Genomic DNA, 55,123 nt, shown 5'->3' with positions numbered 1-55,123 from the left:
TCGGACCGCCTGGGTGGCTTCATCCACTCCGGCGAAAGGACGCTGCCCGGGTTTATCCATGACTCGTTCTCTTCATGGCATCCGCTCTTCGTATCCGGCGGAGCTTATACCGCTTTGGGGAGTGAACTGCACGCACGGGGTCTGGAGTACTGCAACGCCTCCACGGCGGTGGCGGCCTCGGTTGCCGCCGATCCAACGGGCGGGCACCGGGTTGTGATCGCACACCGTGATCCGGCCGTGACTGCTGCGGCGTTCAAGGAACCAGGGGACCAAAAAGCCTACCTCGCGATGCTCGATGACCTTGGGCATCATTCCGGAACCGTGTTCGGGGCCTTCGGAGCGGAGTTGCGTTCCCTGAAGGACCTCGTGAAACTGGGATTCGGTGCCCTCCGCACAGGTGGTGTCAAGGCAAATGAGCTGTTCATCCGGGATGCCCTGATGAGCGGCCGCAACTACCTCCGCAGCCGCTTTGACGGCTGGGAAGTGGACCAGCTGTGGTCTCCTTGGCTCCTGCATGCCGGGCTTGGTCCGGACCAGGCAACGGGCGGGGTGATGTTGCCCGTCATGGCGATGACCATGCACGGCTTCGGCCTTCCCGTGGTGAAAGGCGGGGCCTCACGGTTCGTAGAAGCCTTTGAGTCGCTGCTGCGTGATCATGGCGTCCGGATCATGCTGGGCGCCGAGGCCCGGGAGATCCTTTCCGTTTCCGGCTCGGTGACCGGCGTGCGGACGTCCCGGGGGATTGTTCCGGCGGCTACTGTGCTGGCCAACGTGTCGCCGCAGGCCCTCTACACGCGGCTGCTGCCCGGCGCCCCGGCCGGGCTCGCCGCGGGTGCCCGCAGGTACCGGAACGGCCGTGGTGCCATGCAGATCCACCTTGCCTTGGATAAGCCGGTGGAGTGGCTCGACCCCCGGCTCAACACGGTCCCCCTGATCCATATCAGCAACGGAGCCGACAGCACGGGCGTCGCCTGCGCCCAGGCGGAGGCGGGGCTGTTGCCCGCCGAACCCACCATCGTGGTGGGCCAGCAGTACGTGCTCGACCCGTCCCGGGCTCCCGAGGGCAAGGCCACGCTTTGGCTGCAACTCCAGGAGGTACCGTTCTCGCCCGTAGGGGACGCGGCGGGCGGGCTCTCCGTGGCCGCAGGCTGGACTCCGGAGCTCAAGGAGGCGTACCTGGAACGCGTCCTTGACCGCTTGGAACAATTCGCCCCCGGAACCCGGGCAAGCGTACTCGCTTCGGACATCATCGCCCCCACGGACCTCGCGGCTGCCAATCCGAATGCAGTCCACGGCGATCCCTACGGCGGTTCTGCGGAGCTCTTCCAAAACCTTTTGTGGCGCCCGTTCCCGCAGGCCGCTGGGCATCAAACATATATCAAGGGTCTCTGGCACATCGGCGCGTCGACCCACCCGGGACCGGGCCTGTCGGGCGGGTCCGGCCACCTTGCGGCGCAGCGCCTTACAACCAAACGATCCAAGAACACCACGCGATAGGAGAACAAATGTCTGTTCTGGCCGGGCTCACAGCAGCCCTTTCGAATGGCTCGGTGGAGATTATCGACCTCACCACCCCGCTCAGCTCCGAAACACCCATCCTGAACCTTCCGCAGCCGTTCGCGAACACGGTTGGATTGTCCGTCTCACCGGTCAGCAATTTCGACGACGCCGGACCGGCCTGGGCGTGGAACGACGTCACCGTAGGTGAGCACGCAGGGACGCACCTGGACGCCCCGGTCCACTGGATCACCGGCAAGGACGGCAAGTCAGTGGACAAGATCGAACCCCATCGCCTGGTGGGACCGCTGGTGGTGATTGATAAGACAGCCGAGGCGGCGGACAACCCTGACTTCCTGCTGGAACCGGAACACTTTGAGCAGTGGCAGTCCGAGCACGGGTTGTTCCCGGAAAACTGCTGGGTCATCTTCCGCACGGGATGGGCGGCCCGTGGCGGGGACGCTGCAGCTTTCGTCAACGCGGACGACGCCGGTCCCCACACTCCCGGGGTCTCCGCGGCGGGTGCCAAGTGGCTTGCGGGCAACGCATCGATCAGCGGTTTTGGCGTGGAAACCGTGGGCATCGACGCCGGGCAGGCCGATGCCTTGGATCCGATGTTCCCGGTCCACTCCTTCCTGCTGGGCGCGGACAAGTACGGTGTGACGTCCCTGCGGAACGTGGACCGGCTCCCCGTCACGGGCGCCACATTGGTGGTTGCCCCGCTGCCCATCGTTGGTGGCACGGGAAGCCCCAGCCGCGTGTATGCGCTGGTAGAGCACGCATGAGCGCGGAACTGGAATCGGTCAGAGTTTCCACACTGGTCGGACGAACGTTGGCCAAGCTCGGCGTCGGGCATGTCTTCGGGGTGGTGGGCAGCGGCAACTTCGATGTCACCGGCACGCTCATGGCCGAAGGTATCCCCTTTACGGCTGCACGGCACGAAGGTGGTGCCGCCACCATGGCCGACGCTTACGGGCGGATGTCCGGCAAGGTGGGCGTGGTCACCACCCACCAAGGCTGTGGACTCACCAACGCGATTACGGGCGTAGGAGAAGCTGCCAAGAGTCGCACCCCCATGATCGTCCTGACCGCAGACACCCAGGCAGCCGCCACCAGGTCCAATTTCAAGATCGACCAGGATGCCTTGGCCCTCAGTGTCGGGGCGGTGGCCGAAAGGATTCATTCGCCCGCCTCGGCCGTCGCGGATACGGTCCGGGCATTCCGCACGGCCGTCAACGAACGGCGCACCGTGGTCCTCAGCTTGCCGCTGGACATCCAAAGTGGAACCGCCGCAGACGAGGTGGGTGCCGCCGTCGTGCCTGTCCCTTTGAAGGTGCGGCCGGACGTTGCCGCGGTTCAGCAGCTGGTGGCGTTGATCGCCGGGGCTGACCGGCCGGTGTTCGTGGCCGGGCGTGGCGGACGGGGTGCCCGGGAGGAGATCCTGGCCCTGGCTCGGCATGCCGGTGCCTTGGTGGCTACTTCCGCGGTGGCGAGCGGCCTGTTTAACGGCGATCCGCACAACCTCGGAATTTCCGGGGGCTTCTCCTCGCCTGTGACCGCGGAGCTCATCAGTGGAGCCGACCTGATTGTTGGATGGGGCTGCACGCTGAATATGTGGACCATGCGGCACGGGCGGCTGATTTCGCCGGGCACCAAAGTGGTGCAGATCGACGTCGAGGATGCCTCGCTGGGTGCCAATCGTCCCATCTCGCTGGGCGTGCTGGGGGATGCCGCCCTGACCGCCACGGATGCTTTGGCGGCGCTGCGTTCCGTGCAGGCAGAACCGGTGGAAAAGTACCGCACGGAGGCCAATGCGACGGCCATCAAGGAGCGCTCGCGCTGGCGCGACGTCGCCATCCAGGATGTGTCGACCGAATCACGGATCGACCCACGCGTCCTGACCCGGGAACTGGATTCGATGCTGCCCATCGAGCGGATCGTGTCCGTGGATTCAGGCAACTTCATGGGCTATCCCAGCCAGTACCTCGCCGTCCCGGATGAGTTTGGGTTCTGCTTCACACAAGCATTCCAAGCGATCGGGTTGGGCCTGTACACGGCGATCGGGGCCGCCGTGGCGCAACCGGGCCGCTTGCCGGTGCTCGGTGCCGGCGACGGCGGTTTCCTCATGGGCATCAGCGAACTCGAAACCGCTGTCCGGATGAAGCTGCCGCTGGTCTGCATCGTGTACAACGACGCAGCGTACGGGGCAGAGGTACACCACTTCGCATCAGGTCATCCCGAGCAGGACCTGTCCAGTGTCGTGTTCCCGGACACGGACATCGCAGCAATCGCGCGGGGGTTCGGGGCGGAGGGTGTCACTGTAAGGACCGTGGGCGATCTGGCCGCAGCCCAGCCGTGGCTGGAGGCGTACGCTGCCGGAACGCAGGACAGGCCGTTGGTCATCGACGCCAAGATCGCCTCCGACGGCGGATCGTGGTGGCTGGCTGAGGCATTTCAGGGCCACTAAGCCCCGGGCTTCCCCAACTGGGTCGCAGTTAAGCGCGTTATGAGCCCTCAAAACGCGCTCAACTGCGACCTACTTGGGTGCTTAGGCGTCCACTTCCGTGTTCACGATGTACACATCGCACGGCGCCCCGTGGGCCACGCTGTTCGCGATGCTGCCCAGGACGCGGCCCAGGCCCTTCATCCGCTTGTTGCCCACCACGATCAAGGAGGCGTTGTGCGTCTCCGCGTAGTTGATGAGGGCGTTCGCCGGAGTGCCCCGGGCGGCGTAGTACTTAACGCTGTTGCCGGGGATGTCCAGGTCTTCGGAAACCTTACGCGCCACGTACTCTGCGGAGTCCGCCGAAGAAACCGTAATGCGGTCGCTGCCACTGCCGAATTCTTCGATGCGGTCATCGGAGAAACCGCTGATGACGTGCAACTCGGCGCCGAGCGCAGTAGCCAGCTTGGCTGCTGCCACGGCCGCACGCTTGGCTGTTTCACTGTTGTCAACGCCGACAACGATTACTTCTGGCATGAGTTCTCCTCATTGATGGATTCATGGGTGGTGCTCCACAGCAATTTACACGCCATCACGCCCGCCAGGGATCCCTCCCGTCAGTGTGTTTACGGTGCGCCGATACGGGTAAGGGTAAATCATCGAAAACGATCACTGACCGGAAGGCAAGATCATGAGCGACCCAGAGTTTTCACCGCAAACCGCCATTGTCACAGGATCGGATTCAGGCATCGGCCGGGCAACCGCCGTTGCCCTGGCCAAGGCAGGCCTGGACGTGGGCATCACCTGGCATTCGGACCAGCAGGGCGCCGAGGAAACCGCCGAAGAGGTCCGCAGCCTGGGGCGCAAGGCAGTTGTACAGCAACTCGACACCACCAAAGCGGCGGAGACTGCGGCCGCCGTGAACCAGCTGGCCGACGAACTGGGCGGCGTGGATGTGTTCGTCAACAACTCGGGCACAGGCGACGGCACCAAGTTCCTGGAACTGGACTACGCCACCTGGATGTCCACCCTGGACACCAATCTCAACGGGGCCTTCGTGGCGATGCAGGCCGCGGCCAAGCGCATGGTCCAGGCCGGCAGAGGTGGCCGGATCATCGCCGTCACGAGCGTGCACGAATTCCAGCCGCGCGTGGGGGCGTCGGCCTACGACGCCTCCAAGCATGGACTGGGCGGGCTGATCAAGACCATGGCCCTGGAACTTGCCGAGCACGGGATTACCGCCAACAACGTGGCCCCTGGCGAAATCGCAACGCCCATGACGGGCCAGGAAGATGAGGATCCGCGGCAGAAGGAACGCCCCGGCGTGCCCCTGGGACGCCCCGGTGATGCCCGCGAAATCGCCGCCGTCATCGCCTTCCTGGCATCCCCGCAGTCCAGCTACGTCACCGGCGCTTCCTGGCCCGTGGACGGCGGGATGCTCCAGATGGGGCCGCAGGCCGGCTCGCATATTACGGGCAATGACTGGCGGGAAAGCTAGGCCCTGCCAACCTCTGGCCGCACGGTAATCCGTGGGCTAGTCTGCATGGACGACCTGCCTGGCGGGTCTGATTTACCTTTCCAAAGATTCGTAAGACGTTGATGAGGAGCACCATGGCTGGCCACACATATAGCGTTTCCGAAATTGTAGGAACTTCCACCGAGGGTGTGGATGACGCCATCAGGAATGGCATCGCGACCGCCTCGCAGACGCTGCGGCACCTGGACTGGTTTGAAGTCAAGGAAATCCGTGGCCACCTTGAGGACGGCGCGGTTGCCGACTGGCAGGTCACCATCAAGCTTGGCTTCAGACTGGAACGCTGAGCTACCCGCCCCGCCCCTCGCCGAATTGACAGTTGATGCCAATGTTTTCAGCAAACATTGGCATCAACTGTCATCTCGGCGGGCGGGCTCGGGGACCTCGGCCTGGGTGGCCACGCCGCCGAAGCTGCTGAGCAGCGTCAAAGCGTCCGACGACGGCGAGCCGGCCTTCGCGGAATACACCCTCAGCAGCTGGTCGGGATCGTCCGGGAGACCGAGCGTCTCGAAGTTCAGTTCCAGGTCCCCCACCACCGGGTGGTGCAGCCGGATGATACCGGCGGAGCGGGTGGCGACCCGGTGCCCGGCCCACCATTGGCGGAAATGCTCGCTGTGCACGGCAAGCTCGCCCACCAGCTGGTTGGTCCGGGGATCGTTGGGGTGCCGTCCGACATCCATGCGCAAGGACCCCACTGCCTCCGCGGCCACCGTTTTCCAGTCCCGGAAAAGGTCCCGCGCGGCGTCGTCGAGGATCGTCCAGCGGGTGAGGTTCCGTTCGGTTGCCGGCATGGAGGAGAAATCCGTCAGCAGCAGGCTGGCCATGCGGTTGGCGGCCAGGACGTCGGCCCGCCTTCCGAGCACCATGGCAGGTACATCCCCGACGGCGTCCAGCAACTGCCGCAGGGCAGGCCTCACTTTTTGCGCGGGGCCGGGGTTGGCGGCAGAACTTGCACAGTGCTCCAGGAGGTCCATCATGTGCGCGTGCTCACCGGTGTCCAGCCGCAGTGCACGCGAGACCGACTCAAGCACCGCTTTGGAAGGGTGGATGTTCCTGCCCTGCTCAAGGCGGGTGTAATAGTCCGTACTCACGCCGGACAGCCTGGCCACCTCTTCGCGGCGGAGCCCGGGTACGCGGCGGGAACCGCCGGACTCTGTCGCCCCGGCGTCCTCGGGAGAGAGCCTGGCCCGCATGGCTTTGAGGAACTTGCCGAACTCAGCGCTTTGACCCATCCGTCCATTTTGCCGCCCCTGGCCTGCCAAAACCACACCAGTGGGTAGGACTGGCAGACCTAGGAAAAACAGAATCAGGCAGAACTGCTGACTCCGTGCACAAAACTGAATAGGCTCATGAAAGAGCCGTCCGAAAACGCTTTCACACAGACCGCCCACCGGTTGCCCCGTGGATTCGGAAGGACCACACTTTCTACCTCTTAAGGAGACCCTCATGGCAGAGCTGACCTTGAACAACGGCGTCACCATTCCCCAGCTCGGATTCGGTGTCTTCCAAGTGCCTCCGGAAGAGACGCAAAAGGTGGTGGAAGACGCTCTCGAAGCCGGATACAGGCACATCGACACAGCTGCCGCCTACCGCAACGAAGCCGGCGTGGGGGCTGCCATTGCGGCTTCCGGCATCCCCCGCGGGGAGCTCTTCGTCACCACCAAGCTTCGTAACGGCGAGCAGGCCGAAGCTTACGACGCTTTCCAGCGCAGCCGTGACGCCCTGGGCCTGGACGTTGTTGACCTGTACCTGATCCACTGGCCGGTCCCATCGCAGGGCCTCTACACCCAGGCCTGGAAGGAAATGGAGAAGCTCTACCAGGACCAGCAGATCCGGGCGATCGGCATCTCCAACTTCCTGCCCGACCATGTGGACACTTTGCTCCGCGAGGCCGACGTTGTCCCGGCAGTGAACCAGATCGAGCTTCACCCCACCTTCCAGCAGGCTGAGCTTGCCAACAAGTGCCGCGACCTGACAATCGCCGTGGAGGCATACAGCCCCCTCGGACAGGGCAAGGACCTGAACGCGGAGGCCGTCGCCTTGGTCGCAGCAGCCCATGAAACCACCCCGGCGCAGGTGATCCTCGCCTGGCACCTCGCCCAGGGAACGATCGTGATTCCCAAGTCTGCAGACTCGGCACGCATGCGGGAGAACTTCGGCGCGGCGGACCTCACCCTCACGGAATCCGAGCTCGCCGCCATCACCGCCCTGGAGGCGGGAGCCCGCATTGGTTCCGATCCCGCCGTCGCGGCCTTTACCCAGCTCTGACCCTCAACGCGAAGGACCCACCACCATGCAGTACACGCACCTCGGCCGCTCCGGCCTCAAAGTCTCCCGCCTCTGCCTGGGCACCATGAACTTCGGCCCCAAGACCGAAGAAGAGGCCTCGCACTCGATCATGGACTCCGCCCTGGATTCGGGCATCAACTTCTTCGACACCGCCAATGTTTACGGCGGCACCGAGCACCGCGGCTGGACCGAGGAGATCATCGGCCGCTGGTTCGCCAAGGGCGAGGGGCGGCGCGAACGGACCGTGATTGCCACCAAGCTCTACGGCACCATGACCGACCGCCCCAATGAATCCAAGTTGTCTGCACTGAACATCCGGCGAGCGCTGGATGCAAGCCTGAAGCGCCTGCAGACCGACTACATCGATATCTATCAGTTCCACCACATCGACCGCGATACTCCGTGGGACGAGATCTGGCAGGCTATCGAGGTCGCGGTCCAACAGGGAAAGATCCTGTATTCGGGCAGCAGCAACTTCGCCGGTTGGCACATTGCGCAGGCCCAGGAGGCGGCACGCCGCCGCAACTACACCGGACTGGTCAGCGAGCAGTCCATCTACAACCTCTTCCGCCGGGAGTTGGAGCTGGAGGTCATCCCCGCAGCCCAGGACTACGGTCTTGGACTGATTCCCTGGTCACCGCTGCAGGGCGGCCTGCTGGGTGGTGTCCTCAAGCAGGAGGAACAGGGCGTCCGCCGCACGGAAGGCCGGGCCCTGGAGACCCTGAAGAAGCACGAGGACCAGATCCGGCAGTACGAGGATTTTGCCGACGAACTGGGACACGCACCCGGCGATGTCGCACTGGCCTGGCTGCTCCACCAGCCGGCGGTGACGGCACCGATCGTCGGTCCCCGCACGCAGGAACAGCTGGACTCGGCCATCCGCGCCCTGGATGTCACGCTGAATGAAGATGCGCTCAAACGGCTGGATGACATTTTCCCGGGCCATCGCACCGCTCCGGAAGACTACGCCTGGTGAGCAACATCCTGTTCATCGGCGGGACGGGCGTCATCAGTGCGGCGGCGGCTGAACGCGCCGTCGCACTGGGCCACCGGCTGACCATCCTCAACCGAGGGCGGTCAACCGGGAGACCGGTTCCCGAAGGTGTGGAGATCCTGCACGCCGATATCCGCGACGCCGCGGCGGTACGTGGGGTACTTGGCGCACAGGAGTACGACGCCGTTGCGGACTTTATCTCCTACACTCCGGAGCAGGCTCGCACGGCCTTGGAGTTGTTCCGCGGGCGGACGGGGCAGTATGTCTTCATCAGTTCCGCTTCGGCGTACCAGAAACCGCCAACCACCCTGCCGATCCGGGAGTCCACGCCCCTCAAGAACCCGTTCTGGCAGTACTCCAGGGACAAGATCGCCTGTGAAGAGCTGTTCTATGAGGCGTACCGCGAGCAGGACTTTCCCGTGACCGTGGTCCGGCCATCCCATACCTATGACCGGACCAAGATCGCCATGCTGGGTGGCTGGACGGACATCCACCGGATGCGGGCCGGACTCCCTGTCCTTGTCCACGGCGATGGCACGTCGCTTTGGACATTGACCCACAGCCGTGACTTTGCCAAGGCCTTTGTCGGTTTGCTGGGTCGGCCACAGGCCATTGGCGAGAGTTACACCATTACTTCGGACGAATATTTGCCGTGGGACCAGGTGTTCCGCTTGTTTGCCCGCGCCGCTGGTGTTCCGGATCCCGAGCTCTTCCATGTTTCCTCGGAGACGATTGCGGCCCACGCCCCGAAGCTTGGGCCCAACCTGCTGGGTGACCGTTCCCATTCCGTGGTCTTTGACAACTCCAAGATCAAGGCTTTGGTACCGGATTACCGGGCCACGATCCCGTTTGCGGATGGCGCCCGGGAGATTGTGGAATGGCACGACCAGCACCCGGAACTTCAGGTGGTGAAGGATGACCACATGGAGCTGAGCGACCGCCTCTACCAGTGGTCGCAGCGTCAATTGTTGCCAAGTACCGCTTCACCAGCGTAGAAAAGCAAGGAACCTTTCTTTTTCGCCACAGCTAATACGCACAGCCACTTCACCCAGCTAGAAGGAGATCGCGCCCATGGCCCAAGCCCCGCTCGTGGAACTCAACGACGGCCACAAAATCCCGCAACTGGGCCTGGGCACCTGGCCCCTGGATGACGCAGAGGTTGCGCAGGCTGTAGCTGAAGCCGTCTCGCGCGGATACCGCCACATCGACACCGCCGTGAAGTACGGCAATGAGACCGGCGTGGGCAATGGAATCCGGAACAGCGGCGTGGACAGGGAGGAACTGTTCATCACCACCAAACTCGACGGTGAGTTCCAAGGCTCCGGCAAAGCCGTCGCCGGCCTTGACGGCTCCCTGAAGCGCCTCGGCCTGGATTACGTGGACTTGTTGCTGATCCACTGGCCCCTGCCCCGCCGCGACGAGTACATCTCAACATGGAAGACTTTTGAGGAACTGCAGGCCTCGGGGAAGGTCCGTTCAATCGGCGTCTCCAACTTCAAGCCCACCCATCTTGACCGACTGTTCCGCGAAACCGAGGTGGTGCCTGCGGTCAACCAGATCCAAGTGAGCCCGTCCATTCCCCGTCCGGCCGCCCGCGCCTTCAACGGCAACCACGGGATCGTAACCGAGTCCTACAGTCCCCTGGGCGCCAGGAGCGACCTCCTGAACGCCCCCGCCCTGGCGGAAATCGGCCACAAACATGGGAAGACGCCGGGCCAGGTGGTCCTGCGCTGGCACATCCAGCAGGGACTCGTGGCCATTCCCAAGACCTCCAATCCCCAGCGGATGGAAGAGAACCTGGACATCTTCGACTTCCAGCTGGACCAGGAGGATCTCACCGGACTGCAAACCCTCGACGCCGGGCCAGACGCCGGCGTGGACTCGGACGTACAGGGGCACTGATCATGAACACGCTTATCTGGACCGGCTCATACACTGCAGACCGCAACGCCAACGGCAAAGGGATCGGCGCGATCAGCGTGGACTCGGATGGAAAACTGACATCGCTGGGTCTCGCTGCAGCCGCCGATTCTCCGTCCTTCCTGGCCAAGCACCCCACCCTGCCGGTCATCTATGCGGTCGCCGAAGAGGGCCAGGTAGTCCAGGCCTACCGGCGGACACGGACCGCTGAACTGGAACCCATGGGCAAGGCCTGGCACTCGGGCGAGGCCACGTGCCACGTCGCCGCCGATCCCCACGGGCGCTTCATCATTGCCACCTGCTGGGGTGATGGCCAGGTGGTCCTCTACGAACTTGACGACGACGGCGCCATCACCTCGCGCACGAGCGCGGAAGCCGCCGTCGACCCTCACCAGACCGGCCCCACCGATGACCCGCGCCCCAGCAGGGCGCATTCGAGCCACATGCTCCCGGATGGCCGGATACTCACCACGGACCTCGGCCACGACCTGGTGCGGGTGTGGCGCTACCAGCAGGGAACGGGTTTGGTGCCTGACCACCAGGTGGTGCTGCCCAAGGGCTCAGGCCCCCGGCATATGGTCCGGCATCCCAGCGGCACGGTGTTCATCGACACCGAGTACTCCGTTGAGGTAGCCGCAATCCGCGCCGAGCCGCAGGGCGTTTACGAACTCACCGCGATCGTCCCCGCCAGCGTGAACAAAGCGTTCGACGGCGACGCTGCGGCCGAGATTGCCCTCTCACCTGACGGCCGGTTCGCTTATGTGGGCGTGCGGGGCTCCAACCGCATCTGCATCCTGAAAGTGATTGACGGCGGAACCGCGCTGGAACCGCTGGCGGACGTGCCCAGCGGCGGGGACTGGCCGCGCCACCATCTGGTCCACGGCGAGTGGCTCTTGGTAGCCCACGAGGGGTCCGATGACGTGGTCAGCTACAGGCTGGATCCGCAGACCGGCCTTCCGGACGGACCCGTCAGCAGGGTGGAAACCGGCTCACCGAGCTTCCTCATGACCGCCCATTAAAACTGGCGAGATGGCATTAAGTGCCAATGCTCCGCTCAAACATTGGCACCTAATGCCATCTCGGTGGTGTTTCAGGCGGCCCAGACCTCAACGTCGTCGGTGCCGCAGATGAGCTTGCGACCGGTGGGCTCGAGGATGACCCAGAGGAGTTCCTGGTGCTGGGAGACATCGTCCACCCGGCCGGTCCCGGCACCCCAGGCGACGTCGTAGATCCAGACGGGGTCGCCCGTTTTCAGGCTGGTCCATTCCGATGCCGGGACGTGCTGGTAGTCCTCGGGCCTGCCCAGGGTGGCCCGGGTCATGCCGTGACGTCGGCGGAGACCCGGCGGCGCCACACCGTCGGTACGCCATTGTGGGCCGGAAGGACGTGGCCTTCGGGGAACACCTGGACTGCGTCCGGTTCGGAGTCCGGGCTCCATACACCCGAAGCCGGGCAGTGGGAACCAGTGGGCATGACGCGGGTGGCTCGTTCGCGCAGGAGGGCGATGCTCTTCATCGTTGAAACTCGTCCTTGGTAGTTCTGGCTCTGCGGGTGTGAAGCAGATCTCCTCAACCCTATGAAACTCCCAAGGCGTTTGTTATAGGCAATTGCACAAGGTTTCTGCACGGTGGTATGCAATTGACCAGCATGGTAAGGGCGGGTCCCGCAGCACAACGGAAAAGTGGCTGCGGGCCCACGAGATCCGGGCTATTTGTAACTCAGGCTCATCAGCATCTCCTTGAGTTGGGCATACTGTTCGGTGCCCATCCAGGCCTTCGCTGCCGCGGGGGTGGCGAAGGTGGGTTGCTTCTCGTAATCGAACAACACACGTGCAGTCATGAAAAGGCTTGGCGTCATGACCAGCGGTGGACCCGAGCCCATCTCACCGTCTTTGAACTCCCCTGCAATACGAACATCCATGAAATAGTAGGCGCTGCTCTCCGACCAGGACTCTGTAGGAGTCGGCAGGCCTTGGCTGGTGTGGGGCAGGATGATGTCCGAAGCGAATCCAAACTCCGTAGCCCGTCCCGAGCTGTCTGTAAGTCCAGGGACCACAGCCTTGTCCAGGACAGTCCTTCTGACCCAACCGCCCGTTCCTCCGCCGTAGGAGCCGCTGGCTACAAAGGCCACCTCCGCACCGGAACTGTCCATGATGGTCGCGTTCACGGCACCTGCCTTCGTTTCCTCCGTCAGGTAGGCCCCCTGCCCGGTCTTAACCGTCCAATCTGACGGGTACGCGAAGGACAAGTGGCCGTCCGGAAAGGTGAATGTCTTGAGCGCCGGCGCCTGGACCGGGGGAACTACCGGAAGTGTGGTGGCCACTGCCGGCACGGTGGGCGTCGGCACCTGGGCGGGCTCCGGCGTCGTGCTTGCCGAAGGCGTTGCGGAAGGCGTGGGGGTGGGTGCGGCAGTGACCGACACCGTGGGTGACGGCGTGCTGGTTTCCATAGTGACCGCCGGCGCAGGAGTGGAACTGACCTGGCCGAAGTTGGCAGCCACCAGCACGCCCGCCGTCACGGCCGCTGCCCCTAAGAGCAGGCCGCCCGCGATCCGGGCCTTCCGCCGCCGACGATCCTCCAGCGAGGGGACACCCCGCAGCGGTTTGGCGTCGCTGTACATCGTGGAGCCTGACAGCATCCGGTGCAGCGCTTCCTGCCCATCCGGCTCCGTTCCCGGTTCGAACGGGTCGATTGCGGCAATCTGGTTCTTGATCGGATCCATGTCAGACCCCCAACTTTTCTGTAGCGGATGCGGAACCTGCAGGCAGTTGTTTTTGGAAGGCTTTGCGGGCGCGGTGCAGGCGGACCTTGGCGGCCGACTCGCTGCACTGGAGGACCCCGGCTATTTCGGCAGGGCCCAGTCCGTCCCAGTAAGCCAGCTGAAGGATGTCGCGGTCCTGCCCACGCAGGCGGTCCATGGCGTCCTGGACCATCGCGTTGCCGGAGTCAGGACCAAAGCGTTGGACCGCCGTCGTCCGCAGTTTTTCCTGGAGTGCCGACTGACGCTCGCGGCTGCGGTAGGCGTTACCCACCAGGTTGCGGGCGATCCCGAGCAAGTAGCCGAGCTCGGGCCGGGTATCGTCCGACCACTTCTGCCAGACCACCCGGAATACATCGGCGGCAATTTCCTCCGCCACCTCCAACGACTCAACGCGTCGGCCAACAAATCTGAAGACGGCTGGGTAGCTGTCTTTGTGAATGGCGATAAACGCCAGTTCGCGCTCGGAAAGCACGATTCCCCCTGATAAATAGAGCCCGGAACTGCAGGATACCCATATAGTTTCCGGCCCCCCTCCCGCGGTTACACGCGCCCAGAAAATTCTGCGGAAGCGACCGTCTCCGACGTATAGTCAACAACCATGGTGACTATGGGACCGGCCGCTGACTGGGCACGCAGGCAAGTGGACACCCGACGCGTTCCGGTGGCTGTGCTGGGCGTCGCGTCGAGCCGCGGCATTGAGGACATTGTGGCATTCGGCAGCGACGATGGCCGCCCGGCCTCCACGGAGGACCACTTTGCGTTGTTCTCCGTCACCAAGCCCATCACTGCGCTGACGGTGATGCGCAACGTAGAGCTTGGCCGGCTGGCGTTGGGGACGCCGCTGTCCGCCGCGGTGCAGGGTTTCGGCGCCAGCCGTACGGACACCGTCACGCTGGAGCACCTGCTGAGCCACCGGTCCGGTATCACCGACCCGAAGATCGACGACGTCACTCCCCTGCGTGATTCCCTCATGGCCGCGGGGCAAACCTTTTACGCGGGTTCGCTGGTGCAGTACTGCAACCTGGCGTTCGAAGGGGCTGCCGCCATGGCTGAGTGGGCCGCCGGGCGTCCGTTCGAAGCCCAGGTACAGGACTTGGCTGACGGCACCGGCGCAGGCGGGCTTACCTTCGACTCCGATTGCAACCCGCACGCTGTCCATGTGGACAGCGAGCCCAGCCTGAACGTTCACGCGATGTACAAGAACCGGCACCCCGGGGCGGGCCTGTTCGGAAGGGCAGCGGATCTCCTCAACCTGGGCACTGAACTGCTCCGTGACTCAGGCAAGGCCGTCCAGCGGGCTACGTTGGCGGCGATGCGTCGGCCGCGGACCACGGGGGTGCCGTTCATCAGCATCCTTGAGTCTCCCCGCCGCCACACAGGGCTGGGCTTCCAGATGCCCGCGTACGAATCGGAGCTCCTGGCCAACGGAATCTACGGCCACCCGGGGTGGGCGGGCACGGAGTGGTGGATGCTCCCGGAGCAGGACAGGTGCGTGGTGTTCCTGACCAACGTTCTGGACACTCCGGACCTTGGCGTGGACACCACGGAACTGTTCAACGCGGTAGCGGCCTCCTAGCCCCGGCTCACCCAACTGGGTCGCAGTTGTGCGCGTTTTGAGGGCTCTAAACGCGCTTAACTGCGACCTAGTTGGGCAGGGGACATAGGGCGGGACAGGGGTTACAGGGCGGGGAATGTCAGACGGCGGGCAGGTCAGACGGCGGGCTTGGTCCGTCCGCGCCACGCCGAGACGGCCCACACGATCACGAACAATCCGACCAACACCAGGCCCGCGTCACCCAGATCCAGTGCGCCCAACCACGCGGTCACGGGATCGTCCAGGCCAAACACCGCATTTGCCAAACCGCCCAGCGTGATCACCGAGATGAAGAGCGCCGAGACCGCGGAAATGCCCGTGATCACCGCGTTGAAGCCGAGCTTCCGCTGCGGATCCGCGATAGCCGAACGGTACATGCGCATCATCGCCACGCCGTTCACGGAATCACACAGCGTCATGGCGGCCGTGAAGGCCAGCGGCAACGCCATCAAGGCAAGCGGCGGGACTCCGGCGAGGGTCGCCGTCGTGGTGATCAGCAGCAGCCCGATGGTAGTGGCGGTGTCGAACCCCAGCCCGAAGAGGAAACCAATGACGTAGATGTTCCTCGGCCGCTCCACCCGCGCCAAAGGTTTGGCCAGGAGCCTGGCCACGAAACCCTTGGCCTCCAGGTCTTCTTCCCGGACTGCGGCACCTTCCTGCGCGCTTCGGTAGACCTTCAGGGCACGCAGGAACGCCGAACCGTTGAACAGTCCCATGGCCAGCAGGAACAGTCCCGAAACACCGCCGCCGATCATCCCCAGCACCATGTTCCCGGTTGTGCCATCCTCCATGAGCTGCCCGATCATCGATGCCCCGGCCACCACCAGCAGCCCGGCCAGGACCACCACGGAACTGTGACCCAGGCTGAACGCGAACCCGACGCTCACCGGGTCCTTCCGCTGTGCCACGAACTTCCGGGTGGAGTTGTCGATCGCTGCGATATGGTCCCAGTCGTAGCTGTGCTTGACGCCCGCCAGGTAGGCGGTGACCACAAGCCCCAACGCCAGCGGCTCCGCACCACCGGCGGAGCCCAGCAGCAGAAGTACGACGGCGGCACCGTGCAAAGCGGCCACCGCACCGAACGTGAACAACAGCCTCGTGCGGAGGGACAGGGCATCCCGTTCCCGGTACAGGGTGGTGAATCCGGTCAGAGCGCTCATCAGTGTTTCCTCAAGTTCAAGGGCGCCTGCCCATACCAGCGCTCGCGCAGCAGCCCGGTACAAGCACCCAGCAAGCGGTTCAGTTCCCCGGTGCTGTTGGACAACGACCTCAAGACGAGCCCCCGGGTCCCGGCAGTGCCCATGGTCAATGAAACACCGGTACAGGCATCAAAATCACGGGCCACCGAATGCAGTAGGTCAGCCAGCTCCTGGTTCACCCTCGGGTCGACCACCACCAGTGAACCCAGATGGCTGTATCCCTCCATGAACCCCAATCCTGTGACGTCGACCAGGGGCGGCCTGATAAGCACGTTGTCCAAAGCCAACAGCCTGCTGCCCTGTTGCGTTTCCACCCGGATTTCGTTGCGGAGCCGGATCTCTTCGAAGCCAAACGCGCCGCCGTCCGGCGACCACCCCGGCGTGATGACCTCCGCCATGACAAGGCTCGACGACGGGTGGACACTGATGTGCGAAACCTGCCTGTAGCTGGCCTCCCGGTAGGCGATCAACTGGTCCGGCACCAATTCCAACCGGGCCCCCTCCCCCAAACGGACGGTCATGCGCTGCTCAGCAAACGACCCCGGAGTCCTGTAAACCTTGGTGGCCGACTGCGTGGTCAGAAGCAACTCAGCCCCGTCCCCCACGTCCACCTCGACAAGGAACAAATCCGCCCCCAGATAAGCCCCACCAGGATTGACCACGACATAACAAACCTGTCCACTATCGTCGAGGTAGTGCGGCCGCAACACGCGTAAAGCTCCCTCGTGGAACTGCCGCGAAGCAACGGACTTCCCACCCCGCTCGACGATCCCCAGCCTGAGTTCGCCCCGCGGTGAGAGGACCGTTGAGGCGGCTGAGCCGGATTTTTGGGCCGCGGCGTGGCGGGCTCCGCGGGGGGCCCACTGCTGCGAGGGCCCGGACTCGAGCTTGCGAGAGTTGGGAGCAGCTGGGGACGGGCACGGCCCAAAATCCGGCGAAGCCGCCGGAGCCGCGGCAGCGCTGCTGGCGCTACTCACTGCGCCAGATCGAGCATCAGGACGTCCCGCTTGATCCAGCCAAGGACCTCCCCCAACCCCTCATCGGTCTTCAAATTCGTGAAGCAGAACGGCTTGTTGCCCCGGAATTCCTTGGAGTCGCGCTCCATGATGGACAGGTCCGCCCCCACGTGCGGCGCCAAGTCGGTCTTGTTGATGATGAACAGGTCGGACTTGATCATGCCTTGCCCGGCTTTCCGGGGGATTTTTTCGCCCTGGGCGACGTCGATGATGTAGATCGAGAAGTCCACGAGTTCCGGGCTGAAGGTGGCGGAAAGGTTGTCGCCGCCGGATTCGACGAAGATCACCTGCAGGTCGGGGTGGCGTTGCTTGAGTTCTTCGATGGCGGCGGTGTTCATGGAGGTGTCTTCGCGGATGGCGGTGTGGGGGCAGCCTCCGGTTTCGACGCCGATGATGCGGTCCTCGGGCAGGATGCCGTTGGCGGCCAGGATCTTGGCGTCTTCGATCGTATAGATGTCGTTGGTGATGGCGGCCATGGAGGTGTCGCCGCTCATGTGGCGGGTGATCCGCTCCACGAGCTGGGTCTTGCCGGCTCCGACGGGCCCTCCGACGCCGATGATGATGGGTTCTGTCATGTGTCCTCCTGCGTTAGCTCATGAACATGCGGGCGCGTTGCCGTTCGTGCTGCATCTGTGAAATTTCCAGGCCGGGGATGACCGCGCCGAAGTCGTCCCAGCCCAGGTGGGGTACAGCGTCGACGGCGGCAGCAACGGCGTCGTGCGCGTGCCGAAGTACCCGCTGCCCGGCGTTCTGGCCGAGCGGGATGGCGCGGACGGCGTTCTGGGTCAGTGAGGTGGCGGTGGCGAAGAAGTAGGCGGCCAGCGCCTCGCGCAAAGGCACGCCGAGGGAGCGCGCGACGACGGCGAACGCCAGGGGCTGGTGGCCCGCCGCCCGATCCTCCCGGACCAGCGAGCGGTAGGCGTCGAGCTCCGGGGAGCGGAAGACCTCGGTCCCGATGTCGAGCAGCCGCCCACCCATCTTGATGGAGGCTTCCCGGCCCTCCTTCGCCAACAAGCAGCCGGTCAGCATCCCGTCCAGCACGCCGATGTCCCCGCCCTCATAGAGGAGGCGGACAGCCAGCCCGTCCGTGTAAACCAACTGATGCCTGACAAACACCGTCAGCCAGGTCGAAAAGGTCAACTCATCCCGGACGACCCCTCGGTCGATGTAGGTCTCAAACCCCAGGGAATGGGCGAACGCTCCGGTGGGCAGCGCCGAATCAGTCAGCTGCTGGAGGGCCAATTGGTAGTCAGTGCGTGTGCCCTGCATGGCGGAATGGCACCGGCATCACCCGTTCCTGCCTCTGGTAGGGCACGCCGACGTGCTTCAAGTAGTCCTCCACGGTGTGGTCGTATTGGCAGACCATGACCTCTGCCGCGTACTCGGAGGACGCGTCGAAGAACTGCGCCTGCAGGTGCCGGTTGCCCAGCGAGTGTGCCACAACGCCCATCTCGTGGATGGTCCGGGGTGAGATGACCAGGACGTCGGTAGGCAGGACGGAAATGACAATGAGGTTCGTGTCCTCCATGGCGAGGATGTCGCCGTCGCGCAGGTCCCCCGAGCCGGCGGGAAGTCGGATGCCCAGTTCCTTGCCGTGGTCTGTGGTGACGCGCTGGATGCGCTTGACCAGCAGGCCGCTGGGCAGCACCACCTTCTCCTTATGGTGCCCTGCATAGGTTTCCGGCGGCTGTTCATGCAGGTTGCCCAGGATTTTTTCGATGATCACGGTAGCTCCTAGAACAAGAAGTAGCGTTGGGCCATGGGCAGTACATCGGATGGTTCGCACGTGACGTCCACGCCGTCCACCTTCACGCTGTAGGTTTCGGGGTCGACGGCGATGTCCGGAGTTTCGCCGTTGTGCTTCAGGTCAGCTTTGCGCAGCGTCCGGATACCGCGGACGGGCCTGACGATGCGCTCAAGGCCGAGCTGCGCGGGGACGCCGGCGTCGATGGCGGCCTGGGACAGGAACGTGATGGACGTTTCCTGCACGGCCTTGCCGTAAGTAGCGAACATGGGCCGCATGGTGCGGGGCTGCGGTGTGGGGATGGAGGCGTTCGAGTCGCCCATGAGGGCATATGCGATCTGCCCACCTTTGATGACAAGTTCCGGCTTCACCCCGAAGAATGCAGGGTCCCACAGCACCAGGTCGGCGAACTTCCCCTCCTCGACGGAGCCGATGACCTCCGCCATGCCCTGGGCAATGGCGGGATTGATGGTGTACTTGGCCACGTAGCGCTTGAGCCGGAAGTTGTCGCTGTCCGGCGAACCGTGCACCGTGCCGGAGGGGTCGTGGAGCACCCCGCGCTGGCGCTTCATCGCGTCCGCCACCTGCCAGGTCCGGGTGACCACTTCACCCACGCGGCCCATGGCCTGGGAGTCGGACGAGGTGATCGCAAAGATGCCCAGATCGTGAAGAACGTCTTCGGCCGCGATGGTCTCTGCCCGGATCCGGGAATCAGCGAAGGCCACGTCTTCCGGAATGTCGGGATTGAGGTGGTGGCACACCATGAGCATGTCCAGGTGCTCTTCGATGGTGTTCTTCGTGTACGGCAGGGTGGGGTTGGTGGAGGCCGGAAGGACATGGGGCAGGCCTGCGATCCTGATGATGTCCGGGGCGTGGCCTCCACCTGCGCCTTCGGTGTGGAAGGTGTGGATCACGCGTCCATCGATGGCGCGAATGGTGTCTTCGACGAATCCGCACTCGTTGAGCGTGTCCGTGTGAATGGCCACCTGCACGTCGTATTCGTCGGCAACCCGCAAGGACATGTCGATGGAGGACGTGGTGGACCCCCAGTCCTCGTGGACTTTAAGCCCCACGGCACCGGCGCGGATCTGCTCCGCCAGCGGTTCGACGGCGGACGCGTGCCCCTTCCCGAACAGGCCGATATTGACGGGCAGACCTTCAGCGGCCTGCAGCATCCGGGAGATGTGCCACGCACCCGGTGTGACGGTGGTGGCCTTGGTCCCTTCGGCGGGTCCGGTGCCGCCGCCCACCATGGTGGTGACTCCGCTGCACAGCGCCGTGGGTACCTGCTCCGGCGAGATGAAGTGGATGTGGGTGTCGATGCCACCGGCAGTGAGGATCCTGCGTTCACCGGCGATGATCTCGGTGCTCGACCCAATGATGATGTCCACGCCGTCGGTGATCTGCGGGTTGCCCGCTTTGCCGATTTTGAAGATGTGGCCGTCCTTGAGGGCAACGTCAGCCTTGTAGATCCCCGTGTAGTCCAGAACCACAACGTTGGTGATGACGGTATCCGGCACACCGTCGCCGGGACCGGAACCGTCGCGCGTCAGTTGGCCGTTCTGTCCCATCCCGTCGCGAATGACCTTGCCGCCTCCGAACACCACCTCTTCCCCGTGCACCGTGTAATCGTGCTCAATCTCGAGGAACAGTTCCGTGTCGGCGAGCCGGATGGCGTCACCTGTGGTGGGGCCGTACAGCTCAGCGTATTGCCGCCGTGGAAGCTGGAAGCTCACTGCGCGTCCCCCTTAAGGTGGGTGCCGCCGTCGAGCTTTCCGTTGACCGCATTGCTGAGGCCGTAGACCTCGCGGCTTCCGGCGATCGTGATCAGGTTGACGGTCCGGCGGTCGCCGGGTTCAAAACGGGCCGCGGTCCCGGCAGGGATGTCCAGGCGGCGGCCGTGCGCGGCGTGGCGGTCGAACTCAAGGGCACGGTTGGCCTCGGCAAAGTGGAAGTGGGAGCCCACCTGGACGGGGCGGTCGCCGCGGTTGACGACCTCGACGACGATCGCCTCACGTCCGCTGTTGCATTCGATGGATCCTGGGCCGAGCCGGTATTCACCGGGAATCATGGCTGCTCCTAACGGATGGGGTTGTGGACGGTGACGAGCTTGGTGCCATCCGGAAAGGTGGCCTCGATCTGGACGTCGTGGATCATCTCGGGAACCCCTTCCATGACCTCGTCGCGGGCCAGCACCGTGGTCCCGAAGCTCATGAGGTCAGCTACGGTCCGCCCGTCGCGGGCGCCCTCGATCAGCTCGTAGCTGATGACGGCGACGGCTTCGGGGTAATTGAGCTTGAGCCCGCGGGCCTGGCGGCGCCGGGCGAGGTCGGCGGCCACCACGATCATGAGTTTTTCCTGCTCACGCGGCAAAAGGTGCATGGTTCTCCTACAACCTGGGGATCACCGGGGACGGTTGCTGCCAGCGTAGGGAGCGGACGTTTCGACGACGTTTCCAAACTGTCTCAGCCGCGGGTCAAAACTCTGTGCAATGGCGGCGAGGGGGCTGGGCAGCGGCCATTACAGGGCCGGCGCGGAGGCCGCGCGAAAGCGGCGCGGGGCAGCGATGCGGGGGCCGCGCGAAAAGTTATGGAAACCGTAGACAGCCTAATACATGACTAATATACTAGTTGCGTACTTCACGCTGCTGGCGTGATCAGCTCGACGAGGAGTTATACCGCATATGCAGAAACTCGCACACCGGCTCGAACGACTTGGCACTGAAACTGCCTTCAGCGTCGCGCAGGCCGCTGCCGCCTGGAAGGCGAAGGGCAACCTGGTCTACCCCTTCCACCTCGGTGACATCAACATTCCCACCGCACCGCACATCATCGAGGCCATGAACAAGGCGATCGCCGATGGCTACACCGGGTACTGCCCCGGCCCGGGCATCCCGCAGCTGCGTGAAGCGCTGGCCGAGGACATCGGATCGCGCCGCGGAATCGAATTCACCCCGGAGAACGTGGTGGTCATGACCGGCGGCAAGCCCGTGATCACCAAGTTCCTGCAGGCGGTCATGAACCCGGGCGAGGAAGTGCTGTACCCGAACCCCGGCTTCCCGATCTACGAATCCCAGATCGAGTACCTTGGCGGCACGGCCGTGCCTTACCGCTACGTGCCCACGGACAAGGGCTTCGCGATCGACCTGGACCAGGTCCGGGCCTCGATCACCCCGAACACCACCGCGATCATCTACAACGACCTGCAGAACCCGATCTCGGCCGAGTCCACCGCCGCCGAGCGTGAGGCAATCGCCCGGATCGCGATCGAACACGATCTCTGGGTCCTCTCCGACGAGGCGTACTTCGAGACCCGCTACGAAGGTGTTTCCTCCTCCATCACCTCCATTCCGGGCATGGCCGAGCGCACCGTGATCCTGTACACGTTCAGCAAGAAATTCGCCATGACCGGTTCCCGCCTGGGCTGCGCCGTCGCGCCCAAGGAGATCGCCCAGGTCCTGTCTACCCTGAACACCAACGACGAATCCTGCACCACCCACTACGTCCAATGGGCCGGCATCGAAGCCCTCCGCGGCCCGCAGGAACCCGTCCAGGACATGCTTGACATCCTCAAGGGCCGCCGCGACGCCGCCTGCGACATCGTCAACGCCATCCCCGGCATGAGCGTCGCCGTTCCGCAGTCCACGTTCTACCTGTTCCCGGACGTCACTGAAGCCATGCAGAAACTCGGGTACACCGCTGTGGGCGACTTCGCCTCCGACGCCCTGTACAAGACCGGTGTGTCCTTCTGCACCCGCGAGCACTTCGGCCGCCGCCTGCCCGGCGAAGACCGCCAGTACATCCGGCTGGCCTACTCCGGCATCGAAACACCAGCCATCCAAGAGGGCCTCGGCCGCCTGCGTGAATGGATCGCAAACGCATGAGCCGCGTCGTCGTCACGGGGCGCATCCCCGAAGCCGCCCTCGAAAACCTCCGCGCCTCCCACGACGTCCTTGCTTGGGAAGGTGAGGGGTCCATCAGCCGCGAGGAACTCCTCCGCCGCGTCGCCGGGGCTGACGCGATCGTCAGCCTCCTCACCGAACGCGTCGACGCCGAACTGCTTGACGCTGCCGGGCCGCAACTAAAAGTTGTCTCCAACGTTGCCGTGGGCTATGACAACATCGACGTTCCGGCCTGCACCGAGCGCGGAATCACCGCCACCAACACCCCCGGTGTGCTCACCGAGGCCACCGCGGACATCGCCTTCGGACTGATCCTCATGGCCACCCGCCGCCTCGGCGAAGGTGAACGGCTCATCCGCGCCGGCCAGCCGTGGAAATGGGGAATGTTCTTCCTGCTCGGCTCCAGCCTGCAAGGCAAAACCCTGGGTATCGTGGGCATGGGCGGCATCGGCCAGGCCACCGCACGCCGCGCCAAAGCCTTCGGCATGGAGATCGTCTACCAGTCACGCAGCGAAATCGACCCCGCCATCCCCGCTGAACTCGGCGCCCGACGCGTGGAACTGGACGAACTGCTGGCCATCTCCGACGTCGTCTCCCTGCACTGCCCGTACGGACCGAACACCCACCACCTCATCGGACCCGAGCAACTCGCAGCCATGAAGGACACCGCGTACCTGGTCAACACCGCACGCGGACCCATTATCGACGAAGCAGCCCTCGCCACCGCACTGCGCGAAAACCAGATCGCCGGCGCAGGCCTGGACGTCTTCGAAAACGAACCCAAGGTCCACCCCTGGCTCCTCGAACTCGACAACGTCACCCTCGTCCCGCACCTCGGATCCGCCACGGTGGAAACCCGCACCGCCATGGCCGTCCTCGCAGCCACCAACACCCTCGCCGTGCTCGGCGGCGAACAACCACCAACACCCATCAACTGACAAACAACAAAGCGGCGGTCGGGGCACTCCCCGACCGCCGCTTTTCCTTGCTAGTTGTTCTTCCCCCGGGCTGCGACTTTCCAGGTGTCCACCACCGCACCATCCCGGACCGCCGTGACGTGGTCCACCAGGTTCATGGCCAGGCACACGTGGTTCGGGATGACCCTCAACCGTTCGCCCAGACGCGGCAGGCCGGCATCGTCAGGCCACACGATAGTGGCATGGTGCTCTGACAAGGCCGTGATCCGGGCGTCGCGGAACCCGGGAAGCCGCCCATATCCGGAAGCCCAATCCGGCCTGTCGCTGCCCAGGACCTTGCTTCCGGCATCCACGACGATCCGGCGCACATTTCCGCCGCCCGCCTCGTGTCGGCTTACTACCGTGGCGGCCACCGTCAGTGCGATGTCGTCCCACGAGCAACGCTCAAGCTCAAGCTGCTGGGCATCCCCCAAAACGTAGACGCCCGGACGCAGCTCCGTGGCCGCAGTTTCATTCCCGATCAAGGCCGTGGGAGTTGACCCGCCGCTGATGGTCCGTACTGTGAAACCGGCACGGGTCAAAGCCGCGGCTGCTTCCCCCAGTGCCTGGTTCTCGTTGTTGGCAGCGCCCGTGGGCATGCCCGGCTTGTAACTGTGGCCGGGGAACGTGAAAACGCCCGCAACATCAAGGCCTGCATCAGCTGCTGCCCGTGCCACCTCCACCGCTTCCTCCGGAAGGACGCCACTGCGATGGTGCCCGCTGTCAATCTCCACCAGCACCCCAACGGCACCAGCGCTTTCCCCGAGGCGGCGGCCCATCGCCGTCGCACCTTCCACCGAATCGACGCCCAGCGCCAGGGTGCAGGCCCCGGCCAACCGGCGCAGCCGTTCAGCGTGGTGTTCTTCCACCCACAACGGATAGGCAATGAAGATGTCCGTCACACCGCCGTCGGCAAATACCTCAGCCTCGCCGATCGTGGCCACGGTAATGCCCACAGCCCCGGCCGCGAGCTGCCTGGCCGCGATTTCCAGCGTCTTGTGCGTCTTCACGTGCGGGCGGAGCCCGATGCCCCTGTTCTTCATCGCCGCGGCCATGCGATGGATATTCCGGTCCAGGACGTCGACGTCGATCATGATGGCGGGCGTGACAATTTCTGCGGGAATTACCTGGGTCATCCTTCGACAGTAACGTCCCCCGGCGCCGACTGCCGCACCCGCAACGAGAACGCCGCCTCCGGCTGCTCCACGTTCACGGCGTTGCCCTTGCGCTCGATCCTTTTGATGAGGAGTTCGACGGCGCGCTCCGCGATTTCCGTACGGCCCGGCGCAACCGTGGTCAGGGAAGGAGAGGCGAAGCGGGCCTCATCGATGTCGTCGAAACCGGCCACGGCAATGTCTTCCGGAACCTTTTTGCCGCGCACCAAAAGTTCGTGCAGGGCACCGAGGGCCACTGCGTCATTCAAACCGAACACGGCATCGAACTCCGTCCCGCTCTCCAGCAACCGTGCAACGGCGTCCGCGCCGCCGTCACGCCGCCACCCACAAGGAATCACCAGCTCAGGGTTGTACTCGACACCCGCGGCAGCGAGCGCAGCCCGGTATCCCTGAAGGCGGAGGCCGCCACTGCCGCTCGTGTCGCCGTCGTTCGCGCCAAGGACGGCTATACGACGGCGGCCGCCCGCCAGCAGGTGAGTGGTCACCGCCGAGGCGGCCTCGTGGTTCTGGATGAGGACCATGTCCAGACGCGGATCCTGAACATACTCACCGAGGAGGACCAAGGGTTTCTGCCCTGCCGCCTGGATGATCTGGTCCGCATCAAGTCCCAAGGGAATGAACAGCAGCCCGTCCGTGAGGCTCCGGAACTGGCCCTGGAGCGCTGCCCGTTCATGGTCCGCCTGGTTGCCGGACTGCTCCACCAGCACCCGGTAGCCCTTGGCCCAGGCCGCCTTCATGATGTCCGACGCGAGCTCGGCGTAGTACGGGACGTTCAGGTCCGCGAGGACCAATCCGATCATGTTGGTCTTCCCCGAACGGAGGCTGCGGGCCGTCAGGTTGGTCTCATAACCGAGCTGGTCGATGGCATCAAGGACGCGCTGCTTGGTTTCCGGGCGGATGAACTCGTAATTGTTGATCACATTGGAGACCGTCTTGAGGGAAACGCCTGCAGCGCGCGCAACGTCGTTCATGGTGACGGCCATGCCTGTACTCCTTTGGATCGCCGGGCAGCCGGCTGGCGGGTGTCCCTTGCCGGAGGTCCTTTTTACTGGTGGTCCCGGCACGGGAGAAGCTACGATGGGAACTACACGGAAGTCTAGCGATCACACACGCACATCGGCCGCCCACGGCACCTATACCAAGCCGACCATCATGAGCTTCTATCCGAATGAACCTGAGCAAAGCAGAAGGCTCCAAGCAGTGCTGACAGCAGCGGATATCAGCAGCGATTCGCTCTGGCTTTACTACTTCAGTATCGGCGGGTCCATGGGCGAATGCGAGGTCGAAGCGTACGTCCAGGGCATGTTCTCCGTCCCCGAACTCGAACGCGACCTCCTGGCCATGGCAGCCAACGAGCTTACCGACGACGCAGCACCCCATGCACCGTACGCGGAAGAACTCCGCAAGGGCGACCCCACCTCCGGGCCGCAGAACATCTCCGCCCCATAGCCGGTCCCGGGCGCCGTCACACAGCGCTCATCATTCTGCAACGCCCCCGCAACATGAGTGCGGAAAGCTGGATTCAACGGAGCCAGCCCAGCTGAAGGGGACAGACATGAGCATCGCAAACAGGGACCTATTCCTGGCACTCAAGACACAGGCCAGCCTGGCCCAGGCGTTCGGCAGCCTGCCGGGAACCACGGAAGACACGCACCCGCTGGCGGAGGGCCAGTTCATTGAAGCCTGGCACAACGGGCGCCTCTACCACCGGGGCACGGTGGTCAAAACCGTTGCTGGTACGGAACTCTTCTGGCTGCAGGATGAGACCGGCAACCGGCGCCTGCTGGACATGGAGTCACTGGAGATTGTCACGGCGGAGGGCGAAGCTCCGGCCCCCATCAAGGAGCCGGAGCCGGCCACGGTCACTCCGCTCTCGGTGTTTCCCGTTTTCCAGGACGGTTCCCAAGCAATTGCCTAGGCCAGCTGCAACCTGACCATGGTCCAGGACACCGCCGGAAGCCCGGCGGTGAGGCGGCCGCCGTCGAGCTTTACACTGACGTTCTCGGATGGCAGGACCGACGTCGAATCATCAGCAGTTGCCTGCCAGTACGGATCCTTGTTGGTGTAGGTCACCGCCTCAATGACCTTGGTTGCGCCCAGGCTTCCGACGGCGGCATCCAGGGTGAGTGCCTCGGTCGCCGAACGGTTGACGGCGAAAACCACAGCTTCCTTGGCCCCGGCATCATAAGTGGTCACCGCGGAGAGCGCCGGGAAGCCGGACGTCTTGCCGCTATCCAGGGTTGGCGATTCCACCGCGAGATTCAGCACCGTTCCCGAGGCATGCCTGGACGTGAGCGCGAACGGGTGGAAGGTGGTTTGCTTCCACGAGCGGCCACCCGGCTCGGTCATGATGGGGGCGATCACGTTGACCAGCTGCGCCAGGCTCGCGGAGTGGACCCTGTCCGTGTTCCGCAGCAGGGTGATGAGGAGATCGCCCACCACCACGGCGTCGGCCACGGTGTAGCGGTCCTCCAACAGCACGGGCGCCACGGGCCAATCATCACCTGTGGGCGCCTTGGACTCGTCGCGGGACATGTGCCACACGTTCCACTCGTCAAAGGAGATGTTGACCTGCTTTTGGGACTTCAGGGCGGACTTCACGTGGTCGATGTGGGCCACAAGGTCCTTGATGAAGGCTTCCATCCGGTGCCCGGCGGACAGGTGCTCCTGCAGGTCGCCGAAGTCCTCGAAGTACTGGTGGGCTGAAATCAGGTCAACAACGTCATAGCTTTCCGTGAGCACCACCCGCTCCCATTCGCCGAAAGTGGGCATGGCAGGAGCCGAACTACCGCAGGCCACAAGCTCAAGGCCCGGGTCCACCATGCGCATGGCACGCGCAGTTTCTGCCGCCAGCCGGGCGTACTCAGACGCCTTCTTGTGCCCGATCTGCCACGAGCCATCCATCTCGTTGCCCAGGCACCACATCCGGATGTTGTGCGGTTCCACCGTGCCGTTGGCCTTGCGCTGCTCAGACAGGGCCGTGCCGCCCTTGATGTTGCAGTACTCCAGGATGTCCAGGGCTTCCTGCGTTCCCCGCGTGCCGAGGTTCACGGCCATCATGGGTTCCACGCCGGCCTTCCTGGACCAGGCACCGAACTCGTCCACGCCCACCAGGTTGGGGTCCGTGGAGTGCCACGCGAGGTCCAGGCGTGCAGGGCGCTGTTCTTGGGGGCCAACGCCGTCCTCCCAGCGGTAGCCGGAGACAAAGTTGCCGCCCGGGTACCGGACCGTTGAGACGCCGAGTTCCTTGGTGAGTTCGAGGACGTCGGTTCGGAATCCGTCTTCGTCGGACTTGGGGTGGTCCGGTTCGAAGATGCCGGTGTAAACGCAACGGCCCAGGTGCTCGACGAAGGCTCCGAACGTCTTCCTCCGGACAGGGCCCACGGCAAACGCGGGGTCAATGGTGATTTTGGCTGTGGGGTGTTCTGGGGTTTCCAAACGGGGCGTCCTCTGCGTGGGCTGGGCTTTACTGGTTTACAACGTTGTAGAAACCATGCTGACGGGCCGGAGGGGTAGGAGTCAAGAGATTTCTTACTGCACCCCGGGTTCCTTGGGATGCCGCATGTGCCGAGGCGTTGATCTGGCGTTGGTTTCAGCGGGAACGCAGCGCGTGGTCAGCGGAATCGGCAGCGCTGATCAGGGCGTCGGCAGCGCCGTCGTCGAAGGCAATCTGCACCGCCACATCAAAAACCGTCCCAACCAATCCCCCAAACAGTTAATCCATCGAATAGCGTAACCGAAATTCGAGCAAGGATCAGCTATGACCAGGGAACGAAAAAAGACAGGCCAGAGACTCATGGTCTCCGGCCTGCCTTGAAGGGTGGGCCCTGTGGGGATCGAACCCACGACCCACGGATTAAAAGTCCGATGCTCTACCAACTGAGCTAAAGGCCCTCCAGCTGTAGAAACAGCCATGAATACTGTACCCCAATGCCGGAGCTGCAACAGAACCGTACCGCCACCACCCACTTTGAGCGGAGAACGACGACGGCGCGCAGCCACAGCGGCGTGTCGGCCCACCGGCGGCCGCAAAGTGAGTGGCAGCGGTACAGCCAAACGTCAGAACCAGCCCAAACAACCGTTACTCGACCCCGCCAGAGCACAGGAGTACGGTGAACTCATGAGCGAACAGTCAGGATCACGTGCGTACGGCGGAGCGAACAGGCACCACAAACCCAAGCCTTTTGCGCCCATCGATTTCGAACCGTTCGCTGGCGGAGCGGATCCTGCCCGGGTCTCTGAAGCAGCGCATCTGGCCGCCCAGGCATTGGTCAGGCGCGGCCGCGACAGTGACGACCCCAAGGTTACCCGGCGCCTGGTGAAGCTGGCCGACGAACAAGGCCTTGAGGCAATTGCAGAAATGTGGGCCGAAAGTCCCGCCCGCTCACTCCCGGGTGCCCTGTGGCGGCTCTACGCACTGCGGGCTGCCACCATCCAGAACCCCGAACGCATCTCCGTATACTTCAGGGCCGGACGCGACACAGCACAGGTATCCAATGTGGTTGCCGGCGCCGCCGAGCCTCCCGGAGCCGAAGAGATGAAGACCATGGCGGACGCCATTTTGTCCGGAGCCTTCGATGGAGATTTCGACGTCGCCCTGGAACGTTCCGCTGCGTTCTGCCGGGTGGTGGCACTCGGCCAGGCGACCCTCGCCGACGGCGCAGAGCACAGCAACGAAGGCCACGCCAGCAAGCTCACGCGCAACTCCCACCAACTGGTGAAGACGGCCGAAGACCTCGAACACGCCGCCAACGCATGGCGCCTGGGAGAACTGGACTAGGCCGAAAACAAGGCCGGACCGTACCTACTGCTCGCCGCCGATGTCAATGTTGACTTAGGAGCGGCCCCGTAGAAAACTAAAACTGGTGCCGAACCGCGAAACCCCCGGGCTTCAACTTATAGCCGCTTCGAGCGGCCTACCGCCGAGAGGCGTATCCGGTTCGGCACCATTTTCATGCCCTACTTCAGGGTGACCGTGGTTTCGGCCTTTTCCTTCTTGTCATGGTCCAGATCGCCGGACGCATCAACAGGCGTCATGGTTGCCGAAATTTCCGCTTCCTTTCCCGCCGTGTACCCAAAGTTCTCCGCGATGTTGAACGACTCCCCCGGGCCCAACTTGAACGGAGCTTCCTCCTTGAGCTTCATGCCGGAGTTAGTCAGTCCGTGCTTCTTGTAGCCGTCAGTGCTTGAGTCGGAGGGCATACCGCCCAGGTACTTCCAGTCCGTGTACTTGGCCGACGGGGAAACCAGTGAGTGCCCCAAAGGGATCTCCGCCGATGACGTGTTGGTGACCACGTAGTTGATGTAGACGATGGGCGCGCCCTTCTTGAGCAGGTTTTCCTTGGTCTCCTTGTCCACGAACATGCTGTCCTTGGACGCCGCATCGGTGGCCACCTGGTAGATGTCCACACTGAAGCTTTCGCCGTTGATGGTTCCGAGCTTGTCCCCTGCTTCCGAGATGGGCTGGGCCCAGGAAGCCGCCTTGTAGGCACCCGACGACGTGCCGGCATCCGCCGAGGCAGCGGTGGACGGTGAAGATGACGGCGAAGAAGCCGAAGAGGAGGACGACGACGGCGGCTGGGAACCTTCCGCCGTCGTGCTTGAACTTCCGTTGCCGCAGCCGCTCAGGGCGAGCATCCCCGCGATCGCAAGCCCGGTAATCTTCACTGCAGTATTGACTGGCATAATTCCCCCATTGAGTGGATTAATTGGTAACCCGCCTAGACTTTCACGCCTGCTTGGGTTTGGCCATGGGGAGATGTGTCCCGCTTGCCGACCGGCAGCGCCCATCGCGAAGCACGGACCTGAGTCCGGTGCCGGTAAAGTTGGGGCTGAAACGGTCAGCGTCAAGTCAAGCTGCCCGCCCCACCCGACCGCCCCCGACCGGAAGCGTTATGAAGCTGCGCCTTTTCCCCCAGGAGCCCGCAGGACTTGCACTGCTCGCGCAGATGGCAGGCGTTATTGTGGCTGCCACCGGAACCCTGTCCGAGATTCTCGGCGCTCCCGCGAGCGAACACGATCGGCTCAGCGAAGAACTCCACGAACACGAATCCAAGTCGCTCGACCTGCATTTCGCGCTCCTGACCCATATGCGCACAAGCTTTGTGAACCCGCTCCCCCGCGAGGACATGTACACGCTCTCCCGGCACCTGAACGAGGCCATGGAGAAGCTGGACGCCGCCGGGGAACTCGTTGCCCTGTACAAGCTGGACCGCTTGCCCAAGCGCGCCGCTGACCAGCTGGAAATTATCAGCCGCCAAGCGGAACTCACGGTCAACGCCATGCGGAAGCTGGAAGACCTCGATGAGCTGGAAGATTACTGGATCGAGGTGCTGCGGCTAGCCAAAAGGGCCGAACGGACGCATCGGATCTGGGTGGCGGAAATGCTGCGGGACATGAAGCCGACGCCCTACTCACGGCACCGGGACATTGCCAACCAGTTGGTGGAAGTCACCAAGGACATGCGCAAGATCGCCACCCAGGTAGGCAGCATCATCGTCAAGGAATCATGACGTGACCACTGCAATCCTGTTCCTGGTGGTGGGCTTGGCCGCAGGATTCGCGTTCCTCAATGGATTCCGCGACGTCTCCAATGCGGTGGCCCTGTCCACCAGGACCCGTGCGCTCACGCCGTCCATCGCGGTGTTGCTCGCCGTGATCTTCAACTTCGTGGGCGCCATGCTGAGCGGCGGCTTCGTTCTGGCGTTCACCCAGGCATGGATTTCCCTTCCCTCCGGGATCAGCGGGCTCACCATGCTGGCCTCGTCCTTGACGGCAGCCATCCTGTGGGGTGTTTATGCGTGGTGGCGGGGCATCCCCCTGTCCTCTACGAACTCGCTTATGGGTGGCTTGGTGGGTGCAGGCCTGGCCAGTATCTCGGTGGGCGGCAACTTCATTGACGGCGTGGACTCGGCACTGGTGGGGCAAGTGGTGCTGCCGCTGCTGGTCTCGCCCCTGGTGGCGTTCGTGGCTGCCTACCTGTTGGTGTGGCCCGTGACGTGGGCGGCCCGCTACGCCCAGCCCAGCGTGATCAACAGGCGCTTCCGCCGGGCGCAGGCAGTGTCTTCGGCGGCGGTGGCGTTCGGCCATGGACTGCAGGATGGCCAACGTACTACCGCCGTCCTGTTGCTGGCACTGGTGGCCGCGGGCCTCGATTCCGGGGACGACGTACCCTTCTGGATCCTGCTCCTGACGGCCATCATGCTCACGGCGGGAACCCTGTTTGGCGGGTGGAGGATTTCCCACACCCTGGGCCACAAGCTCATCCGCGTCGATCCCCAGAGGGGCTTCATCGCGCAGACGTTGACGTCCGTGATGCTCTTTGTCGGCGCGATCGGGCTGCACTTCCCGTTGTCCACCACCCACACCCTGACAGCGTCCGTGCTGGGCGCCGGAACCAACCAGCGCTTCCACGTCGTGAACCGCCGGGTGGTCCGCCGGATCCTGCTCTTCTGGCTCGTGACTCCCCTGGTCACGGCCGCCATCGCGTTCATCCTGGAGCTCGCGTTCTCTCCCCTCGCAGACCTCCCCAACTAGGTCGCAGTTAAGCACGTTTAGCGGGCTCAAAACGCGCACAAATGCGACCCAGTTGGGTAAAAAAGTGGGTGGCGGGAGCGGGTATGACGGTATGACAAAACGACGGCGGCCGTACCCCCAAGGCGACGGCCGCCGTCGTTGTCACTGCCGGCTCCCCCATGAAGCCGGAACCTGCACCCCTTATCCGAAGCGGCCGGAGACGTAGTCTTCCGTGGCCTTCTGGGAGGGGTTGTTGAAGATGGTGGTGGTGTCGGCGAACTCAATCAGGCGGCCGGGCTTGCCGGTGCCGGCGATGTTGAAGAACGCCGTCTTGTCCGACACACGCGCAGCCTGCTGCATGTTGTGGGTCACGATCACCACGGTGTACTGGTCCTTGAGCTCGTTGATGAGGTCCTCAACGGCCAAGGTGGAAATGGGGTCGAGGGCGGAGCATGGCTCGTCCATGAGGATCACCTGCGGCTCCACGGCAATGGCGCGGGCAATGCAGAGACGCTGCTGCTGGCCACCGGAAAGACCCGAGCCGGGCTTGTCCAGGCGGTCCTTGACCTCGTTCCACAGGTTGGCGCCTACCAGGGACTTCTCAACGAGCGCGTCAGCAGCACCCTTGGAGATCCTCTTGTTGTTCAGCTTCACCCCGGCCAGCACGTTGTCGCGGATGGACATGGTGGGGAACGGGTTAGGGCGCTGGAACACCATGCCCACCTGGGTGCGGACGGTCACGGGGTCCACGCCGGGTCCGTACAGGTTGTCGCCGTCGAGCAGGACTTCACCCTCAACCCGGGCGCCGGGCAGGACTTCGTGCATGCGGTTCAGCGTGCGGAGGAAGGTGGATTTGCCACAACCGGACGGGCCGATGAAGGCGGTGACGGACTTGGCTTCGATGTTGATGTTCACGTCCTGTACGGCCAGGAAGTTGCCGTAGTAGACATTCAAGTCTTTGACGTCGATGCGCTTGGACATGGTGTTCCTTTTTTCCTTGGGGGGTTTGGAAGTGTGTAGTGGGCAGCAATGCTGCCCGCCCGGTTACCGGCCCGTCTTGGGCGCGAAGATGCGGGCGATGAGGCGTGCTCCGAGATTCAGGAGCATCACCAGGATGATCAGCACCAAGGCGGCACCCCAGGCACGCTGGTCTGACGGACCAGGGTTGGACGGCGACGTCGGGTTGAGGATCTGGGTGTAAATGAACGTGGGCAGGGAGGCCATCCAGCCGCCGAACACGTTGTTGTTGATGGTGGTGGCGAAGCCTGCGGTGACGAGGATCGGGGCGGTTTCGCCGATAACCCGGGCAATGGCCAAGGTGACACCGGATGCGATGCCGGAGATCGCCGTCGGAATAACCACCTTGGTGATGGTGCGCCACTTGCGCACGCCGAGCGCGTACGAGGCTTCGCGGAGTTCGTTCGGGACGATCTTGAGCATTTCCTCGCTGGAGCGGACCACCACGGGGATCATCAGCACGGAAAGCGCGACGGCGGCCACCGCACCGGTCTTGGTGCCGGGGCCTACGAGTGCGAAGAAGAAAGCCGCAGCGAAAAGGCCGGCCACGATGGACGGGATACCGGTCATGACGTCCACGAAGAACGTGATGGCCCGGGCCAACGGGCGGTCGTTGCCGTACTCCACCAGGTAGATCGCGGTGAGCAGGCCAACCGGCACGGAGATGACAGTGGCCAGCAGCGTGATCTGGATGGTGCCGAGCAGGGCGTGGTAGATACCGCCCAGCACGGGAGCGCCCTCTTCGGCTGCCCGGTTGTCGTAGACGCCGGTGACACCGTTCATGGACGTGGAGAGGAAACCGGGCGTGACCAGGCCGGGGATGCCGTTGACCAGCACGGTCCAGATCACGGAGATCAGCGGAAGCAGGGCAATCAGGAAGGCGCCGACCACGAGGCAGGTGGCCAGCTTGTCCTTGGCCTTGCGGGCCCCTTCAACAGCGCCGCTCCAGGAAACCAGTCCGATGGTGAAGAGGATGGCCGAAACAATGCCCCAGCCGAAGGCATTGAAGCCGATGAGGGCAAGGATGGCCGCGCCGACGATCAGTGCAACGGCAAGGACGACATACGGTGCGAACCTGGGCAGCTGCCCCTTGGTGAGCGCCGAGCGCTTACGGACTACTGTGGCGGTCATTTAGTTGGCTCCCGAGAATTCTTTGTGCCGGGCAATGATCCAGCGGGCGATCATGTTGACGCCGAGCGTGATGACGAACAGCACCAGGCCCGCAGCGATCAACGTGTTGACCTTGAGTCCGCTGGCTTCGGGGAAGTTCAGGGCGATCTCGGCGGCAATGGTCTGGTTGCCGGACTGGATCAGGCTGGCGGTGAGGACGCCGGAGGACAGCACCAGGGCAACGGCCATGGTCTCTCCGAGCGCACGGCCCAGGCCAAGCATGACGGCGCTGATGATGCCGGGGCGGCCGAACGGCAGGACGGCCATCTTGATCATTTCCCAGCGGGTGGCTCCCAGGGCCAGCGCGGCTTCCTCGTGCAGCTTGGGGGTCTGCAGGAAGATTTCGCGGGACAGGGAGGTGATGATCGGAAGGACCATGACGGAGAGGACGATGCCGGCGGTGAGGATGGTCTTGCCGGTTGCGGAGGCCGGACCCTGGAAGATCGGCAGCCAGCCCATGTTGTTGGCCAGCCAGTCGTAGGCGGGCGAGATTTCCTTGGCCAGGAACGCAGCACCCCAGGCGCCGTACACCACGGAAGGGATGGCGGCCAGGAGGTCCACCACGTAGCCGAGCCCGGATGCCAGGCGGCGGGGTGCGTAGTGGGAGATGAACAGGGCGACGCCGATGGCCACCGGCGTGGCAATGATGAGGGCGATCACGGCGGCGATCAGCGTGCCGACCACGATCGGGGCGATGTAGGCAAAGAAGCCGTTGCCGCCCTGGATGTCCGCCGCAGGGGCGGTCAGCGCGGGGATCGCCTGGACTACGAGGAACAACGCAACCCCGAAGAGGACCGCGAGGATAAGGCACCCTGCGGCCAGGGCGGCCCCGGAGAAAACCTTGTCCCCGGCGCGTCCGGCGCCTTGGGAGGTTGTCAGGGAGTTGGTGGTCACTTCACGATCCTTCAGGTTTCAGTGAACTGGTCATACATGGCTAGTTCCCCGGCCCGCGGAGCGGCTTCTTCAGCCACTCCGCGGGACAGGGAACTTCAGTGTTCAGCCGGGTTCAGGCGAACCTACCGGGGAACCCTCAGGCCTTGGCCTTGACGGTCTCGATGGCAGCCTTGGCCTTGTCCTGCAGCGCCTTGGACAGCGGTGCGGACTTGGCGGCGTCAGCAGCGGTCTTCTGGCCCTCGTCGGAGACGACGTAGGACTCGAAGGCCTTGACCAGGTCGGCAACTTCCTTGGTCTCGTACGTCGTGCAAACAACGTGGTAGGAGACGAGGACTACCGGGTAGGCACCGGCAGCGGTGGTCTTGCGGTCCAGCTTGATGGCTACGTCGTTGGCTGCGCGGCCTTCGACGGGAGTGCCGGCTTCGACAGCCTTGGCAGCAGCATCTGCGGAGATCTTGACGAATTCCTCGCCGACCTTGATGGACGCGGTGCCCAGCTTGCCGGAGACAGCGGAGTCGTCAGCGTAGGTCACGGCACCGGGGGTGTCGGTAACGGTCTTGACGACGCCGGAGGTGCCCTTGGCGTTCTCGCCCTGGAGGCTGGCGGGCCACACGCCTGCAGCCTTGTCGGTCCAGACCTCGGGAGCAGCAGCTGCCAGGTAGTCGGTGAAGTTGGTGGTGGTGCCCGAGTCGTCGGAGCGGTTCACGGGGGTGACCTTGAGGTCAGGCAGGGTAACGCCTTCGTTGAGGGCGGCGATCGCGGGATCGTTCCAGTTGGTGATCTGGCCGCGGAAGATCTTGGCGACCGTTGCTGCGTCGAGCTTCAGGTCGGTGACGCCGGGGACGTTGAAGGCGACAGCGATCGGGGAGATGTACACCGGGATGTTGATGGCGCCGTCGGGGCCGCACTTGGCCTTGGAGCTCTCCAGTTCCTCGTCCTTCAGGTAGGCGTCGGAACCGGCGAACTGGGCAGAGCCGTCGATGATGGCCTTGCGGCCTGCGCCGGAGCCGTCCGGGGAGTACTGAACGGTGGCGCCCTGGTTTGCGGCGGAGAAGCCGGCCTTCCAGGCGTCCATGGCTGCGCCGGTGGAGGAAGCGCCGATGCCGGTAAGGGTCCCGGTGACGTTGGCGCCGGATGCAGCAGACTGGGTGCCGGCCGAGGTGCCGGTTGCGTTGTCTGAACCGCAGGCAGTGAGCGCCAGAGCGCCGGCTGCGATGACCGCGAGTGCCGCGTTGCGGCCGAAGTGAGTTGCCTTCACTTGGATGTGCCCCTTCCAGGGTTTCTTCGATGCGGGCCGAACGGAGATTTCGGCGTGCGCGAGCTAAGGACCTTTTCGTTCCTTTACTGAAGGTAAAGAGCGCAGGTAACGGGACCTGTTGTGGAAAGTGAACGGAAGGTGAACGACGGCGGACCATTGGGTTATGTGGCGCGCGCCACCTTGAGTGGGGCGCCGCGTCCCGTTCGGGTGCGGGCTGCGGCAAATAGACTGGAAGGCATGGCCGCCGTGAAGGGACTTTCCGCAAGCAAGAGATTCGTGCGGGCACGGTTCCGCACCGGCTTGGTCCGCAGCCGCACGTCCCTGGTCCCCGCGATCCAGATGACAGTATGCGCGGTAGGCGCCTATGCCTTTGCGGAGTACGTCCTGGGCCACCAGGGTCCCCTGTTCGCAGCCACCTCGTCGCTGATTGCGCTTGGATTCTCCCGCGACCCGCGCCTGCGGCGGGTCATCGAAGTCGGCCTTGGCTGCACGCTGGGGATCGTCGTTGGCGACCTGCTGCTCCACTGGCTGGGCGCCGGAATCTGGCAGGCCGCCGTCGTACTTCTTTTCTCCATCCTGCTGGCCAGGTTCCTGGACAGCGGCACCATCTTCACTACCCAGCTGGGACTTCAGTCGCTGCTGGTGGTGCTGCTGCCGGCGCCGGCCGGCGGGCCGTTCACACGCAGCCTGGATGCCGTGATCGGGGGCGTGTTTGCGCTCCTGGTGACCATCCTGGTGCCCAAGGATCCACGCCGCGAGCCGCGCAAGGATGTCCAGAAGATCCTGCATGAACTCTCGGAAGTGCTGCGCGAGTGCGCCAAGGCGATGATCGAAAGCGACTCCACGGCCGCCTGGCATGCCCTGATCCGGGGCCGTAACTGCCAGCCGCTGGTGGACCGGATGCGGCAGACGCTGCGGGCGTCCGGTGAGGTGGCCACGCTGGCTCCTGCGCACCGACGGCACCGGGATGAGCTGGCCAGCCTTGAGCATTCGCTGGAGTACATCGACCTGGCGCTCCGGAACAGCCGGGTCTTCGCCAGGCGATTGACCAGTGCCATCAACCACGCAGCCCTGTCCGATGAGGCGATCGACAGCATCGCCGAGGTCCTCCAGGAAACGGCCGCCGCCGTGGACGAACTCAATATCGGCCTGTCCGAGCAGAGTGAAGGGGCGCGGCGGGTGCACCTGAGGCGTGCCCGGACCGATCTGTCCGTGATCGCGTCCCGGCTGCACCCCAAGATGCTGGATGTCCAGAGACTCGAGGGCGAAACCGTGGTCATGCTGTTCCGCCCGCTCATGGTGGATCTTTTGGAGGCCAGTGGCGTGGAGCCGGACGAAGCCCGGGCGGTACTGCCGCCGCTCTAGCGCTCTGCGTTTAGGGAAGCCCCGGCTTCATGGGGGAAAATGGGGCGATGACTCCCGCCGCCCCGACGCGTTTCCGCGCCGCACCCGCCCTCAGGCTGCGCCAGCAACCGCTGTTCCTGTGGGCAGGTGGTTTGCTGGTGGCAGGAGATGTGGTGTTCTGGCTGATGTTTGCCGCCGTCATGTCTGAGTCCGGCCTGGCCACGGCCGACGTTTCGGTGCACACCTTCGTGGTGGACTCGCGCACCGGTTGGGCCACGGCACTGTTCGCGTTGCTGTCCACCATCACCTCGCCGCCGTGGTTGTCCGCACTTACCGTTGCCGTGGCCGTCGGCTGGGCTCTGTGGAAGAAAGAAGTGTGGCGCCCGGCCATCCTGGCAGGTGCCATGGGGTTGTCCGTGGTGCTGACCACTCTCGTCAAGCACGAAGCGGGGCGTTCCCGCCCGCCGTCCTCGGACTTCCTGATGGGCCCGGACGATGCCCTCTCCTTCCCCTCCGGCCACGTCATGGGCGTCTGCATCTTCGCCCTGGTCCTCACCTACCTGCTGGTCTCGCGTTCGGGCACACGGACGACGGCGGTCCTTGCCTTCGCCGCGGCCGCTTTGTTGTCCCTGGTGGTCGCCTTCAGCCGGATGTATCTGGGCTACCACTGGCTCACCGACGTGGTGGCATCCTTGGGTGTGGCACTGGGCGTGACGGGCATTGCCATTTTTGTGGATGCTGCACGGCACGGCAGGGCCCTTGAAACTGCTTGATCCAGGCCGTTATTCCGGCCGACTGACCAAGTAGCCGCCCCCGGCAACCTGAGTACAGGACGGGTGCCGGCGCCCCGGAATGCCTGAACTAATCGAGTACCAACTACTCGTGTACTGATTTTCGCCGGGCGGTTAACTGTTTCTTGGAAGAACGGTTAGCCCCAAGCATCGCCGGATTTCCACAGTCGCAACAACCGCATCGGTGGTCTCTTTGAGCCGATGCCCCGGCCGCCACCGCGCGGTCGGCCCTTGACGAAGCCGGCGGCGACAGAGTCTTCTGAGACCGAGACTCTCCCCCCAGCCGCCGCCGGCTTCAAGGCCACGTTGCCGCTTCCGATCCCCTGGCACCTATCCTGTCAGTCCTCGCGGCTAACCTTGGATCCATGGCTTCAAAGACCTCCCGTGCTTCCAAGACCCCTGCCTACAAATGCTCCGAATGCGGCTGGACCGCCATCAAGTGGGTGGGCCGGTGCGGTGAGTGCCAGGCGTGGGGAACCGTTGAAGAGTACGGCGCCACTGTTGCGCGTACGACGGCGGCCGCTTCAGTTCTGGAGCCTGCCCGCCGGATCGCGGAGGTAGACGGGACCACGGCAGCGTTCCTGCCCACGGGCGTTGATGAGCTTGACCGCGTTCTGGGAGGAGGGCTGGTTCCCGGTGCCGTGATCCTGCTTGCCGGGGAACCCGGCGTCGGGAAATCCACCCTGCTGCTGGACGTCGCCGCCAAGTTTGCCCGCACGGGGCAGGACGTCCTGTACATCACCGGTGAGGAATCAGCTGCCCAGGTCAAGCTCCGGGCGGAGCGGATCGATGCCGTGGCGCACACCCTCTACCTGTCCGCAGAGACGGACCTTGGGCAGGCCCTGGGCCAGGTGGAGAAGCTCGAACCCAAGCTGCTGATTGTTGATTCCATGCAGACGCTGAGCAGCACGGAAGTGGAGGGCAGTGCCGGCGGCGTATCCCAGGTGCGCGAGGTTGCCGCTTCCATCATCGCCGCGGCCAAGCGCCGCAACATGACCACCCTGCTGGTAGGCCATGTCACCAAGGACGGCACCATTGCCGGCCCACGCCTGCTGGAGCACCTGGTGGATGTGGTGTGCCAGTTCGAGGGTGAACGCCATTCCCGGTTGAGGCTGCTCCGCGCCGTCAAGAACCGGTACGGAGCAACGGACGACGTCGGGTGTTTCGACCTGAACGAGGCCGGCATCGAAGGCCTGGCCGACCCCAGCGGGCTGTTCGTTTCCCGGACCCGGGAGCCGGTGTCCGGCACCTGCATCACTGTCACCATGGAGGGTCGCCGCCCCCTGCTGGCCGAGGTCCAGTCACTCCTGGCGGAAAGCGCCAATGCCCAGCCACGGCGTGCCACCAGCGGACTGGAAAGCTCCCGGGTGGCCATGCTGCTGGCGGTCCTGCAGCAGCGGGCCGGGTGCATGCTCCATAAAGACGACTCCTATGTAGCCACCGTGGGAGGCGTCAAGCTCAGCGAACCTGCTACGGACCTCGCCGTGGCCCTGGCGGTCGCTTCGGCGAAGTCGCGGAAGGCACTCCCCCAGCGGCTCATTGCATTCGGCGAGGTGGGCCTGGCCGGAGAGGTACGGCCGGTGCCGGGGATCAACCAGCGCATCCAGGAGGCCCACCGGCTGGGCTTCACCCACGCGATTGTCCCAGCGAGTCCGGCCGGCGCAGGCGTCATTCCGGATGGTTTCTCTGTCAAGGAAGTCGGCCACCTGGCCGAGGCGCTGGAACTGCTGATCACTTAACCCTTTCGGGGTGTCGCAGGGCTGCCGCAAGGGCGTTCGGCAAGGATGGGACGCATGACCAAACGGACGGTGCTTATCGGGGGACGCTTTTTCTTTGGGATTCTGACGTTGGTGGCTGTGGCGACCCAGCTGGTGGTCCACATCAGCCTGAACTACGACGCCGGCAACTTCTTCAGCTACTTCACCAATCTCTCCAACATCTTCGCGGCGGTTGTGCTGCTGGTCAGCGGATATCGGGTGCTGGTAGGAAAGCGACCCAGCGAGGCTGACGACGTCACCAGGGGAACGGCAACCATCGCCATGGCCGTGGTGGGCATTGTCTTCGGCGCGCTGCTGGCGGGGGAAGACCTCGGCTCCATGGTCCCGTGGGTCAACTTCGTGGTGCATTACCTGATTCCCGTAGTCATGGTGGTGGACTGGCTTTTCCAGCCGCCGCGGGCCAAGCTCCAGCTCCGGCATATCTGGTACTGGTTGATCTACCCCGTCGCCTATCTGACCTACAGCCTGGTCCGAGGGTCGATCGTGAACTGGTATCCGTACTGGTTCATCAACCCGGACCGCGCCGGCGGGTGGGGTGGCGTGGTGTTCTACGCCATCGCGATTGCCATCGGTTTCCTGGTGGTCAGCCTTGCCATGCTCTGGCTTGGCAACAAAATGAAGCGCAACGTGGACTACTGACCCCTCAAACGGCTCTGCCGGGCGCCGCCCGAAACCCACTTTTGGGAGCACCTCGCTGATAACAAAATGGTCCACTTTGGGGCTTGCTGGTGCGGTTAACGGCGCCGGGAAGCCCTATCATGGTGCTAGTCGCCTTTGGGGCATTTTTGCTGCGCCCCTGAACGCGAAAAACCAGCTTGTCTGTGAGCCGTGGCTTGCACCTTCGAAAGGGAAAGACCGTATGGCCCGGAGCCCGGAAGAAACGCTCAAAGCGACCCTGGCCAGGGTCGCCCCCGGAACTCCCCTCCGTGACGGCCTTGAACGCATTCTCCGCGGCCGCACCGGCGCCCTGATCGTCCTCGGATACGACCGCACCATCGATTCCATCTGTTCCGGCGGCTTCGACATCGGCATCGAGTTTTCCCCCACCCGGCTCCGGGAGCTGGCCAAGATGGACGGCGCCATCATCTGCGACAAGGACGCCAGCAACATTGTCAGGGCTGCAGTGCAACTGGTGCCGGACGCAAGTATCGAAACCCAGGAGTCGGGCACCCGCCACCGCACGGCCGAACGCGTGGCCATCCAGACCGGCGTCCCGGTGATCTCCGTGAGCCAGTCCATGCAGATCATCGCGCTGTACGTCAACGGCCTGCGCCACGTCCTGGAAGGCTCCGAGAAAGTCCTGGCCCGCGCCAACCAGGCCCTGGCCACGCTGGAGCGTTACAGCGCCAGGCTTGACCAGGTCACCAGCTCCCTCTCGGCATTGGAGATCGAGGCGCTGGTCACGGTTCGCGACGTCGCCGTCACGCTGCAGCGCCAGGAAATGGTCCGCCGCATTTCAGAGGAAATCGCCCAGTACGTGTTGGAACTCGGCGAAGACGGCCGTTTGCTGTCCCTGCAGCTGGAAGAGCTCACCATGGGCCGGGGCCCCGGCAGCGACATCATCATCCGCGACTACGCCGACCCCAACGCCACCCCCGAGGACATTGAGGAGTCCGTCCAGGCGCTTCTCAACCTCGGCCCCACGGAACTGATCGACCTGAGCCGGATCGCCCACATCATCGGCTTCGCCGGCGGCGTGGAACAACTCGACGCCGTGGTCCAGCCGCAGGGCTACCGACTGCTGTCCGGGTTGAAATCCGTGCCCAAGGCTGTTGCAGACCGTTTGGTGGAGTACTTCGGCGGCCTCCAGAACCTGATGGCCGCTACCATCGACGACCTCATGACCGTGGATGGAATCGGCGATCAGCGCGCCCGCACAGTCCGCGAAGGTTTGAGCCGCATGGCTGAGGCCAGCCTTCTGGACCGGTTCCTTTAAGGCGGGATCCGCCGTCGTGCCTTCACGGAAGCGACCCGGCACGAGCCCAAGCGATCCGCGAGCCAAAGCGCCCCGGCGCGTGAACGTCAGTTGAGCTGGAAGACAGCCTTGGGGCTGGACTTGTTCCCGAGCCGCGCCTCGAACGTGTAGTAGGCGCCGCCCGCGCCGGGCTTGGCGTTGATCGCAGCGCAGCCTTCCAGGGTGCGGTTGCGCTGCCACGGGAAGTTGGCGGTTTCGCTCTTGCCGGGCTGGATGGTTTTGATGAGGTCCACGCCGCCGGTCTGGCAGTCCTTGGAGGAGAAGATCCGGTCCGCCCCGCTCATGACCAGGTACTCCATTTGGGAGGTGCCCACGTTGACTTCGCAGGGGGCCGAGCCGCCGTTGGTGATGGTCATGGTGAGCATGGGTTTCTCATCCGCGCCATAGGCAGCCTTATCGGTCTTGGCTGCGACGGTCATCAGGTTGAAGTCGCACACGGGGGTGGGTTTGGCCGACGGCGACGCTGAAGCGGCGGCCGTTGGGGCGGAGTCCTGGGTGGGGCCCTGGCTGGCCTCCGGCGTGCCCGTCGCCTGGGGTGCAGGGCTGCCGGCCAGCGCAGAACCGATGGCGACTACGCCGCCCACGAGGAGTGCCACCACCACCAGCAAGGCGCCTAACACCACGAGTCGTCGACGGCGGTACACGGCAGGGCTCGGACGTCGCCGGGCGCCGGGGCGGCCCTGTCCGCGGGCAGCGCCTTGCGCCGGCGCGGACTTGCGCACGGCGGACTGCTTACCCTGATTGGCCATGTTTCTAGGCTAGGCGCGCCGGGCTGGGCCAGCCCCGCCACCACGCCGCCGGGAGCCAAACCGGACGCATGTGACGTGTGCCATGCCGTATCCCGCGGGCACTGTCACGTGCCGCAGAAGGTCCTGTAGGGGCCGAAGTCGTCCGGAGCCGGCTCAGCGTAACGTTCCCGGCCGGGACGTTCGTCGAAGGGGGCGGTCACGGCGGTGAGCAACTGCCGGGCAGGATCCATGTCGCCAGTGGTGGCAGCCGCGAGTGCCTCTTCAACGAGGTGGTTGCGGGGGATGTAGAGGGGGTTGACCTTGTCCATGGCATCGGCGTCGGGCTTCAGGGCCTGCCACCGCGCCAACCATTCGTCGAACGCGGGCAGGTCCAGCACCATGCCCCGCGCCGGTCCGGCATCTCCGCGGGCTGCTTTGCCGAGATTCCGGAAGAAGGAGGTGTAATCCGCCCGTGCTTCCTGGACCAGTTTGAGCAGGTCATCCACAAGGGGCGAGGCCTGATCGTCATCAAGGTCCGGCAGTCCCATCTTGGCCTTCATGCCGGAAAACCACGCGGCACTGTACTGCGTGCGGAACCCGTTGAGGGCCTGCACTGCCAGTTCCACGGCCTTGTCCTGGTCGTCGTGGATGAGGACTGCCAGCGATTCGGCGAACCGGGCCAGGTTCCACTCGGCCACCACCGGCTGGTTGCGGTAGGCGTATCGTCCGGATTCGTCGATTGAGCTGTAGACGGCGCCCGGATCAAAGCCTTCCATGAAGGCGCAGGGGCCGTAGTCGATGGTTTCACCGGAGATGGTCATGTTGTCCGTGTTCATGACACCGTGGACGAAGCCCACCAGCATCCACTGGGCCAGCAACCTGGCCTGGACGGCGATGACCCCTTCGAGCAGGGCCAGGTACGGATTCGGTTCCTCCGCCGCCGAAGGGTGGTGGCGGGCGATCGCGTGGTCGGCCAGGCGACGCAGCAGGTCCAGGTTGTTGGTGTTCCTGGCGTACTGGAAGCTGCCGACGCGCAGGTGGCTGCCGGCAACCCGGGCCAGGACGGCACCGGGCAGGAGCGACTCGCGCTGCACCTGCCGTCCCGTGGCCACGACGGCCAGCGACCTGGTGGTGGGAATCCCCAGGGCATGCATCGATTCGCTGAGGAGGTACTCGCGGAGCATGGGTCCCACCACGGCCTGCCCATCACCATTGCGGGCAAACGGAGTGCGGCCGGACCCCTTCAAGTGGAAGTCACGCAGGCCGCCGTCTGAGTCGACCTCGCCCAGCAGGAGGGCACGGCCGTCACCCAGCCGGGGCGAATACCAGCCGAACTGGTGCCCGGAGTAGGCCTGGGCTACCGGCGTGGCGCCTTCCGGGACATGGTTGCCGGTGAGGAACCGTACTCCTTCGGGGCTGCGGAGGTATTCCGGGTCAAGGCCGAGCTCAACGGCAAGGGCGTCGTTGAGGACCAGAAGCTGCGGTTCCGGGGCGTCCTCCGCCTGCCAGGGAATGGCCATCTCCTGGAGTTCGCGGGCAAACCGCCCCTGAAGCGTGATGGTTGAATGCGCAATGCCACTCATCGAACAAGTTTACCTTCTGCTCCCGCGGAACAACCGGCCGGCGGGGTAGCAGGACGGCCTGCCGGACCGCGACCTTCCACTACAGTTGATGTCAGCCAACACCGTTCCGCACCGGCGGACCACGCCATCCAGAACAGGGATTCCCAGCACGCATGACGCTTCCGGGCACCGCCGAACTCGCCGGCCTGCACCAGGCCTTGGACCACTGGTTCACGCAGGCAGCCAGGGATTTGCCATGGCGCGACCCGGACTGCGGCCCGTGGGGAATCCTGGTCAGTGAGGTCATGCTGCAGCAGACCCCGGTGGTCCGGGTATTGCCCGTCTGGCGGGACTGGATGGACCGCTGGCCCTCCCCTGCCGACCTCGCCAACGAACCGTCGGGAGAAGCGGTGCGGCATTGGGGGCGGTTGGGGTATCCCCGCCGGGCTCTGCGCCTCCATGCCGCTGCCGTGGCCATCCGGGACATTCACGATGGCAAGGTACCCGATACCTACGCCGAACTCCTGGGCCTGCCGGGCGTCGGCAATTACACAGCTGCCGCCGTCGCCTCCTTTGCGTTCGGCCGCCGCGAGACCGTGGTGGATACCAACATCCGCCGTGTCCACGCCAGGCTTTTCATGGGCACAGCGCTGCCGGCCCCTGCCCTGACGGCCGCCGAGATGAAGCTGGCCGTTGCTGCCCTTCCGGAGGACCGGCAGCTGTCCGTCCGATGGAACGCGTCCGTCATGGAGTTGGGCGCCACGGTGTGCACGGCACGCAGCCCCAAATGCGCCGACTGTCCTGTCCGCGCACGGTGCGCCTGGCTGGCGGCAGGCGAGCCTCCGCCGTCGTACACCCCCAAGGGTCAGGCCTGGCACGGCACCGACCGGCAGGTCCGCGGTGCCGTGATGGCCGTACTGCGCGAGGCCGCCGCGCCGGTTCCGCGTGAGTTGTTCGAGCGGGAGCCGGCGGACCTCGGATTCGGACCGTCCGGCGTCGGGGTTCCCCTGGCGGCGCTACACCGGCTCAATACCGCTCCGGAGCAGCTCGAGCGCGCACTGGACGGCTTGCTCCAGGACGGTTTGGCTGAAATGGCCGACGGCGGGCTGCGGCTTCCGGCCTGACCGGCCGGGTGTCGCTTTGGCCACAGAGCGGGACGACGGGTAACAATGCGGGCGCTGTTCCGCGGATACCGGATCCCCCCGGGCGCCGGCGGGCCTACCCTGAAGCATGGGGAAAACCGCACTGGCGTTGACCTTGGCCGGAACAGCGGCGCTGTTGCCCGGCTGTCTGGAGGAACCCGTGGCGTGCCCCGCCATAGGGCAGGTTCCCGGGGTTTCGATCACGGTGGCTGCCAGCTACGCGCCCTCGGTGGATTCCTTGACCATGAAAGCCTGCCAGGACGGTACGTGCACACAGGAAGAGCTTGTCCTGCACCCCGGGGCCGTGGCCGTGGACCAGGGATGCACGCCGGAGGGTACGTGCTCGGCCACGACATCGCCCGACGGCACTTTGCAAGGGTCCCTCATGCTTCCTGTGCTCACGGAGTCACCGCTGGAGGCGACTGTTTCCGGAACGGCCCCGGACGGAGCGTCCCTCCCTGTCAGGAGCCTGACGTTCACGCCCAGGGGTGAATATCCCTTCGGTGAACAGTGCGGGCGGTTTGTCACCGCGCATGTGCTGCTGGACGCCGCAGGCCTGAGGCAGGACTAACCAATTTTGTTGAGGGCTGCCGCATAACCGGGCCGGAAACGGGTACGCGTGCATTCATCACCATGTGGATCCACGCTGGAGGTCTCCCGTGCCTTTGTCCGAACATGAGCGACGGGTTCTGCAGAACGTCGAACGTGAACTTTTCATAGAGGACCCCGCTTTGGCCCGACGGCTTGAATCGGGCCGGGCCGAAGACGGCCATGTCCCGCGGCGGACGTTGGGCCTGGTTGCCTTGGCGGCAGGTGTCCTGTTCTTCCTGCTGGGGCTGCTGGAGAACCTCGCGGCGGTGGGCTGGCTCGGATTCCTGGTAGCGGGGCTGGCGTTGGTCGACTTGTGGACGCACCGGAGGGAAGGGCGGGGCAGGAGGGGCAGATAGGCGATTCCCAAGGGGATGTATCGCGTTCAGACTTGCCCGGGAGGCAACTCCCTGCTCTGCCCCTCTTGTCAATCGACTACCCGCCGTCCCAGCCGGGAGTATACGTCCGGTCGCTTTGAGCGAAGGTACAGCGCGTAGACGATGCCGCCGATGAACAGAGCGAACGTGAATGACATAAAGATGACGGTCAGAACGGCCGATCCGCCAATCAACTCAGGGTAATTGGTGATGGCCAGCCACGTAATGGCACCGAGGAACAGCACACTGATCAAGGGGGCCACGATCGTCTTCCAGACAGACCCCGGAGTGGTACCGCGGCGGCGGGCAAAGTAGACCAGGACAGCCCCGCTGGTGATAAACATCAGGAGCAATACAGCAAAGGTGCCACTGCCGCTGGCAATCGGATAGAGGACCTCCGGAGCAACCCCCAGAACGGTGAAGAGCACCGTTGCCGCCGCCCAGACCAAACCAACAGCAAGCGCAGATACGTACGGAGACCTATGGCGCGGATGGACACGGCCCAGGATTGAGGGCAACGCATGGTCCTGCGCCAGCGAGAAACTGTACCGGGCCGAGATGTTCTGGATGGACAGCATGCAGGCCAGAACCGAGGTGATCAGCAGAACCATGGCAATATCGGCGAAAATCCTTCCCGCCAGGGCCGCCGCGGCATCATTGAAGAGATTGACGGTGTTCTCTTGGGCAGCGGTCTGGATATTGTCAGATCCAAGGAAGGCTATGTATGCCCATGCCGCCACCGCATAAAAGATTCCGATTCCCACCACGGCAATGTATGTTGCCCGGCCGATGGTCTTGTCGGGGTTCTTGACCTCATCGCGGTAGATGACCGTCGCTTCAAAACCAAAGAAATTGCCCACAGCAAACAGCAACGCCAGACCAAGCGAAGCATCCGTGACCGACGGCAGGGCGAAGCCGGCGGTTTGCACTGCCTCCAGGCCGCTGGCGGAGAACGACACCAGATCGAAGACCACGATGACGGCAACTTCGAGGAGCATCACGATCGTGAGGACCTTGGCGGAGAGGTCGATCCGGTGATAAGCCAGAATGGTCGTCACCGCAGTGATACCCAGCGCGTACCAGTACCAGGCAATCTCCGGACCACCCAGCGTGTTCACCACGAAGCCCTGGAGCGTGACGCCGAAGAACGACGGGGCGAAGAAGCCGATGAAGATGTAGCCGAAGAGTGCGAGCAGCGCGCCGCCAAGGCCCGCCGGTTTGCCGAGGCCCTCCGTCACGAATGAATAGAATCCTCCGGCGCCTTTGACGCTGCGGCTCATCTTCACGAAGCCAACGGAAAAGATCAGCAGCATCAACGTCACCAGCAGGTAGATCGCCGGGGCGGTCTTTCCGCTGAACATCAGCAACACCGGCAAGGTTCCGGCTACCGTTGCCAGCGGCGAGGAGAACGCAAGCACATTCATGACGAGCTCACCAACTCCCATGTTGCCACTGAGCTTGTTCGTCCGGACCTGGCGCGCCAACCCAGGTGTGTCTGTTGCGGTGTTGTTCATGTAATCCTCATCACTGGATATTGCGTGCCGGATCACACTATCCGGGCGGCAATTGGGGAACATGTGCCATGTTGGGACACCACCGCCCTGGAAGTCGATGCCGGCGGCAAAGGGCGGTTGACCTAAGTCGGGACTCCGGAGCCGATCTCGAGAATGGAACGTGAAAGCGCCACTGTGCGGTCCACCAGGACCTGCAACTCCGGCTCGCCGCCGTTCCAGGCCGCCCATCGTCCCGCACCGTCAAGGAGCGTAAGAATAACGTGGGCAGTCTGGCGGGAGAGCGGGTATCCCATGTCCTGCGCCGACGCGACAAACATGGCTTCGCGCAAGCGCAACCAGGCGGAAATTTCTTGCCGGACTTCCTCGCTGAAGAACCGGGACACCTTGTCCGTAGCGACCAGCAGATCCCCGAGATCGGCCTCAAGGCCCCTTAGGTGCTGGACCAGGTGAAAGCGGACCAAAGCTGCCCAGTACTCTTCCGGACCAGCAGTAGCCTGCACGGCCGCCAGGAGTCCGAGGGCAAACCTCCGCCTGAACCCCAGAAGGACCTCAGCCACGATTTCCTCACGTCCACCCGGAAAGCTTGAGTAGAGGCTTGGTGCTTTGAGGCCCAGTTCACGGCTCAAGGTGCGCATCGTCACGGATTCGAAACCATGCGCCCCGGCAAGTCGGAGGAAGGCTGTAACGATCCGCTGCTGGGAGGTCGTCAGTAGGGGCCTGCCGCGGTCGGAAAGAAATTCTGCCAGGGCCGCGGTGGCCTGATCGCGCGACGAATAGTTCAATGCCATCCTCGGCCTGCTGGTGAAACCATCTCCCACTCTAGCGAACGATCGTTAGTAAGGTAAAGGACTGCCGCGCCGTAGCCACAAAGAATCTCCCATCCGGAGATCCGGCAGGGAAGTGAGGAATCCGGCGCCCACGCGTCCCACGACGAGTTCGTCCGAGTAGCTGCTGCGGCTGGTCAGCGTCACTCCAGGGCGGGACAGGGTGAGCGAGCCTTGGGGGACCAGTTTGGCGGGTCGGCTCCCTTGCGCGGATTGGTGCCAGTCCCCGGCCCAGGGTACTTCGAGCAACGCCGAGGCTCCTGGGGAGGCGAACGTCCTGACCTTGTGTTTTGTGCGGCACAATCGCCGGATCAAGCTACGTTCCGGCACGTTCAGGAGCAAGCAGGCCACTGCCAGATCCGGACCATCAAAAATGGCAGGCACACTGTGCGTCATGGCGGAAAAGTCACCGCGGGCATAGGAAACCTTGGAAAAAGCGGCCACCAGCACGGCGCTGAGCCCTTTCAGATCAACGGCTCCCGCAACGTAATCCACAATGACGCCGTCACGGAGGCCGCGGATGTCCGTGATGCCGTCGAAATCCAAGGACTTCACCGCTTCGATAAAAGGAGCAATCCATGGCCCGCAGCCAGCAGGCTGTGGAAGTTCCACCAGGAGGGTGCCAGGCCTGCATGAAAGGATCGTGGGTGCATAACCAGCCATCTTCACCTCCACCAAGGGCTAAGGAAGCGGACCGCAACGCCTGGAACAGTGCCGGCTCCAAGCGCTGCGGCCCGCGGTCTTCAGGAGGGGTTACGCCCCCGGGTACGGCCAGGGCGTGGCGTCGCTGATGTCGCGCCCTTCGACCATGTCTTTAAGAAGCCGGTGAACGTTGCGGCCGGACCGCTTCATCTGGTGGTCGCTCCGCTCCCCAAGTTCAGTCTCGTTAATATGTGCTGAGGCCCGCAGCCATTCAACATGCCGTCCTTGGGCGAGCTTCCTGTTCATCATCGGAATCAACTCTCAAAAACTAGTGGTGCCTTTTGGTCTTTCCAAAATCCAACTTTTGAGGTGCCGCTGATCGTGTCAGTTTGGGACACGGTGATCAGAAGAGGTCCGGTTGTCACCGGGAGCGGGCAGGATTTCCTCCTACTCCGTCCCACCGGAGGGACCGGGATCCAGGGCAATGGCCAAGTGCTTGCTGGAAAGCTCCGGGTCGATCTGCGAAACCTGCATGGCGCAGCTGAACCCGTCCGTGAGGACCAGGGCATCCGACGCGCCCGCGAGCGCCGGAACGATGGAGTGCCCGGCAACCTTCATGGACATGTCAAAGTGTTCGGCTTCAAAACCGAAGTTGCCTGCCACGCCGCAGCATGAGGAGGATTCCACGAGCTGCGGCACCCCCCAGGCTTCGAGGACGCGTTTCTGGGCGCCGGAACCGAATACGGCGTGCTCGTGGCAATGGGTTTGCAGCACTGCCGTGACGGGCGGTTGGGCAGTGGGTTTCCAGCCACGATTTATGGCCTCATCCACTGCGACAGAGAACGAGCGGACCCGGTCCGCAACCCTCGATGCCGCCGCACCACCCACCAACTTTGGTCCTTCGTCGCGAATGGTGGCGGCACAGCTGGGTTCCAGGACCACGATGTCGCGGTCTGTGCCGTCGTCGAGCTTTTCGATCAACTGGGCCAGCCGCCGGCGGGCACCATCACGCTGCCCGGTTGAGATCCAGGTCAGGCCACAGCAGGCATCCGGGGTACAGCCCACGGAACTGCCGGAGTCGCGGAGCACACGGGCGGCGGCGGGAACGACTTCGGGACGGAAAGCGCGGGTGAAGCTGTCGATGAACAGCAACGCATCGGCACCGTCCGTGAAGCCGGCCTCCTGTATGCGTTGCCGGATGCGGCCCCGCTGGGCGAAGTCCGGGAGCCGACGCCGGGCGCTGACACCCAACCATTCGCCCACCAGGCGGAACGGACGGAATCCGGACCCCAGGTTGGCGAGGGCCGCTATGCGGGTCAGCAACGGCAGCCAACGGGGCAGCCAGCCGATGGAGTAGTGCGTGAAGGGGCGGATCCTGCCTTTGTAGTGTTCGTCTACCAGCTGCGATTTGGCTTCGGCGATATCCACGCCGGTGGGACAGTCGGCGGAGCACGCTTTACAGGACAGGCAAAGGTCCAGGGCTTCCCGGACTTCCGGGCTGGACCAACCGTTGTGGCTGGTTCCCTTGCTCCGCGTCAGTTCCTGGAGGACGCGGGCACGGCCCCTCGTGGAATCCTTCTCGTCTTTGGTGGCGCGGTAGCTGGGGCACATGAACCCACCGGTCGTCGCCCGGCAGCGTCCCACGCCGATGCACGCGTGGGTATTTCCTACGAAGGGGCTCACCACCGGCAGCAGCTGCCGGCTTTCAGTGGAAGGCAGGACGGCGGCACCTGCCACTGCGTGCAACCCGCCGTGGTCGGGGCCCGGCAAGGGAACCCCTTCCAAGGCAAGCGAGGCAGCAAAGGGCTTCGGGTCCACGATGATGCCCGGATTGAGGATTCCCGCAGGATCCCACAGGTTTTTGAATGCCTTGAAGATGCCCACCATCGAGGAGGAATACATGACATCCAACAGCTCACTGCGCGCCCGTCCGTCGCCGTGTTCCCCGGATAGTGAACCTCCATGGGACACCACCAGCTTGGCCGCTTCGCGGGTGAAGTCGCTGAAGGTCGTCCGGCCTTCGTCACTGCGGAGATCGTAATCAAGGCGCATGTGCACGCAGCCTGCGCCGAAGTGTCCATACATGAAGGCTGTGTAACCGTATTTTTTCACCAGTGGCAGCAGCTCCGCGAGGTAGTCTGCCAAGCGCTCCGGGGCTACCGCTGAATCTTCCCAACCCGGCCACGTCTGGATCCCGTCGATTCGCCGGGATGAAAGCCCGGCTCCGTCCTCGCGGACCCTCCAGAGCTTGGCGCGTTCCGAGGGCTCCGTCACTATGGCGTGGTCGATAACACGGCCGTCGGCGGCGAGTTTCTCCAGCAGACGTTCGCAGTCTGACGCCGCTTGACCGATGCTGTCTGCGGAGAATTCGACCATCAGGAAGGCGTTGCCCTCGGGAAGGGAGTCGACGCTGGCGGAGCCGCGGCGGTGCCGCATGATGTCCACGATCGAAGCGTCCAGGCCTTCGATGGCACTCGGCTTCGCGGCGAGGATGGTCATCACGTCGCGGGCCGAGTCAATGGTGTTGGTGTAACCGAGGCAAAGCAGGGCGGTGGTGCGCGGCTTGGGGACCAATCCCACCCTGGCCCGCACCACTACGGCACAGGTTCCCTCGCTGCCGGCAAGGGCGGCCGCGACGTCAAAGCCGTGCTCAGGCAGGAGGTGTCCCACATGATATCCGGACACCTGGCGGGGAATGGACCGGAGTTCTACGCGTAGGGGCGCCAGGTTGGCCTGGGCGAGTTCCTTCAGCCCGTCCATGAGCTCACCGGCCCGGGTCACCGAGTGTTTGTCCGTGGCATCCACAGCCTGCAGGAAGTCCTTGCCGGCGCGCAGGTAGGCGCCGTCAGCTGTGACCAGTTCCAGTTCCTTGACGTGGTGCGTCATGCGTCCGTAAGCCACTGAATGGTTGCCGCAGGCGTCGTTGCCAATGGAGCCGCCGATCGTGGCGCGTGTCAGTGATGACGGATCCGGGGCGAACGTCAGCCTGCCTTCGCTGGCCCTTTCAACGTAGGAACGCAATTCACCCAGCACCACTCCGGCGTCCACCCATACGGTGCCGTGATCGGCGTCGAGCGTTCCCACGGACGTCATTCGGCGCGAGAGATCGACGACGAGCCCCTCGCCTATCGCGTTGCCGGCCATTGATGTTCCGCCGCCGCGAGCGGTGGTGGGCACGCCGGAGGCGGAGCATGCGCGCATGACTGCACGGACCTCGTCCACATTCTGCGGGAAGGCGACAGCGGACGGACGCACGCGATAGTTCGATGCGTCATAGGAGTACTCGGAGAGCCTTCGCGGAGTCTCCTCCACCTCGATGCCCGCGTCCCGAAGTTCGTTCAAAAGGACTGCGACGTCGTTCTTGGGCATGCTTACGTTCTCCATTTCTGTGGTTCCACGGCAGTGTAGGCAGGCGGGGGTGGTGCCGCAGTGTGCCAAAACAGAACGGGCGCAGCGGATCTCTCCGCTGCGCCCTTGTCTGCTTGGGTTTTTACTTCAGGAACTCGGACAGGTTGTCCTTGGTGATCAACGTGAACGGCAGCGTGTACCGGTTCTCCGCTTTGCCGCCATTGAGGAAGTCTGTGACGACCTCGACCGCCTTGACGCCCTGACCGGCAGAATCCTGGCGAACAGTTGCCGACATGGTGCCAGCTTTGATGTTCTGCAGCGCAGGCTCGGTGCCGTCGACGCCCACCACTGCCTTGAACTCGGCAGTACGGCCCGCATCGGTGATTGCGGAGGCGGCGCCAATGGCCATCTCGTCGTTGTTGGCCACTACGGCGTCGATCTCACCCTTGCCAAAGCGCTGCAGGGTGTCTTCCATGTTGCGCTTGGCCTCGTCACGGCTGCCCTTCGCCTGGAATTCAGCGACAACCTTGAAGTTCTTGTTGATCTTGCTGTCGAAGCCCTTCTTGCGACGGTCGGTCCAGGACGCGCCATAAATGCCGGCTGCGAAGACGATGTCGCCGCCTTCAGGCATCGTTTTGTTCAGGTACTCTGCCTGCATTTCGCCGGCCACAGTGTCGTCAACACCGATGTAGCTCTTGTAGGCCACGTCTGCACCTTCTGCGAATTCGGTGGAGAGGATGAACAACGGGATGTTGGCCTCAATGACGCGCTTGGCGGCGTTTTGGCTGCCTTCGCCGTCCAACGGTTGCAGGATGACGGCGTCAACCTGACGGGTGAGCAGGTCCTCCACCTGGTTGAGTTCGCTGCCAACGTCCTTCTTGGAGTCGGTGATGTTGAGCTTGACGCCCTTCTCGTCGGCAGCCTTCTTCATGGCGTCCGTCATGTGTGCCAGATCCGGGTCCTGCAGGTCAAGGACCACAACGCCGATGTTGTAGCTCTTGGCTGCCCCCTCGGAACTGCTGGCATTGGTGCTGCCTGCGCACCCGGTGAGTGTCAGGGCGCCGGCGGCCAACATGGCGGTGGCTGCGGCGAGCCTCTGTCGCATTCCCATGGTTGTTCCTTTCAGTGGTTCTTGATGCTGGGGAGATGTGTTGCTGGGTTGGTGGGGCCCAAGGGGTTGTGGGCCCCCGGACGCTGGTTCAGTCCGACTTCCAGCGGTTCAGGAGGACGGCAAGCACGAGGATTACGCCTTGCACACCTTGCTGGAAGTAAGAGGAGACGCCCATCAGGTTCATGCCGTTCATCACGACGCCCAGCAGGAGGACGCCGATGACGGTTCCGCGGATGGTGCCGACGCCGCCGAAGAGGCTCGTGCCGCCGATCACGACCGCTGCAATGACCTGGAGCTCGTAGCCGGTGCCGGCCACGGGGGCAGCGCCGTCGAGACGGGCAGTGAGGACCAAGCCTCCCAGGGCCGCGGTGACGCCACCGATCAGGTAGACGGTGAACAGCACCCTGCCTGTGGAGATACCGACCTTCTTGGCCGACTCCTCATTGCCGCCCACGGCGTAAACGTGGGAACCGAATTTGGTGCGGCTAAGGACAAACTCGCAGATGACGGCCGCGATCAGGAA

57 protein-coding genes and 1 tRNA gene (2 of these 58 running past the window's edge) are annotated in these 55,123 nt (G+C 64.2%); 26 read left to right on the top strand and 32 right to left on the bottom strand.

The window, feature by feature from the left end; translation table 11 throughout:
* The 3 genes in view from ACSVIE_RS14435 to ACSVIE_RS14425 are tightly spaced (at most 8 nt apart) and all read left to right on the top strand, a layout consistent with a single transcriptional unit that may run on beyond the window.
* Window positions 1-1,497, top strand: the 3' portion of a protein-coding gene (locus tag ACSVIE_RS14435) for a phytoene desaturase family protein (protein ID WP_442424271.1). The gene continues 96 nt to the left of window position 1, outside the view; only the last 1,497 of its 1,593 coding nucleotides appear in the window; its start codon lies beyond the left edge, outside the window; its stop codon occupies window positions 1,495-1,497.
* Window positions 1,498-1,505: 8 nt separating this feature from the next.
* Entirely contained in the window at window positions 1,506-2,282 is a 777-nt protein-coding gene (locus ACSVIE_RS14430) for a cyclase family protein (protein WP_442424270.1), read from the top strand.
* Window positions 2,279-3,964 (top strand): thiamine pyrophosphate-binding protein, encoded by a 1,686-nt coding sequence (locus tag ACSVIE_RS14425; protein WP_442424269.1) that lies wholly within the window; start codon window positions 2,279-2,281, stop codon window positions 3,962-3,964. Before ACSVIE_RS14430 ends, ACSVIE_RS14425 begins: the two co-directional genes overlap by 4 nt.
* Before the next feature lie 81 nt (window positions 3,965-4,045).
* Here the strand turns inward: ACSVIE_RS14425 and ACSVIE_RS14420 are convergent, their stop codons facing one another.
* Entirely contained in the window at window positions 4,046-4,477 is a 432-nt protein-coding gene (locus ACSVIE_RS14420; protein ID WP_426005395.1) for a universal stress protein, read from the bottom strand.
* Between the two features lie 154 nt (window positions 4,478-4,631).
* Between ACSVIE_RS14420 and ACSVIE_RS14415 the strand changes: the two genes are divergently transcribed.
* Both ACSVIE_RS14415 and ACSVIE_RS14410 read left to right on the top strand, forming a co-directional pair.
* Window positions 4,632-5,438 carry an SDR family oxidoreductase gene (locus tag ACSVIE_RS14415; RefSeq protein ID WP_442424268.1) on the top strand — a complete coding sequence of 269 codons (807 nt, stop codon included), beginning with the start codon at window positions 4,632-4,634 and terminating at the stop codon, window positions 5,436-5,438.
* Window positions 5,439-5,551: 113 nt separating this feature from the next.
* The gene (locus ACSVIE_RS14410) at window positions 5,552-5,761 is read left to right on the top strand and encodes a dodecin (RefSeq protein ID WP_426005392.1); all 210 of its coding nucleotides are present in this window, start codon (window positions 5,552-5,554) and stop codon (window positions 5,759-5,761) included.
* 63 nt (window positions 5,762-5,824) lie between these two features.
* Here the strand turns inward: ACSVIE_RS14410 and ACSVIE_RS14405 are convergent, their stop codons facing one another.
* Window positions 5,825-6,706: a helix-turn-helix transcriptional regulator gene (locus ACSVIE_RS14405; RefSeq protein WP_442424267.1), complete on the bottom strand. Its 882-nt coding sequence runs from the start codon at window positions 6,704-6,706 to the stop codon at window positions 5,825-5,827.
* Window positions 6,707-6,920: 214 nt separating this feature from the next.
* On the opposite strand from ACSVIE_RS14405, the gene ACSVIE_RS14400 reads away from it, so the two are divergent.
* From ACSVIE_RS14400 to ACSVIE_RS14380, 5 genes are all read left to right on the top strand, one after another.
* Entirely contained in the window at window positions 6,921-7,742 is an 822-nt protein-coding gene (locus ACSVIE_RS14400) for an aldo/keto reductase (protein WP_426005390.1), read from the top strand.
* Window positions 7,743-7,767: 25 nt separating this feature from the next.
* Window positions 7,768-8,739: an aldo/keto reductase gene (locus ACSVIE_RS14395; protein ID WP_442424266.1), complete on the top strand. Its 972-nt coding sequence runs from the start codon at window positions 7,768-7,770 to the stop codon at window positions 8,737-8,739.
* Window positions 8,736-9,752: an NAD-dependent epimerase/dehydratase family protein gene (locus ACSVIE_RS14390; RefSeq protein ID WP_442424265.1), complete on the top strand. Its 1,017-nt coding sequence runs from the start codon at window positions 8,736-8,738 to the stop codon at window positions 9,750-9,752. The genes ACSVIE_RS14395 and ACSVIE_RS14390 overlap by 4 nt, the downstream gene beginning before the upstream one ends.
* A gap of 76 nt (window positions 9,753-9,828) precedes the next feature.
* A complete protein-coding gene (locus ACSVIE_RS14385) occupies window positions 9,829-10,659 on the top strand; it encodes an aldo/keto reductase (protein ID WP_442424264.1) in 831 nt (276 codons plus the stop codon).
* Window positions 10,660-10,661: 2 nt separating this feature from the next.
* Window positions 10,662-11,696: a lactonase family protein gene (locus ACSVIE_RS14380; RefSeq protein ID WP_442424263.1), complete on the top strand. Its 1,035-nt coding sequence runs from the start codon at window positions 10,662-10,664 to the stop codon at window positions 11,694-11,696.
* Between the two features lie 71 nt (window positions 11,697-11,767).
* Here the strand turns inward: ACSVIE_RS14380 and ACSVIE_RS14375 are convergent, their stop codons facing one another.
* The 4 genes from ACSVIE_RS14375 to ACSVIE_RS14360 form a co-directional block, all read right to left on the bottom strand.
* Complete coding sequence (locus ACSVIE_RS14375) at window positions 11,768-11,998, bottom strand: hypothetical protein (protein WP_426005380.1); 231 nt, start codon at window positions 11,996-11,998, stop codon at window positions 11,768-11,770.
* Window positions 11,995-12,192 (bottom strand): hypothetical protein, encoded by a 198-nt coding sequence (locus tag ACSVIE_RS14370; RefSeq protein WP_347109223.1) that lies wholly within the window; start codon window positions 12,190-12,192, stop codon window positions 11,995-11,997. Before ACSVIE_RS14370 ends, ACSVIE_RS14375 begins: the two co-directional genes overlap by 4 nt.
* A 192-nt stretch (window positions 12,193-12,384) precedes the next feature.
* On the bottom strand, window positions 12,385-13,398 hold the full coding sequence (locus ACSVIE_RS14365) for a hypothetical protein (RefSeq protein ID WP_442424262.1): 1,014 nt from the start codon (window positions 13,396-13,398) through the stop codon (window positions 12,385-12,387).
* Window position 13,399: 1 nt separating this feature from the next.
* Window positions 13,400-13,909: an RNA polymerase sigma factor gene (locus tag ACSVIE_RS14360; RefSeq protein WP_442424261.1), complete on the bottom strand. Its 510-nt coding sequence runs from the start codon at window positions 13,907-13,909 to the stop codon at window positions 13,400-13,402.
* Between the two features lie 135 nt (window positions 13,910-14,044).
* On the opposite strand from ACSVIE_RS14360, the gene ACSVIE_RS14355 reads away from it, so the two are divergent.
* Complete coding sequence (locus ACSVIE_RS14355; RefSeq protein WP_442424260.1) at window positions 14,045-15,013, top strand: serine hydrolase domain-containing protein; 969 nt, start codon at window positions 14,045-14,047, stop codon at window positions 15,011-15,013.
* Window positions 15,014-15,147: 134 nt separating this feature from the next.
* Here the strand turns inward: ACSVIE_RS14355 and ACSVIE_RS14350 are convergent, their stop codons facing one another.
* The 8 genes from ACSVIE_RS14350 to ACSVIE_RS14315 form a co-directional block, all read right to left on the bottom strand.
* Window positions 15,148-16,191 carry a HoxN/HupN/NixA family nickel/cobalt transporter gene (locus tag ACSVIE_RS14350; protein WP_442424259.1) on the bottom strand — a complete coding sequence of 348 codons (1,044 nt, stop codon included), beginning with the start codon at window positions 16,189-16,191 and terminating at the stop codon, window positions 15,148-15,150.
* Window positions 16,191-17,006, bottom strand: a complete 816-nt coding sequence (locus tag ACSVIE_RS14345; RefSeq protein WP_442424276.1) for an urease accessory protein UreD — start codon at window positions 17,004-17,006, stop codon at window positions 16,191-16,193. Before ACSVIE_RS14345 ends, ACSVIE_RS14350 begins: the two co-directional genes overlap by 1 nt.
* Window positions 17,007-17,203: 197 nt before the next feature.
* Window positions 17,204-17,821: an urease accessory protein UreG gene (gene ureG / locus ACSVIE_RS14340; protein WP_426005368.1), complete on the bottom strand. Its 618-nt coding sequence runs from the start codon at window positions 17,819-17,821 to the stop codon at window positions 17,204-17,206.
* A gap of 13 nt (window positions 17,822-17,834) precedes the next feature.
* Complete coding sequence (locus tag ACSVIE_RS14335) at window positions 17,835-18,515, bottom strand: urease accessory protein UreF (RefSeq protein WP_442424258.1); 681 nt, start codon at window positions 18,513-18,515, stop codon at window positions 17,835-17,837.
* The gene (gene ureE / locus ACSVIE_RS14330) at window positions 18,496-18,972 is read right to left on the bottom strand and encodes an urease accessory protein UreE (RefSeq protein WP_442424257.1); all 477 of its coding nucleotides are present in this window, start codon (window positions 18,970-18,972) and stop codon (window positions 18,496-18,498) included. The genes ACSVIE_RS14335 and ureE overlap by 20 nt, the downstream gene beginning before the upstream one ends.
* 8 nt (window positions 18,973-18,980) lie before the next feature.
* Window positions 18,981-20,726 carry an urease subunit alpha gene (gene ureC / locus ACSVIE_RS14325; RefSeq protein ID WP_442424256.1) on the bottom strand — a complete coding sequence of 582 codons (1,746 nt, stop codon included), beginning with the start codon at window positions 20,724-20,726 and terminating at the stop codon, window positions 18,981-18,983.
* Window positions 20,723-21,061, bottom strand: a complete 339-nt coding sequence (locus ACSVIE_RS14320) for an urease subunit beta (RefSeq protein WP_426005360.1) — start codon at window positions 21,059-21,061, stop codon at window positions 20,723-20,725. The genes ureC and ACSVIE_RS14320 overlap by 4 nt, the downstream gene beginning before the upstream one ends.
* 8 nt (window positions 21,062-21,069) lie before the next feature.
* A complete protein-coding gene (locus ACSVIE_RS14315) occupies window positions 21,070-21,372 on the bottom strand; it encodes an urease subunit gamma (protein WP_426005358.1) in 303 nt (100 codons plus the stop codon).
* A 301-nt stretch (window positions 21,373-21,673) separates the two neighbouring features.
* On the opposite strand from ACSVIE_RS14315, the gene ACSVIE_RS14310 reads away from it, so the two are divergent.
* Window positions 21,674-22,873, top strand: coding sequence for a pyridoxal phosphate-dependent aminotransferase (locus ACSVIE_RS14310; protein ID WP_442424255.1), 1,200 nt, complete (start codon window positions 21,674-21,676; stop codon window positions 22,871-22,873).
* Window positions 22,870-23,829, top strand: coding sequence for a 2-hydroxyacid dehydrogenase (locus ACSVIE_RS14305; protein WP_442424254.1), 960 nt, complete (start codon window positions 22,870-22,872; stop codon window positions 23,827-23,829). The genes ACSVIE_RS14310 and ACSVIE_RS14305 overlap by 4 nt, the downstream gene beginning before the upstream one ends.
* 50 nt (window positions 23,830-23,879) lie before the next feature.
* Here ACSVIE_RS14305 and ACSVIE_RS14300 read toward each other — a convergent pair whose 3' ends face one another.
* Window positions 23,880-24,983, bottom strand: coding sequence for a D-TA family PLP-dependent enzyme (locus ACSVIE_RS14300; protein WP_442424253.1), 1,104 nt, complete (start codon window positions 24,981-24,983; stop codon window positions 23,880-23,882).
* Window positions 24,980-26,005, bottom strand: coding sequence for a LacI family DNA-binding transcriptional regulator (locus ACSVIE_RS14295; RefSeq protein WP_442424252.1), 1,026 nt, complete (start codon window positions 26,003-26,005; stop codon window positions 24,980-24,982). The genes ACSVIE_RS14300 and ACSVIE_RS14295 overlap by 4 nt, the downstream gene beginning before the upstream one ends.
* A gap of 217 nt (window positions 26,006-26,222) precedes the next feature.
* Here ACSVIE_RS14295 and ACSVIE_RS14290 point away from each other — a divergent pair, with 217 nt between their 5' ends.
* Window positions 26,223-26,471 (top strand): hypothetical protein, encoded by a 249-nt coding sequence (locus tag ACSVIE_RS14290; RefSeq protein WP_426005350.1) that lies wholly within the window; start codon window positions 26,223-26,225, stop codon window positions 26,469-26,471.
* A 106-nt stretch (window positions 26,472-26,577) separates the two neighbouring features.
* Window positions 26,578-26,940: a hypothetical protein gene (locus tag ACSVIE_RS14285; protein ID WP_442424251.1), complete on the top strand. Its 363-nt coding sequence runs from the start codon at window positions 26,578-26,580 to the stop codon at window positions 26,938-26,940.
* On the opposite strand, the gene arfA is transcribed toward ACSVIE_RS14285, so the two are convergent.
* Window positions 26,937-28,460: an arabinosylfuranosidase ArfA gene (gene arfA, locus ACSVIE_RS14280; protein WP_442424250.1), complete on the bottom strand. Its 1,524-nt coding sequence runs from the start codon at window positions 28,458-28,460 to the stop codon at window positions 26,937-26,939. The two genes, ACSVIE_RS14285 and arfA, sit on opposite strands and share 4 nt — an antisense overlap.
* Before the next feature lie 383 nt (window positions 28,461-28,843).
* Window positions 28,844-28,916 (bottom strand) — tRNA-Lys (locus tag ACSVIE_RS14275).
* A gap of 226 nt (window positions 28,917-29,142) precedes the next feature.
* On the opposite strand from ACSVIE_RS14275, the gene ACSVIE_RS14270 reads away from it, so the two are divergent.
* The gene (locus ACSVIE_RS14270; RefSeq protein WP_426005336.1) at window positions 29,143-29,802 is read left to right on the top strand and encodes a hypothetical protein; all 660 of its coding nucleotides are present in this window, start codon (window positions 29,143-29,145) and stop codon (window positions 29,800-29,802) included.
* A gap of 179 nt (window positions 29,803-29,981) precedes the next feature.
* Here the strand turns inward: ACSVIE_RS14270 and ACSVIE_RS14265 are convergent, their stop codons facing one another.
* Complete coding sequence (locus ACSVIE_RS14265) at window positions 29,982-30,707, bottom strand: hypothetical protein (RefSeq protein WP_442424249.1); 726 nt, start codon at window positions 30,705-30,707, stop codon at window positions 29,982-29,984.
* A 209-nt stretch (window positions 30,708-30,916) separates the two neighbouring features.
* Between ACSVIE_RS14265 and ACSVIE_RS14260 the strand changes: the two genes are divergently transcribed.
* Together ACSVIE_RS14260 and ACSVIE_RS14255 are read left to right on the top strand one after the other, a co-directional pair.
* On the top strand, window positions 30,917-31,534 hold the full coding sequence (locus tag ACSVIE_RS14260; RefSeq protein ID WP_426005333.1) for a DUF47 domain-containing protein: 618 nt from the start codon (window positions 30,917-30,919) through the stop codon (window positions 31,532-31,534).
* Window position 31,535: 1 nt separating this feature from the next.
* Complete coding sequence (locus tag ACSVIE_RS14255; RefSeq protein ID WP_442424248.1) at window positions 31,536-32,558, top strand: anion permease; 1,023 nt, start codon at window positions 31,536-31,538, stop codon at window positions 32,556-32,558.
* Between the two features lie 180 nt (window positions 32,559-32,738).
* Here the strand turns inward: ACSVIE_RS14255 and pstB are convergent, their stop codons facing one another.
* From pstB to pstS, 4 genes are all read right to left on the bottom strand, one after another.
* Window positions 32,739-33,518 (bottom strand): phosphate ABC transporter ATP-binding protein PstB, encoded by a 780-nt coding sequence (gene pstB, locus ACSVIE_RS14250; protein ID WP_426005329.1) that lies wholly within the window; start codon window positions 33,516-33,518, stop codon window positions 32,739-32,741.
* Window positions 33,519-33,581: 63 nt separating this feature from the next.
* Window positions 33,582-34,685: a phosphate ABC transporter permease PstA gene (gene pstA, locus ACSVIE_RS14245; protein WP_442424247.1), complete on the bottom strand. Its 1,104-nt coding sequence runs from the start codon at window positions 34,683-34,685 to the stop codon at window positions 33,582-33,584.
* Window positions 34,686-35,618, bottom strand: coding sequence for a phosphate ABC transporter permease subunit PstC (gene pstC / locus ACSVIE_RS14240; RefSeq protein ID WP_426005325.1), 933 nt, complete (start codon window positions 35,616-35,618; stop codon window positions 34,686-34,688).
* Between the two features lie 136 nt (window positions 35,619-35,754).
* On the bottom strand, window positions 35,755-36,876 hold the full coding sequence (pstS, locus tag ACSVIE_RS14235) for a phosphate ABC transporter substrate-binding protein PstS (RefSeq protein ID WP_442424246.1): 1,122 nt from the start codon (window positions 36,874-36,876) through the stop codon (window positions 35,755-35,757).
* Between the two features lie 237 nt (window positions 36,877-37,113).
* On the opposite strand from pstS, the gene ACSVIE_RS14230 reads away from it, so the two are divergent.
* The 5 genes from ACSVIE_RS14230 to disA all read left to right on the top strand — a co-directional run bounded on the left by ACSVIE_RS14230 (window position 37,114) and on the right by disA (window position 42,725).
* Window positions 37,114-38,241 carry an FUSC family protein gene (locus ACSVIE_RS14230; RefSeq protein ID WP_426005321.1) on the top strand — a complete coding sequence of 376 codons (1,128 nt, stop codon included), beginning with the start codon at window positions 37,114-37,116 and terminating at the stop codon, window positions 38,239-38,241.
* A 47-nt stretch (window positions 38,242-38,288) separates the two neighbouring features.
* Entirely contained in the window at window positions 38,289-38,993 is a 705-nt protein-coding gene (locus tag ACSVIE_RS14225; protein WP_442424245.1) for a phosphatase PAP2 family protein, read from the top strand.
* Window positions 38,994-39,376: 383 nt separating this feature from the next.
* Complete coding sequence (gene radA, locus ACSVIE_RS14220; RefSeq protein ID WP_442424244.1) at window positions 39,377-40,750, top strand: DNA repair protein RadA; 1,374 nt, start codon at window positions 39,377-39,379, stop codon at window positions 40,748-40,750.
* A 54-nt stretch (window positions 40,751-40,804) separates the two neighbouring features.
* On the top strand, window positions 40,805-41,428 hold the full coding sequence (locus ACSVIE_RS14215; protein WP_442424243.1) for a Pr6Pr family membrane protein: 624 nt from the start codon (window positions 40,805-40,807) through the stop codon (window positions 41,426-41,428).
* Between the two features lie 220 nt (window positions 41,429-41,648).
* Window positions 41,649-42,725, top strand: coding sequence for a DNA integrity scanning diadenylate cyclase DisA (disA, locus tag ACSVIE_RS14210; RefSeq protein WP_426005313.1), 1,077 nt, complete (start codon window positions 41,649-41,651; stop codon window positions 42,723-42,725).
* Window positions 42,726-42,811: 86 nt separating this feature from the next.
* Here the strand turns inward: disA and ACSVIE_RS14205 are convergent, their stop codons facing one another.
* Entirely contained in the window at window positions 42,812-43,513 is a 702-nt protein-coding gene (locus ACSVIE_RS14205; RefSeq protein WP_442424242.1) for a hypothetical protein, read from the bottom strand.
* A 104-nt stretch (window positions 43,514-43,617) separates the two neighbouring features.
* Window positions 43,618-45,075: a protein adenylyltransferase SelO gene (locus tag ACSVIE_RS14200; protein ID WP_442424241.1), complete on the bottom strand. Its 1,458-nt coding sequence runs from the start codon at window positions 45,073-45,075 to the stop codon at window positions 43,618-43,620.
* A gap of 152 nt (window positions 45,076-45,227) precedes the next feature.
* On the opposite strand from ACSVIE_RS14200, the gene ACSVIE_RS14195 reads away from it, so the two are divergent.
* From ACSVIE_RS14195 to ACSVIE_RS14185, 3 genes are all read left to right on the top strand, one after another.
* A complete protein-coding gene (locus tag ACSVIE_RS14195) occupies window positions 45,228-46,178 on the top strand; it encodes an A/G-specific adenine glycosylase (RefSeq protein ID WP_442424240.1) in 951 nt (316 codons plus the stop codon).
* Between the two features lie 106 nt (window positions 46,179-46,284).
* Complete coding sequence (locus ACSVIE_RS14190; RefSeq protein ID WP_442424239.1) at window positions 46,285-46,767, top strand: hypothetical protein; 483 nt, start codon at window positions 46,285-46,287, stop codon at window positions 46,765-46,767.
* 88 nt (window positions 46,768-46,855) lie between these two features.
* The gene (locus tag ACSVIE_RS14185) at window positions 46,856-47,143 is read left to right on the top strand and encodes a DUF3040 domain-containing protein (protein ID WP_426005304.1); all 288 of its coding nucleotides are present in this window, start codon (window positions 46,856-46,858) and stop codon (window positions 47,141-47,143) included.
* A gap of 68 nt (window positions 47,144-47,211) precedes the next feature.
* On the opposite strand, the gene ACSVIE_RS14180 is transcribed toward ACSVIE_RS14185, so the two are convergent.
* From ACSVIE_RS14180 to ACSVIE_RS14150, 7 genes are all read right to left on the bottom strand, one after another.
* Window positions 47,212-48,675 (bottom strand): APC family permease, encoded by a 1,464-nt coding sequence (locus ACSVIE_RS14180; protein ID WP_426005302.1) that lies wholly within the window; start codon window positions 48,673-48,675, stop codon window positions 47,212-47,214.
* Between the two features lie 122 nt (window positions 48,676-48,797).
* Entirely contained in the window at window positions 48,798-49,463 is a 666-nt protein-coding gene (locus tag ACSVIE_RS14175) for a TetR/AcrR family transcriptional regulator (RefSeq protein WP_426005300.1), read from the bottom strand.
* A 45-nt stretch (window positions 49,464-49,508) separates the two neighbouring features.
* Window positions 49,509-50,162 (bottom strand): carboxyltransferase domain-containing protein, encoded by a 654-nt coding sequence (locus ACSVIE_RS14170; RefSeq protein ID WP_442424238.1) that lies wholly within the window; start codon window positions 50,160-50,162, stop codon window positions 49,509-49,511.
* A gap of 90 nt (window positions 50,163-50,252) precedes the next feature.
* The gene (locus tag ACSVIE_RS14165; RefSeq protein ID WP_426005296.1) at window positions 50,253-50,450 is read right to left on the bottom strand and encodes a hypothetical protein; all 198 of its coding nucleotides are present in this window, start codon (window positions 50,448-50,450) and stop codon (window positions 50,253-50,255) included.
* 138 nt (window positions 50,451-50,588) lie between these two features.
* A complete protein-coding gene (locus ACSVIE_RS14160) occupies window positions 50,589-53,510 on the bottom strand; it encodes an FAD-binding and (Fe-S)-binding domain-containing protein (protein ID WP_442424237.1) in 2,922 nt (973 codons plus the stop codon).
* 121 nt (window positions 53,511-53,631) lie between these two features.
* Complete coding sequence (locus ACSVIE_RS14155) at window positions 53,632-54,600, bottom strand: sugar ABC transporter substrate-binding protein (protein ID WP_442424236.1); 969 nt, start codon at window positions 54,598-54,600, stop codon at window positions 53,632-53,634.
* An 88-nt stretch (window positions 54,601-54,688) separates the two neighbouring features.
* On the bottom strand, window positions 54,689-55,123 hold the 3' portion of the coding sequence (locus ACSVIE_RS14150; RefSeq protein ID WP_426005291.1) for an ABC transporter permease. 564 nt of this gene lie beyond the right edge of the window; the window shows 435 of its 999 coding nt (coding positions 565-999); the start codon falls outside the window, past its right edge — the gene reads right to left on this strand; it ends in the stop codon at window positions 54,689-54,691.

Origin of the sequence: Paenarthrobacter sp. NCHU4564 (assembly GCF_052156435.1) — a bacterium.
Taxonomy (GTDB): domain Bacteria; phylum Actinomycetota; class Actinomycetes; order Actinomycetales; family Micrococcaceae; genus Arthrobacter.
This window is presented reverse-complemented; position numbering and strand designations above follow the sequence as displayed.

Excerpts from the sequence above, each read along its gene's own strand:
- ACSVIE_RS14265 (WP_442424249.1), bottom strand. The coding sequence starts at position 30,707 with ATGCCAGTCAATACTGCAGTGAAGATTACCGGGCTTGCGATCGCGGGG.
- ACSVIE_RS14410 (WP_426005392.1), top strand. The coding sequence starts at position 5,552 with ATGGCTGGCCACACATATAGCGTTTCCGAAATTGTAGGAACTTCCACC.
- ACSVIE_RS14310 (WP_442424255.1), top strand. The coding sequence starts at position 21,674 with ATGCAGAAACTCGCACACCGGCTCGAACGACTTGGCACTGAAACTGCC.
- ACSVIE_RS14380 (WP_442424263.1), top strand. The coding sequence starts at position 10,662 with ATGAACACGCTTATCTGGACCGGCTCATACACTGCAGACCGCAACGCC.
- ACSVIE_RS14295 (WP_442424252.1), bottom strand. The coding sequence starts at position 26,005 with ATGGCCGTCACCATGAACGACGTTGCGCGCGCTGCAGGCGTTTCCCTC.
- ACSVIE_RS14200 (WP_442424241.1), bottom strand. The coding sequence starts at position 45,075 with ATGAGTGGCATTGCGCATTCAACCATCACGCTTCAGGGGCGGTTTGCC.
- ACSVIE_RS14225 (WP_442424245.1), top strand. The coding sequence starts at position 38,289 with ATGACTCCCGCCGCCCCGACGCGTTTCCGCGCCGCACCCGCCCTCAGG.
- ACSVIE_RS14370 (WP_347109223.1), bottom strand. The coding sequence starts at position 12,192 with ATGAAGAGCATCGCCCTCCTGCGCGAACGAGCCACCCGCGTCATGCCC.
- ACSVIE_RS14400 (WP_426005390.1), top strand. The coding sequence starts at position 6,921 with ATGGCAGAGCTGACCTTGAACAACGGCGTCACCATTCCCCAGCTCGGA.
- ACSVIE_RS14335 (WP_442424258.1), bottom strand. The coding sequence starts at position 18,515 with ATGCAGGGCACACGCACTGACTACCAATTGGCCCTCCAGCAGCTGACT.
- ACSVIE_RS14270 (WP_426005336.1), top strand. The coding sequence starts at position 29,143 with ATGAGCGAACAGTCAGGATCACGTGCGTACGGCGGAGCGAACAGGCAC.
- ACSVIE_RS14285 (WP_442424251.1), top strand. The coding sequence starts at position 26,578 with ATGAGCATCGCAAACAGGGACCTATTCCTGGCACTCAAGACACAGGCC.
- ACSVIE_RS14420 (WP_426005395.1), bottom strand. The coding sequence starts at position 4,477 with ATGCCAGAAGTAATCGTTGTCGGCGTTGACAACAGTGAAACAGCCAAG.
- ACSVIE_RS14350 (WP_442424259.1), bottom strand. The coding sequence starts at position 16,191 with ATGAGCGCTCTGACCGGATTCACCACCCTGTACCGGGAACGGGATGCC.
- ACSVIE_RS14170 (WP_442424238.1), bottom strand. The coding sequence starts at position 50,162 with ATGGCTGGTTATGCACCCACGATCCTTTCATGCAGGCCTGGCACCCTC.
- ACSVIE_RS14395 (WP_442424266.1), top strand. The coding sequence starts at position 7,768 with ATGCAGTACACGCACCTCGGCCGCTCCGGCCTCAAAGTCTCCCGCCTC.
- ACSVIE_RS14180 (WP_426005302.1), bottom strand. The coding sequence starts at position 48,675 with ATGAACAACACCGCAACAGACACACCTGGGTTGGCGCGCCAGGTCCGG.
- ACSVIE_RS14190 (WP_442424239.1), top strand. The coding sequence starts at position 46,285 with ATGGGGAAAACCGCACTGGCGTTGACCTTGGCCGGAACAGCGGCGCTG.
- ACSVIE_RS14195 (WP_442424240.1), top strand. The coding sequence starts at position 45,228 with ATGACGCTTCCGGGCACCGCCGAACTCGCCGGCCTGCACCAGGCCTTG.
- ACSVIE_RS14165 (WP_426005296.1), bottom strand. The coding sequence starts at position 50,450 with ATGATGAACAGGAAGCTCGCCCAAGGACGGCATGTTGAATGGCTGCGG.
- ACSVIE_RS14305 (WP_442424254.1), top strand. The coding sequence starts at position 22,870 with ATGAGCCGCGTCGTCGTCACGGGGCGCATCCCCGAAGCCGCCCTCGAA.
- ACSVIE_RS14205 (WP_442424242.1), bottom strand. The coding sequence starts at position 43,513 with ATGGCCAATCAGGGTAAGCAGTCCGCCGTGCGCAAGTCCGCGCCGGCG.
- ACSVIE_RS14315 (WP_426005358.1), bottom strand. The coding sequence starts at position 21,372 with ATGCACCTTTTGCCGCGTGAGCAGGAAAAACTCATGATCGTGGTGGCC.
- pstA (WP_442424247.1), bottom strand. The coding sequence starts at position 34,685 with ATGACCGCCACAGTAGTCCGTAAGCGCTCGGCGCTCACCAAGGGGCAG.
- ACSVIE_RS14155 (WP_442424236.1), bottom strand. The coding sequence starts at position 54,600 with ATGGGAATGCGACAGAGGCTCGCCGCAGCCACCGCCATGTTGGCCGCC.
- ACSVIE_RS14425 (WP_442424269.1), top strand. The coding sequence starts at position 2,279 with ATGAGCGCGGAACTGGAATCGGTCAGAGTTTCCACACTGGTCGGACGA.
- ACSVIE_RS14260 (WP_426005333.1), top strand. The coding sequence starts at position 30,917 with ATGAAGCTGCGCCTTTTCCCCCAGGAGCCCGCAGGACTTGCACTGCTC.
- ACSVIE_RS14415 (WP_442424268.1), top strand. The coding sequence starts at position 4,632 with ATGAGCGACCCAGAGTTTTCACCGCAAACCGCCATTGTCACAGGATCG.
- ACSVIE_RS14365 (WP_442424262.1), bottom strand. The coding sequence starts at position 13,398 with ATGGATCCGATCAAGAACCAGATTGCCGCAATCGACCCGTTCGAACCG.
- ACSVIE_RS14160 (WP_442424237.1), bottom strand. The coding sequence starts at position 53,510 with ATGCCCAAGAACGACGTCGCAGTCCTTTTGAACGAACTTCGGGACGCG.
- disA (WP_426005313.1), top strand. The coding sequence starts at position 41,649 with ATGGCCCGGAGCCCGGAAGAAACGCTCAAAGCGACCCTGGCCAGGGTC.
- ACSVIE_RS14430 (WP_442424270.1), top strand. The coding sequence starts at position 1,506 with ATGTCTGTTCTGGCCGGGCTCACAGCAGCCCTTTCGAATGGCTCGGTG.
- ACSVIE_RS14215 (WP_442424243.1), top strand. The coding sequence starts at position 40,805 with ATGACCAAACGGACGGTGCTTATCGGGGGACGCTTTTTCTTTGGGATT.
- ACSVIE_RS14385 (WP_442424264.1), top strand. The coding sequence starts at position 9,829 with ATGGCCCAAGCCCCGCTCGTGGAACTCAACGACGGCCACAAAATCCCG.
- ACSVIE_RS14375 (WP_426005380.1), bottom strand. The coding sequence starts at position 11,998 with ATGACCCGGGCCACCCTGGGCAGGCCCGAGGACTACCAGCACGTCCCG.
- ACSVIE_RS14320 (WP_426005360.1), bottom strand. The coding sequence starts at position 21,061 with ATGATTCCCGGTGAATACCGGCTCGGCCCAGGATCCATCGAATGCAAC.
- ACSVIE_RS14300 (WP_442424253.1), bottom strand. The coding sequence starts at position 24,983 with ATGACCCAGGTAATTCCCGCAGAAATTGTCACGCCCGCCATCATGATC.
- ureG (WP_426005368.1), bottom strand. The coding sequence starts at position 17,821 with ATGACAGAACCCATCATCATCGGCGTCGGAGGGCCCGTCGGAGCCGGC.
- ACSVIE_RS14230 (WP_426005321.1), top strand. The coding sequence starts at position 37,114 with ATGGCCGCCGTGAAGGGACTTTCCGCAAGCAAGAGATTCGTGCGGGCA.
- pstB (WP_426005329.1), bottom strand. The coding sequence starts at position 33,518 with ATGTCCAAGCGCATCGACGTCAAAGACTTGAATGTCTACTACGGCAAC.
- ACSVIE_RS14175 (WP_426005300.1), bottom strand. The coding sequence starts at position 49,463 with ATGGCATTGAACTATTCGTCGCGCGATCAGGCCACCGCGGCCCTGGCA.
- radA (WP_442424244.1), top strand. The coding sequence starts at position 39,377 with ATGGCTTCAAAGACCTCCCGTGCTTCCAAGACCCCTGCCTACAAATGC.
- ACSVIE_RS14405 (WP_442424267.1), bottom strand. The coding sequence starts at position 6,706 with ATGGGTCAAAGCGCTGAGTTCGGCAAGTTCCTCAAAGCCATGCGGGCC.
- ACSVIE_RS14355 (WP_442424260.1), top strand. The coding sequence starts at position 14,045 with ATGGGACCGGCCGCTGACTGGGCACGCAGGCAAGTGGACACCCGACGC.